At 37.0% G+C, this 57,671-nt stretch carries 58 protein-coding genes, 1 other RNA gene and 1 riboswitch (1 of these 60 running past the window's edge); of the genes, 56 read left to right on the top strand and 3 right to left on the bottom strand.

Going from position 1 to position 57,671, the window contains the following annotated elements; all coding sequences use genetic code 11:
- The 46 genes from F3D3_RS19295 to F3D3_RS19070 all read left to right on the top strand — a co-directional run.
- Positions 1-20: the 3' portion of a PadR family transcriptional regulator gene (locus tag F3D3_RS19295; RefSeq protein ID WP_069876118.1), read on the top strand. Its footprint begins 289 nt before the window's first position; only the last 20 of its 309 coding nucleotides appear in the window; its start codon lies beyond the left edge, outside the window; the stop codon is at positions 18-20.
- Entirely contained in the window at positions 21-695 is a 675-nt protein-coding gene (locus tag F3D3_RS19290; RefSeq protein WP_069876074.1) for a hypothetical protein, read from the top strand. It begins immediately after the preceding gene.
- 291 nt (positions 696-986) lie between these two features.
- Positions 987-2,753 carry a glycosyl hydrolase family 18 protein gene (locus F3D3_RS19285; protein WP_069876073.1) on the top strand — a complete coding sequence of 589 codons (1,767 nt, stop codon included), beginning with the start codon at positions 987-989 and terminating at the stop codon, positions 2,751-2,753.
- 8 nt (positions 2,754-2,761) lie between these two features.
- Positions 2,762-2,983 (top strand): hypothetical protein, encoded by a 222-nt coding sequence (locus F3D3_RS19280; RefSeq protein ID WP_069876072.1) that lies wholly within the window; start codon positions 2,762-2,764, stop codon positions 2,981-2,983.
- Positions 2,984-2,994: 11 nt separating this feature from the next.
- Positions 2,995-4,677 (top strand): NAD(P)/FAD-dependent oxidoreductase, encoded by a 1,683-nt coding sequence (locus tag F3D3_RS19275; protein ID WP_069876071.1) that lies wholly within the window; start codon positions 2,995-2,997, stop codon positions 4,675-4,677.
- 307 nt (positions 4,678-4,984) lie between these two features.
- Complete coding sequence (locus F3D3_RS19270) at positions 4,985-6,367, top strand: sodium-dependent transporter (RefSeq protein ID WP_069876070.1); 1,383 nt, start codon at positions 4,985-4,987, stop codon at positions 6,365-6,367.
- 155 nt (positions 6,368-6,522) lie between these two features.
- Positions 6,523-6,924: an IS200/IS605 family transposase gene (tnpA, locus tag F3D3_RS19265; protein WP_069876069.1), complete on the top strand. Its 402-nt coding sequence runs from the start codon at positions 6,523-6,525 to the stop codon at positions 6,922-6,924.
- A gap of 247 nt (positions 6,925-7,171) precedes the next feature.
- The gene (locus tag F3D3_RS19260) at positions 7,172-7,822 is read left to right on the top strand and encodes an RNA-guided endonuclease TnpB family protein (protein ID WP_306455963.1); all 651 of its coding nucleotides are present in this window, start codon (positions 7,172-7,174) and stop codon (positions 7,820-7,822) included.
- 186 nt (positions 7,823-8,008) lie between these two features.
- The gene (locus F3D3_RS19255; RefSeq protein WP_175438432.1) at positions 8,009-8,227 is read left to right on the top strand and encodes a GNAT family N-acetyltransferase; all 219 of its coding nucleotides are present in this window, start codon (positions 8,009-8,011) and stop codon (positions 8,225-8,227) included.
- A gap of 115 nt (positions 8,228-8,342) precedes the next feature.
- Complete coding sequence (locus F3D3_RS19250; protein WP_069876067.1) at positions 8,343-8,705, top strand: ribosomal protein L7/L12; 363 nt, start codon at positions 8,343-8,345, stop codon at positions 8,703-8,705.
- Between the two features lie 32 nt (positions 8,706-8,737).
- Positions 8,738-9,010 (top strand): hypothetical protein, encoded by a 273-nt coding sequence (locus F3D3_RS19245; protein ID WP_069876066.1) that lies wholly within the window; start codon positions 8,738-8,740, stop codon positions 9,008-9,010.
- 34 nt (positions 9,011-9,044) lie between these two features.
- Positions 9,045-9,533 carry a cysteine hydrolase family protein gene (locus F3D3_RS19240; RefSeq protein WP_069876065.1) on the top strand — a complete coding sequence of 163 codons (489 nt, stop codon included), beginning with the start codon at positions 9,045-9,047 and terminating at the stop codon, positions 9,531-9,533.
- A 56-nt stretch (positions 9,534-9,589) separates the two neighbouring features.
- Entirely contained in the window at positions 9,590-10,744 is a 1,155-nt protein-coding gene (locus F3D3_RS19235; protein WP_069876064.1) for a hypothetical protein, read from the top strand.
- On the top strand, positions 10,719-10,964 hold the full coding sequence (locus F3D3_RS19230) for a TIGR04076 family protein (protein ID WP_069876063.1): 246 nt from the start codon (positions 10,719-10,721) through the stop codon (positions 10,962-10,964). Before F3D3_RS19235 ends, F3D3_RS19230 begins: the two co-directional genes overlap by 26 nt.
- A complete protein-coding gene (locus F3D3_RS19225) occupies positions 10,961-11,302 on the top strand; it encodes a cupin domain-containing protein (RefSeq protein WP_069876062.1) in 342 nt (113 codons plus the stop codon). Before F3D3_RS19230 ends, F3D3_RS19225 begins: the two co-directional genes overlap by 4 nt.
- A gap of 34 nt (positions 11,303-11,336) precedes the next feature.
- Entirely contained in the window at positions 11,337-12,155 is an 819-nt protein-coding gene (locus F3D3_RS19220) for an AraC family transcriptional regulator (protein ID WP_175438431.1), read from the top strand.
- 86 nt (positions 12,156-12,241) lie between these two features.
- On the top strand, positions 12,242-12,448 hold the full coding sequence (locus F3D3_RS19215; RefSeq protein WP_069876060.1) for a tautomerase family protein: 207 nt from the start codon (positions 12,242-12,244) through the stop codon (positions 12,446-12,448).
- Positions 12,449-12,639: 191 nt separating this feature from the next.
- Complete coding sequence (gene tnpA, locus F3D3_RS19210) at positions 12,640-13,116, top strand: IS200/IS605 family transposase (RefSeq protein ID WP_069876059.1); 477 nt, start codon at positions 12,640-12,642, stop codon at positions 13,114-13,116.
- Positions 13,117-13,513: 397 nt separating this feature from the next.
- Positions 13,514-15,112 carry a hypothetical protein gene (locus F3D3_RS19205; protein WP_069876058.1) on the top strand — a complete coding sequence of 533 codons (1,599 nt, stop codon included), beginning with the start codon at positions 13,514-13,516 and terminating at the stop codon, positions 15,110-15,112.
- A gap of 26 nt (positions 15,113-15,138) precedes the next feature.
- Positions 15,139-15,720 (top strand): isoprenylcysteine carboxylmethyltransferase family protein, encoded by a 582-nt coding sequence (locus F3D3_RS19200; protein WP_069876057.1) that lies wholly within the window; start codon positions 15,139-15,141, stop codon positions 15,718-15,720.
- A gap of 175 nt (positions 15,721-15,895) precedes the next feature.
- On the top strand, positions 15,896-17,533 hold the full coding sequence (locus F3D3_RS19195; RefSeq protein WP_069876056.1) for a M20/M25/M40 family metallo-hydrolase: 1,638 nt from the start codon (positions 15,896-15,898) through the stop codon (positions 17,531-17,533).
- A 213-nt stretch (positions 17,534-17,746) separates the two neighbouring features.
- On the top strand, positions 17,747-18,373 hold the full coding sequence (locus F3D3_RS19190; RefSeq protein ID WP_069876055.1) for a TetR/AcrR family transcriptional regulator: 627 nt from the start codon (positions 17,747-17,749) through the stop codon (positions 18,371-18,373).
- A complete protein-coding gene (locus tag F3D3_RS19185) occupies positions 18,373-19,227 on the top strand; it encodes an ABC transporter ATP-binding protein (RefSeq protein ID WP_069876054.1) in 855 nt (284 codons plus the stop codon). The genes F3D3_RS19190 and F3D3_RS19185 overlap by 1 nt, the downstream gene beginning before the upstream one ends.
- Positions 19,228-20,283 (top strand): ABC transporter permease, encoded by a 1,056-nt coding sequence (locus F3D3_RS19180; RefSeq protein ID WP_069876053.1) that lies wholly within the window; start codon positions 19,228-19,230, stop codon positions 20,281-20,283.
- Positions 20,284-20,293: 10 nt separating this feature from the next.
- Positions 20,294-21,292 carry an ABC transporter permease gene (locus F3D3_RS19175; protein ID WP_069876052.1) on the top strand — a complete coding sequence of 333 codons (999 nt, stop codon included), beginning with the start codon at positions 20,294-20,296 and terminating at the stop codon, positions 21,290-21,292.
- A 302-nt stretch (positions 21,293-21,594) separates the two neighbouring features.
- A complete protein-coding gene (locus tag F3D3_RS19170) occupies positions 21,595-23,193 on the top strand; it encodes a thiamine pyrophosphate-dependent enzyme (RefSeq protein WP_069876051.1) in 1,599 nt (532 codons plus the stop codon).
- Positions 23,190-23,804 carry an indolepyruvate oxidoreductase subunit beta gene (locus F3D3_RS19165; protein WP_069876050.1) on the top strand — a complete coding sequence of 205 codons (615 nt, stop codon included), beginning with the start codon at positions 23,190-23,192 and terminating at the stop codon, positions 23,802-23,804. The genes F3D3_RS19170 and F3D3_RS19165 overlap by 4 nt, the downstream gene beginning before the upstream one ends.
- Entirely contained in the window at positions 23,791-24,543 is a 753-nt protein-coding gene (locus F3D3_RS19160; protein WP_069876049.1) for a 3-oxoacyl-ACP reductase family protein, read from the top strand. The genes F3D3_RS19165 and F3D3_RS19160 overlap by 14 nt, the downstream gene beginning before the upstream one ends.
- Before the next feature lie 14 nt (positions 24,544-24,557).
- Positions 24,558-25,541 (top strand): 3-oxoacyl-ACP synthase III family protein, encoded by a 984-nt coding sequence (locus tag F3D3_RS19155; RefSeq protein WP_069876048.1) that lies wholly within the window; start codon positions 24,558-24,560, stop codon positions 25,539-25,541.
- 2 nt (positions 25,542-25,543) lie between these two features.
- Positions 25,544-26,668 carry a DUF362 domain-containing protein gene (locus tag F3D3_RS19150; RefSeq protein WP_069876047.1) on the top strand — a complete coding sequence of 375 codons (1,125 nt, stop codon included), beginning with the start codon at positions 25,544-25,546 and terminating at the stop codon, positions 26,666-26,668.
- A gap of 2 nt (positions 26,669-26,670) precedes the next feature.
- On the top strand, positions 26,671-27,423 hold the full coding sequence (gene fabG / locus F3D3_RS19145) for a 3-oxoacyl-[acyl-carrier-protein] reductase (RefSeq protein WP_069876046.1): 753 nt from the start codon (positions 26,671-26,673) through the stop codon (positions 27,421-27,423).
- 18 nt (positions 27,424-27,441) lie between these two features.
- Complete coding sequence (locus F3D3_RS19140) at positions 27,442-27,876, top strand: VOC family protein (protein WP_069876045.1); 435 nt, start codon at positions 27,442-27,444, stop codon at positions 27,874-27,876.
- Positions 27,863-28,729, top strand: coding sequence for a 3-hydroxyacyl-CoA dehydrogenase family protein (locus tag F3D3_RS19135; protein WP_069876044.1), 867 nt, complete (start codon positions 27,863-27,865; stop codon positions 28,727-28,729). Before F3D3_RS19140 ends, F3D3_RS19135 begins: the two co-directional genes overlap by 14 nt.
- Positions 28,726-29,739: a 3-oxoacyl-ACP synthase III family protein gene (locus F3D3_RS19130; RefSeq protein WP_069876043.1), complete on the top strand. Its 1,014-nt coding sequence runs from the start codon at positions 28,726-28,728 to the stop codon at positions 29,737-29,739. The genes F3D3_RS19135 and F3D3_RS19130 overlap by 4 nt, the downstream gene beginning before the upstream one ends.
- 10 nt (positions 29,740-29,749) lie before the next feature.
- Positions 29,750-30,157, top strand: a complete 408-nt coding sequence (locus F3D3_RS19125; RefSeq protein ID WP_069876042.1) for an SCP2 sterol-binding domain-containing protein — start codon at positions 29,750-29,752, stop codon at positions 30,155-30,157.
- Between the two features lie 11 nt (positions 30,158-30,168).
- A complete protein-coding gene (locus F3D3_RS19120) occupies positions 30,169-31,206 on the top strand; it encodes a 3-oxoacyl-ACP synthase III family protein (RefSeq protein ID WP_069876041.1) in 1,038 nt (345 codons plus the stop codon).
- Between the two features lie 13 nt (positions 31,207-31,219).
- Positions 31,220-32,254, top strand: a complete 1,035-nt coding sequence (locus F3D3_RS19115; protein WP_069876040.1) for a 3-oxoacyl-ACP synthase III family protein — start codon at positions 31,220-31,222, stop codon at positions 32,252-32,254.
- A 44-nt stretch (positions 32,255-32,298) separates the two neighbouring features.
- Positions 32,299-33,333 (top strand): 3-oxoacyl-ACP synthase III family protein, encoded by a 1,035-nt coding sequence (locus F3D3_RS19110; RefSeq protein ID WP_069876039.1) that lies wholly within the window; start codon positions 32,299-32,301, stop codon positions 33,331-33,333.
- The gene (locus tag F3D3_RS19105) at positions 33,330-34,358 is read left to right on the top strand and encodes a 3-oxoacyl-ACP synthase (protein ID WP_069876038.1); all 1,029 of its coding nucleotides are present in this window, start codon (positions 33,330-33,332) and stop codon (positions 34,356-34,358) included. The genes F3D3_RS19110 and F3D3_RS19105 overlap by 4 nt, the downstream gene beginning before the upstream one ends.
- Positions 34,359-34,536: 178 nt before the next feature.
- Complete coding sequence (locus F3D3_RS19100) at positions 34,537-35,511, top strand: SIS domain-containing protein (protein WP_069876037.1); 975 nt, start codon at positions 34,537-34,539, stop codon at positions 35,509-35,511.
- Positions 35,512-35,554: 43 nt separating this feature from the next.
- Positions 35,555-36,847 (top strand): ABC transporter substrate-binding protein, encoded by a 1,293-nt coding sequence (locus F3D3_RS19095; RefSeq protein WP_207645402.1) that lies wholly within the window; start codon positions 35,555-35,557, stop codon positions 36,845-36,847.
- A 97-nt stretch (positions 36,848-36,944) separates the two neighbouring features.
- A complete protein-coding gene (locus F3D3_RS19090; RefSeq protein ID WP_069876036.1) occupies positions 36,945-37,826 on the top strand; it encodes a carbohydrate ABC transporter permease in 882 nt (293 codons plus the stop codon).
- 4 nt (positions 37,827-37,830) lie between these two features.
- Positions 37,831-38,682, top strand: coding sequence for a carbohydrate ABC transporter permease (locus tag F3D3_RS19085; protein WP_242877172.1), 852 nt, complete (start codon positions 37,831-37,833; stop codon positions 38,680-38,682).
- Between the two features lie 11 nt (positions 38,683-38,693).
- Complete coding sequence (locus F3D3_RS19080; RefSeq protein WP_069876035.1) at positions 38,694-39,515, top strand: PfkB family carbohydrate kinase; 822 nt, start codon at positions 38,694-38,696, stop codon at positions 39,513-39,515.
- Positions 39,516-39,577: 62 nt separating this feature from the next.
- Complete coding sequence (locus F3D3_RS19075) at positions 39,578-40,339, top strand: GntR family transcriptional regulator (protein ID WP_069876034.1); 762 nt, start codon at positions 39,578-39,580, stop codon at positions 40,337-40,339.
- 146 nt (positions 40,340-40,485) lie between these two features.
- Positions 40,486-40,911 carry a hypothetical protein gene (locus F3D3_RS19070; protein WP_175438430.1) on the top strand — a complete coding sequence of 142 codons (426 nt, stop codon included), beginning with the start codon at positions 40,486-40,488 and terminating at the stop codon, positions 40,909-40,911.
- Between the two features lie 99 nt (positions 40,912-41,010).
- Here F3D3_RS19070 and F3D3_RS19065 read toward each other — a convergent pair whose 3' ends face one another.
- Positions 41,011-43,962 (bottom strand): glycoside hydrolase domain-containing protein, encoded by a 2,952-nt coding sequence (locus tag F3D3_RS19065; RefSeq protein ID WP_069876032.1) that lies wholly within the window; start codon positions 43,960-43,962, stop codon positions 41,011-41,013.
- Between the two features lie 187 nt (positions 43,963-44,149).
- Positions 44,150-44,260, top strand: a riboswitch (SAM riboswitch).
- A gap of 126 nt (positions 44,261-44,386) precedes the next feature.
- Between F3D3_RS19065 and metA the strand changes: the two genes are divergently transcribed.
- Positions 44,387-45,304, top strand: a complete 918-nt coding sequence (gene metA / locus F3D3_RS19060) for a homoserine O-succinyltransferase (RefSeq protein ID WP_069876031.1) — start codon at positions 44,387-44,389, stop codon at positions 45,302-45,304.
- A 68-nt stretch (positions 45,305-45,372) separates the two neighbouring features.
- On the opposite strand, the gene F3D3_RS23525 is transcribed toward metA, so the two are convergent.
- Positions 45,373-46,421, bottom strand: a protein-coding gene (locus F3D3_RS23525) for an IS630 family transposase (protein WP_139132152.1) whose coding sequence is annotated in 2 segments (ribosomal slippage) — positions 45,373-45,909 and positions 45,912-46,421 — 1,047 coding nt in all. Because the reading frame shifts where the segments join, the coding sequence is not laid out codon by codon here.
- A gap of 339 nt (positions 46,422-46,760) precedes the next feature.
- On the opposite strand from F3D3_RS23525, the gene rnpB reads away from it, so the two are divergent.
- Positions 46,761-47,099: RNase P RNA component class A (rnpB, locus tag F3D3_RS19045), an RNA gene on the top strand.
- 350 nt (positions 47,100-47,449) lie between these two features.
- Positions 47,450-48,004, top strand: a complete 555-nt coding sequence (locus F3D3_RS19040) for a hypothetical protein (RefSeq protein WP_069876028.1) — start codon at positions 47,450-47,452, stop codon at positions 48,002-48,004.
- Positions 48,005-48,161: 157 nt separating this feature from the next.
- Here F3D3_RS19040 and F3D3_RS19035 read toward each other — a convergent pair whose 3' ends face one another.
- Positions 48,162-48,719 carry a TetR/AcrR family transcriptional regulator gene (locus F3D3_RS19035; protein ID WP_069876027.1) on the bottom strand — a complete coding sequence of 186 codons (558 nt, stop codon included), beginning with the start codon at positions 48,717-48,719 and terminating at the stop codon, positions 48,162-48,164.
- 155 nt (positions 48,720-48,874) lie between these two features.
- Between F3D3_RS19035 and F3D3_RS19030 the strand changes: the two genes are divergently transcribed.
- The 7 genes from F3D3_RS19030 to F3D3_RS19000 all read left to right on the top strand — a co-directional run.
- Complete coding sequence (locus F3D3_RS19030; protein WP_069876026.1) at positions 48,875-49,360, top strand: HXXEE domain-containing protein; 486 nt, start codon at positions 48,875-48,877, stop codon at positions 49,358-49,360.
- A 239-nt stretch (positions 49,361-49,599) separates the two neighbouring features.
- Positions 49,600-51,588, top strand: coding sequence for a transporter substrate-binding domain-containing protein (locus F3D3_RS19025; protein ID WP_069876025.1), 1,989 nt, complete (start codon positions 49,600-49,602; stop codon positions 51,586-51,588).
- Between the two features lie 16 nt (positions 51,589-51,604).
- Positions 51,605-52,960, top strand: a complete 1,356-nt coding sequence (locus F3D3_RS19020) for a sigma-54 dependent transcriptional regulator (RefSeq protein ID WP_069876024.1) — start codon at positions 51,605-51,607, stop codon at positions 52,958-52,960.
- 206 nt (positions 52,961-53,166) lie between these two features.
- The gene (gene ortA / locus F3D3_RS19015) at positions 53,167-53,472 is read left to right on the top strand and encodes a 2-amino-4-oxopentanoate thiolase subunit OrtA (RefSeq protein WP_069876023.1); all 306 of its coding nucleotides are present in this window, start codon (positions 53,167-53,169) and stop codon (positions 53,470-53,472) included.
- Positions 53,469-54,869: a 2-amino-4-oxopentanoate thiolase subunit OrtB gene (gene ortB / locus F3D3_RS19010; RefSeq protein ID WP_139132151.1), complete on the top strand. Its 1,401-nt coding sequence runs from the start codon at positions 53,469-53,471 to the stop codon at positions 54,867-54,869. Before ortA ends, ortB begins: the two co-directional genes overlap by 4 nt.
- Positions 54,870-55,078: 209 nt before the next feature.
- Positions 55,079-56,521, top strand: a complete 1,443-nt coding sequence (locus F3D3_RS19005) for a Na+/H+ antiporter NhaC family protein (protein WP_069876022.1) — start codon at positions 55,079-55,081, stop codon at positions 56,519-56,521.
- Between the two features lie 207 nt (positions 56,522-56,728).
- On the top strand, positions 56,729-57,671 hold a 943-nt coding region (locus F3D3_RS19000; RefSeq protein WP_069876021.1), incomplete at its 3' end, for a DUF6444 domain-containing protein.

Raw genomic sequence — 57,671 nt, 5'->3', positions numbered from 1 at the left:
TAAGGGGAGGCGAAAAATAAGTGAGAGCGTTAAGTCGAATCAGAAGACAATTAAATAAAAAAAACAAAAGTGTATTGGGAAAGTTGACGAATTATATCTATGCCAACGGTATAAACACAATTGTTTTAAAAGAAGTACAACTGGACCTTGCAGGAATGCTTTTAGAAAGTCAAGAGCGTGGACAAGAATCTGAAATCGTTATTGGAGACAATTACAAAGCGTTTTGTGATGCCTTAATCGAAAGCTGTCCAAGAAAGAAACCAATAGATGTGATGGTGGAAATTATATTTATTATCGGAATAGCAATTTCAATTATTGTGCCGATGATTTATTTCTGGGGGAAATTAAATCCTTCAATAGAACAGTATGTAGAGGGAAGTCTATTTTATGTCTCGCCGAGAAGTTTTAGTATTTTATTAGCAGGGGCATTCGGTGGCGGAGTCGGTTCGTTTGTCAGTCATAAATATGCCTTTAGCAGAAAAAGAATGATCCTTTACATTCTTTTATACTTGATTGCATATACCGTTATAAGCCTATTGGCACTAACCTTTTTAAGACACAATTTTTCAGAAGGCAATCTTATAGGCATAAATATGCTTAAAGTTGAAGCATTAGCTTTACTGACGAGTATCGTATTTTTTCTAATCAGAACATGGAGAATGAAGCTTCAAGTCAATCAATTTAAAAAAATATAAGGCTTTTATGTTATAATTGTCCTGTGGATAACAACTGGATAACTTAGAAAACATTCTTGATAACTGGGAAAAATAGAGGAAAACTTTAAAGATGGTGTGGATGGATCGTGGACATAAAGCGTGAAAAAACGTGGAAAATTGTGGATAGAATGTGGACTGTGTGGATAGAATCTGTGAATTGAGCAATAAAGCGAAAAAGAGGACAGAGTTATCCACAATTTTTGAGTTGTAAAAATCAAAACATGTAAAAGGATTGTGGATAAATTGGGAAATGCATAAGGATGGTGAAGTATGAGAAAAATAATAAATGTGGTTATAGGTATTGTTATAATATTACTCTTATTGATGACGTACATATCCTTTAATATAGACAAAAATATTAAACTTAGATACTGGTTAAGTGAACATTTTCAAAAAATAGAAATTGAAAGTAATGAACCTGCGGTTTATTTTTTAGGGATAGATCAAGTCTATATAGACGCGTCAGATTTTCTAGTTGCTGAGCCCAATTATGTTAATTTGGAATGGTTAAAAGAGATTGATGCGACATATCAGTACGATGTTTCTAAAGGCATTTTATCTCTGATATGGAATGGCAATCTTTTGGTTGTGGATTCAAATGGTCAAGCGACCTTAAACACTCAAAAAATCACAGAATTTGTGACCGTTAAGGTGATGAATGACCAGATCTATATTGCAGCGGAGGCTTTAAATACGCTTGAGGGGTTTGATCAGATAGGTGTCCATATCCTATCAAGTGAAGATCATCAAACGCATATTGTCACGCTTGATGCAATCCAATATCAAATGAAACGTGTAAATCATAAATCTTATTTACTAAAAAGTGAAGACAAACTTAAAAATTCTCAATTGCTTAAAGCTTATCCCAAAATATCAGATATACTAAAACAGCTTTCAGTTGTGGATAGTATTGAGACGACCCATCAAATCATTTCATATGAAGTTGAGGCAGATATTGCGCTTATTTTTAATGGAAGAACGATTGGCTATGGGTTAAATCAGTTTAGTGATTCAACTGATGCAAGTGTTTACAAATATGCTGCGGATGATTTTTATCCAGACAAAAAGGCGTTTGAGCACCCTATTTTTCTAGTTTGGGAAGCGGTGTATTCTAAAAATCCAAATACAGAGCAAATTCCTAAAATGAATGGGGTGAATGTTGTTTCGCCAACATGGGTAGAACTTAAAACGGCTCAAGGGGATATAACAGAAAAAGTATCTATAGATTATCTTAAATGGAGTAGAGTAAACAATTTAGAAACATGGATATTGGCAACAAATGCGTTTGATCCAGATTTGACACATGATTTTTTAAGTTCATACGCGGGCAGAAAGCAGTTTATTGATCAAATGATAACGTTGTGTTTAGAGTATGGTATCAATGGTATCAATTTAGATTTTGAAAATATCTATTTAAAAGATAAGGACATACTATCTCATTTTGTAAATGAACTCGCGTGGCAATGTAATGAATTTGGCGTGACGTTATCGATGGATGTCACGGTTATGGACGGGAGTGATAATTGGTCCAAATGCTTTGATAGAAGAGTTCTTGGGAAAATTGTTGATTATTTGGTCATTATGACATATGATGAATATTGGGCTTCAAGTCCAATAAGTGGTCCAGTTTCTTCTTACGATTGGGTTGAAAGTAGTTTGATGAAGATTATAAAAGTCGTGCCAAGTCATAAGGTTGTTATGGGGCTGCCCTTCTACACCAGAGTATGGACAGAGAATTTGTCAAATGAAGAAGCGGATAAAGTGAAGGTGACATCAAAAGCAATCGGTATGGTTGCGCAAAACGCTTTAATAGCCGAAAAAGCGTTAAGTCCCATATGGAATGAGCAAGAGGGGCTCTTTTATGTATCCTATATTGAAGAGAACAGTATTCACAAAATATGGGTAGAAAATGAAGTAACACTATCCAAAAAGGCCGCCTTGGTTAAAAAACTTGGTTTAAAGGGTATAGCGTGCTGGAGAAGAGGTTTTGAGGATATATCCGTTTATGATATGCTTCTTAAAGAAATAGAAGAGTAGGTAGCTATATGGAGCGAATAGGACTAATTGTGAATCTGAATAGACTTTTTAAATATTGGCTTTTTTTAATCATAGGCCTCTCGTTGATATTTTATGGGATTATAGGGAACTATGAGAATAATCGACAAATACACATGAATCTATCAGATAATGAGATCATAGAACGCGCAAAGGCACTTGGGATGGTTGATCTGAAAGACCAGTTGATTGAAAATACAAATAATGAATAGAAGAGGTTAGCGTGATAAGAGTAAATGAAATCAAATTTAGATTAGATGAAACTTTTGATGATGCCAATATTATCAAAAAAATTGAACAAAAATTGAGACTAAAACCAAATGAACTCTTAAATTTTAAAATGGTCAGAGAATCTATTGATGCAAGAAAAGAAATTATTTTTTCTTATACAATTGATGTAGAAACAACCATAGATAAAAAGTTGATAGAGAAGGGGGCTGCAAAAGCACCCAAGGGCTATAAGGCCATATATGAAGAAATCGATTTAAGTGAGGTATCTTTAAAGTCAAGACCTGTCGTCATTGGATTTGGTCCTGCAGGCATGTTCGCTGCTTTGGTGCTTTCAAGAGCGGGATTAAAACCGATTGTAATTGAACAAGGCGAGTCCGTTGAAGAAAGAACTCAAAGTGTAAATGCGTTTTGGGAGAAGGGCATTCTCAATCCCTTTTCAAATGTCCAGTTTGGAGAGGGTGGCGCAGGTACCTTTTCGGATGGCAAGTTGACGACCCGCATTAAGGACACTCGCATTGAGTTTGTAATTGAAGCGCTTATTGAGGCGGGTGCTCCTGAAGAAATTCGTTATAAAAATAAACCGCATATAGGGACGGATCGGTTGAAGGTTGTTGTTAAAAATATGCGCAATGAAATCTTAAAACAAGGTGGCGAAATCTTTTTCAGCAGTTGCGCTGAGGCGCTCATCTTAGAAGATCAACATATAAAAGGGGTTGGCGTCACAGACTTGAAGACCGGTATAAAAAAGACGATAGAGACAGAGCATGTGGTGCTTGCAATTGGCCATAGTGCAAGGGCCTTTTATAAACACTTACATGACCTCAATGTGAAAATGGAAGCGAAGCCTTTTGCGGTTGGTGTAAGAATTGAGCACCCTCAAATATTGATTAATGCATCGCAGTATGGTGTAGATCACACCAACAAGCGATTAGGTGCAGCGGATTATAAATTAACCCATAAAAGCCGCAATGGTCGAAACCTGTATTCATTCTGCATGTGCCCTGGTGGGACAGTGGTGGGTTCAGCTTCTGAGGAAAATCGATTAGTGGTTAATGGCATGAGTGAGTTTGCAAGATCAGAATACAATGCAAATAGTGCCATACTAGTCAATATAGAACCCTTGGATTATGGCGTCAATCCGGATCAGTATTCAGACGTTTTGAAGGGGATAGAATGGCAGAGAGATTTAGAAGAAAAGGCCTTTAAATGTGGCGGTATGAATTATAGTGCACCAATTACCACGGTGGGCGCTTTTTTAGGCGAAAATCTAAAAGAAAATGAAATGATACAGCAAAATCAAAGTTATTATAGTGCGTTAAACGTTTCTTATGATGAAGCGTTTGATGCAATGCAGGCCACTTATAAACCAGAAACGCAAATGAGTGATTTTAGTGAAATATTTCCAGACTACATTTTGGAAGCTTTAAAAGAAGGTATTGTGAACTTTGGTAATAAAATTAAGGGGTTTAATGATCCAAGAGCTGTTTTAACTGCAGTTGAATCAAGAAGTTCTTCTCCCGTCAGAATTTTGAGAAATAATGCATCTTTGGAGTCATTCAATGTCAAAGGTTTATATCCTTGTGGAGAAGGTTCTGGTTATGCTGGTGGCATCACAAGTTCATGTGTTGACGGTATTAAGATTGCAGAGAAAATAATAGAAAGTAAATTATTTTGAAGAAAAGTGAATAATTGCGAATATATCCGAATACTCTGACAACTTGTTGATTGTTTTTAAGGATTGTGATAAAATTTGAATATGTTAATAAAATGTAAAGAAGTTTACTTTTGCATCATAAAATTTATTTTTTATATTGAATAAAGTTCAAATTTCTGTTACACTTTATTAACATTTGAAGTAAACTATGCTTTTGATAAACACACAATATTTAGATGTTGGGGAAAGAAGTATTGGAGGATATTGTGGTTTTGATAGAGGATAGCGCCTTTAAACGTCGATCAACAATATATCAGGAGGGGGATTTATGGAAAACAAAAATCTTCAACAAAGAGATGGCTTTTCATCTAAGATGGGCATCATCGCTGCTGCAGCTGGATCAGCGATAGGGTTAGGAAATATATGGAAATTTCCGTATATTACAGGTAAGTATGGTGGCGCTGCATTTATTCTCGTTTATTTACTTTGTATTGCACTTATTGGTTTACCGGTTATGCTTCAAGAGTTCACAATTGGACGTAGAGCTCAAGCGAATGCAATTTCGTCATTTAAGAAATTGAAACCGAACACACCTTGGTTTTTGACTGGATGGTTAGGCTTTATAACCGCATTTGTCATTCTTTCATACTATGGTGTTGTTGCTGGATGGACTTTGAGTTATGTATTCTCTGCAATTACGAATTCTTTTGCAGGGCAAAATCCAGAGGCACTAGGTGGTATGTTTGGCGCATTGGTATCGAGTCCTTGGAAACCTGTTTTGTTTCAAGTTATTTTTATGGCTTTAACAGCAGGCGTTATTCTTGGTGGTGTAAAGAACGGTATTGAAAAGTATTCTAAAATTTTGATGCCTTTATTATTACTGATCATCATAATCCTTGACATTAGAGCAGTTACGTTACAAGGTGCTGGGGAAGGGATTGCATTTTTATTCCAACCTGATTTCGGTAAACTTACCGCTGCAGGGATTATGTCTGCGCTAGGACATGCTTTTTTCTCGCTTTCATTAGGTATGGGTACCATGATCACATATGGTTCCTACATTGGTAAAAAAGAGAACTTAGGTGTAACGGCACTACAAGTAACCATTGCAGATACAGCGATTGCTTTGTTAGCAGGTCTTGCGATTTTCCCAGCAGTGTTTGCTTTTGGTATTGAGCCAGGTTCAGGTCCGGGTCTTGTATTTATTACATTACCAAATGTATTTAATCAAATGCCAGGCGGTTATATCTTTGCAATTATGTTCTTTGTTTTGCTTGCAGTTGCAGCTTTAACGTCTTCAATTTCTATTCTTGAAGTTGTTGTTGCATACTTCGTAGAGGACAAAGGCTGGGATCGTAAAAAAGCGACTATCATTGCGACTGTGGCAATCACAGCACTCGGCGCATTTGAATCCTTAACTAACGGGACGATTAATTTTACGTTACCATTGCTTAAAGCAGGGGCAGTAACATGGTTTGGATTCTTTGACTGGATGATTGAATTGTCAGATTTATTGTTACCAATTGGCGGATTCTTCATTTCAATCTTTGTGGGCTGGATTATGAGTAAGAAAGATGTAGATGATGAAATTACAAATAGTGGTGAGTTAGCACATTCATGGGTAGGTATTTTTGACTTCTTAACTAAATGGGTTGCACCAATATTGATTTTAATTACATTCATCAACTTAATTGTTGGTTTTACAAATTAGTTTTGTTTTTTAACCTAAAAGCCGAGAAGTCTCCTTCCTCTTAGCCTTCCTTGCTCACGCAGTGAGAGTGTAGGTGGGAGATAAATCGGTGGTTTTTGCCTTTGAAATAGGCTATAATATAATCAGTAGTAGTGTATAAAAGGGTTTGGATATAAATGAAACTGGACAATAGCAATCATTCGGTGTTCTTGATGTGTTATCATCTTGTGTTAGTAATTAAATATAGACGGAATGTATTTGATGATGCGACATCTGAAAGCGCTAAAGAAATATTCGAGTACATTGCAAAAAACTACAATATAACATTGTTAGAGTGGAATCATGACAGTGATCATATCCATATATTGTTCAAAGCGCACCCAAATAGTGAATTATCAAAGTTAATTAACGCTTATAAGAGTGCAAGTTCAAGGCTACTCAAAAAGGAATTTCAATCAATTCTCAAGAAGCTCTTGAAGGAATATTTTGGGTCAAGAAGTAATTGTTTACTTACAACTGGTGGTGCACCCATTGAAGTCATTAAGAAATATATAGAAAGTCAAGGTGAAAAGCATTGAATAAAGCGTTCAAATTCAGAATATATCCAAATTCAGAACAGGAAGTGCTAATAGCTAAGACGTTCGGCTGTGTACGCTTCATATACAACAAGATGCTGAGTGATAAAATTGAGCATTACGAGAAAATGAAGCAAAAGCTAAACAATACTCCAGCACAATACAAAAAGGAATATGAATGGCTTAAGGAAGTAGATAGTCTTGCTCTTGCTAATGTACAAATAAAGATTATAAACTTAAATCTGTAACTGTGAGCAAGACTCCAACTGGAAAATATTTTGCCAGTGTTTTGTTTGAATATGAACAAGAGATAAAAGCCGTTCAACCTAAAACATTGTTAGGGTTAGATTTTTCCGTGAAAGAGCTTTTTGTGTCATCTGATGGCATATCAGCAGAGTACCCTAGATATTATAGAAAATCACTCGACAAGCTTAAGCGTGAACAAAGAAAGCTATCCTTGTGTCAAAAAGGAAGTAAAAATCGTAACAAGCAAAGSATAAAAGTAGCAAAAATTCATGAGAAAGTGACCAACCAACGTAAGGATTTTTTACACAAGCAGTCAAAGCAGATMRCCRATGCTGTTGATGCAGTGTGTATTGAAGATTTGGACATGAAGGTGATGTCACAAGCGTTGAATTTTGGTAAAAGTGTTATGGATAATGGGTTTGGGATGTTCGTGTCTATGCTTAATTACAAGTTGATGGAACAAGGAAAACACCTCGTCAAAATTGACAAATGGTTTCCAAGTTCTAAAAAGTGTAGTGCTTGCGGGATAGTCAAGAAAACATTATTGCTTTCAGAGCGGACATATCATTGCGAAGATTGTGGCATGACAATGGATAGGGATTACAATGCAAGTATAAATATCAAAACGGAAGGTATACGCTTATTATTAGGGTAAACGAACTCATAGAACCGTGGGGCGCACGGGGATAGCTTGCTTATGCTGTAGCCGTTAGGCTACTCGAACAAGAAGCCCCCACTTCTTCAAGTGGTGGGAGTATGTCACAAGAATCAAATCAATACATTGGATATTGTGGGTTTCAATATTGTACAGTTCTCGAGGGATTAGAAATATTGTATGGGTATGCAAAGCAATATTGGGGGGAATGGTTATGCCATTGAAGCTGCAAAAGCGGTTTTAGAATTTGGATTAACTGAATTGAATCTTGATGAAATAGTAGCTGCCGTTAATTATGAAAATGTTGCATCTGATAAAGTATTAATTAGAATTGGAATGCATTATGTAGGGGACATAGAGTGGCCAGATCAAGGCATAGTAAAGAAGTATCGCATTAAGTCTTAGTTACCAATATTGCAAGGATCATCCAATAAGGTAATTGAGCCTTATGACGTGAACCCACGGACATACTTAATGACCTTTGCTAAGAAATAGAAATAGAAAAGGGAAAGGGTGTATTATGGTTAAGAAAGAATCAAAAATGTTTTTTGTTGCATCGGCTTGCTTTTTTTTGGCGGGAATTTTCGAAATATTGAATAGTCAATTCGTTTTTGGGTTTTCTTTTATAACATTTGGATTTGTATTTTTGACATTGGGCGTTAGTAATAAGAAGAAGGTTATAGACTTAACATTAGTAAAAAAAGATGAAGCGTTCTTAAACTTGATATCAGAAGGTAATAAAATTAAAGCGATAAAGCGGTGTAGAAGTATTACAAATTGTGGATTGAAAGAAGCTTCAGATTATGTAGAATCAATGGACAAGGAATGCAATCCGATAGGATTGTGCAAGTGTTACGAAGGTAGGGGTAGCGAAGCGGACTGAGTATACGCTTTGAGACAGAAAGAAGGTCTAAAATGAGAAAAAACAGTATTTTTGAGACGCTCCCTTATATAATCGGTATTGCAATTAGTGGATATCTAACGCTTCAATTTGGGTATTTTGTCTATAGACTCAATTTCACTGGTCATTTGGGTGATTCATTTACTACAGGCATGATCGGTAGTGGTGCAGTCACAACATATATAAGTGAAAACATGCCGATTGTATTTTTGATTTTATTTATCGTAATGTTCATTGTAACAGTGGTTTTAAGTAAATGCTTTATAAGCACATTAAAATCCAAATAGAGTTAGTTGTTAATCGTGATAGGAGGCAAAAGTGATGTCAAAAGTAGCGTTTTTAATAGTAGATATGCAAAATAATGTTAAAGAATCTACACCTTGTAAGGCGACGTTTGAAAAAGCAGTAGAATATATCAATGAAATCAGTCAATTTTTTCGTCAGAAAAATCTGCCTGTCATCATCATACAGGATGTTGAAGCGGGTGGAGCAGAGACAGAGGGTTTTAAATGTGTGGCAGAATTGGTCGTATCTGACACCGATTTTTTTGTACATAAATCGTATAGTAATGCCTTTTGGAAAACAGAGCTGGATACCCTTTTAAAGAATGCGGGTGTTGATTGTACAGTTATAAGTGGATTTGCAGCAGAACATTGTGTACTTTTTACCTATAATGGTGCTATCGAAAGAGGGTATGATGCGTTTTTGCTTCAAAATGGCATTGCGGGGTTTGATGATGACGAAATTAAGCGCATTCAATTGTTAAGATCGGTTATAAGTTATGAAGCACTTGAGTATTTTTTAAAATAAACAGGGTTAAAGCTAAACGTAGAGCGTAACAATAAATGATGCATGGAGGCATAATTTTGAAAAAAGCAGGAAAAATCGTCATTAGATTGATAGCGATTTGTTTATTAGGTTTTGTAGCAATATGCGGGTTGGTGCTCAGAGAGCTGATTTTAACGGAGGCATATGATTTAGCCCTATTATTGACTTCGGTTATGGTTACTTCAACTTGTATCGCCATAGATGGCCTTAAAAATGGCTGGCGATTTATCAAAAAGAACTTGATCTCCTCATTTGGGATCATAACAGCAACGACGATGCTTTCTATATATATGGTGGCAACTTCAGATATACATAAGCTTGGCATTTCGCTTATTTTGTATATGATCAGTTTTGTAAATCTCTATTACACTTATCGCAAAGAAGGCCATAAAAATGTGGATTATATTATTTTAATGATGGTGATAGGTGCTGTTTATGCGTTGATCATCTTGATGTTGACGCGGAGTATACTGGTGATGTTGATATCCTTGTTGATTTTGATTATTGCTTTGGTTGTTTACAATGTAAAATACTTGGTGCCTTTAAAACTTAAACTGCTTTATTCAGCCAATCATAAATTGTTGAGGCAAAAATGGATTAAAGCCGACTTGAGCTACGATGGTATTATTCAAATATATTCCTATTTATATAATAATGAAATAGAATTGGCCATGAAGAAGGTTCTTGAGTTGGAGAATCATTATAAGGGTAAATCATCTGATAAAACTGGGAATCTGCAGTGCATGATCGATTTTGCAATGATGGATTGCATCTATTATAGTGGATTTGAGGCAACTGAGAAAAGAGAGGCGTTTATGGAACGCTTTTATAAAGTGCTTGAATTCAACGAAACCTTAAAGCGAAAAAGTTTGCCACTGGCGCAGCTCATCCAAAAAGCGATATGCGTTAGCGGAAATGATATTCAAGAGGATTCTCGAATAAAAGCAGCAAAGGCATCATCCAATGTGCGGCAACGTGTGCCTGATCATGCATTTTATAAACATGATAAGGATGAAAACGCTTTAATACAGGCAGATTTACTTTTACTCAAAAACGAATCAGATAGAGCAATGATTTTATATCAGACCGTGGAAAAAGAAGCCGTTCAACCCTTGTTTATCGCGTATGCTCAGGAAAAAATAATCAATATCTCGGAGGGCCATAAGAGTGAAAGTAAGACTGGAAATTATTGAAAGCAAATGTAGGAGTCATTATCACAAACAGGGGGATGTTTTTATAGTGGAAGATCTCTGTCCACCACTTTGTCAGGAACTATGGCATTTGATTTATCCCGATGTATATGTCTTAGCGAATAATGGCACTTTAGATTATGGCAATACCAAAGCACAGAAATTCGAAGCAAGATGCCCAGATGGTGGGCGTGTTGTAATAAGAGGAGAGGTTGTTTTATGAAAAAGAAACTATTCCCATTGCCCATTCAGAATTTGCCAAAAGCGGATATCCCCTTTGAAGGGCTCACCGCCTATTTATCTCAAAGTGAAAATCATCAGATCATCTTTATGGAATTTGAAAATGATGTCAAGCTACCTGAACATAAGCATGATAGCCAAGTGGGCTTTGTTCTCGGCGGTAGGATTGACATGACTATTAATGGTGAAAAAAACACTTATGAGAAAGGCGATATTTATTACATCCCAAAAGATACTTTGCATTCTGGATTTATATATGCGGGTTATGCGGATATTACCTTCTTTGATCAAGCGGAGCGCTATAAAGCTAAAGCCAAATAGTGCTGAAAGGAAATCAAACATCATGTCCATAGATATGAAATTCTATAACCGTGTAGACCCAAAACTTGAAAACTACATAAGTCACTATTGGACCACGGCTGGAGCATTAGAGGCTGAAAAAGCGTATAAGATTTTGCCCATGGATCATATTGATTTAATCATGCCCATTACAGGGCAATATGAACATGTTTATGGAACTCACGTAGTGGATAAGTCACCTTTATTTTTCCATGGCATGAGAGATACAGCCATTGAAGTTGTAAGGCACGGTTATGTAGAATGTATCGGCATCACTTTTAAACCTTGGGGGTTCTATCCTTTTATTAAAAAGGCACTTTCTCAGTTTCAGAACAAATCCGTTGATTTGCATCTTGAAAATGCGCTGCTTGCAAATGAACTCGTGAATGTAATGAGGTCCATAAAGTCGGTACAAGACAACGGCAAAATAGAATCCAAAATAGTCGAGATTGAAGGCGTTTTGCTCAGATGCTTAGAAGAGGATTATACTGAATATCAGGGGACAGTACAATTGCTCATGGATCTTTGTAATTCAGGTGGAGAAGACGTTGAAGCAATTGCAAAACGGCACCATATAACCATCAGAACGCTTGAACGCATGGTTAACAAATATATAGGCATCAATATACGTACTTTTTATAAAATCAGAAAATTTGAAGAGGCCTCAAGAGCGGTCTTATACGACGGAAACATAAATTTGACAGATATTGCTTATGAGTCAAATTATTATGATCAAGCTCATTTTTCAAAAACCTTTAAAAAGTTCACCCGTGATACACCCAAGCAAGCCCGCCAAAATAAAACGGCATTGAAGTCACACATGGATTTTGAGTAATGTCGTAAGTGTACAATTTTTATGGCTTAATCGGTGTTAATATTGAATCAACCCAATAATTTGATTAAACATAAAGGAGCGTAATTATGCCGTTTATAAACATTACTGTAGGCCCTATGACAAAAGAAAAAAAGAAAGAACTCATTGAAAAATTAGTGGATGCCTCTATGGCAGTAACAGGAGCATCGGAACAATCACATACTGTGGTGATTCATGAAATGCCTCTTGACGCGCTGAGTATAGGCAAAACCACAGTGGAAGAGATGGTAGCTGCAAGAGAGCGTATGAAGTAGCTTAGAAGCGCAAGACCAATAGTGTACCCTAGAAATGCCCCTTTTGAAAGGGGTATTTTTTGATTGTAAAAAGAAAACCACCGGTTCTACCGGTGGTTCTAAAGAGCTTTAGCTTTGAGTCAAAATAGCACCTCCTTCTGATAAAATAATAATGGTTCGCCAACCCTATTAGCTCAGAAGGAGGATCCGAAATGGATAAGAACAGTTTAGCACATACTCAATGGAATTGTAAATATCACGTGGTGTTTGCACCAAAGTATAGAAGACAAGTAATCTATGGAAACATCAAAGGTGATATAGGGAAAATTTTAAGAAAGTTATGTGACCAAAAAGGTGTAGAAATATTGGAAGCAACAGCGTGTCCAGATCATGTTCATATGGTGCTAGCAATTCCACCGAAGTATAGCATTTCAAGTGTGATGGGATATTTAAAAGGAAAAAGTTCTTTGATGATATTTGATCGTCATGCAAACTTGAAATATAAGTATGGAAATCGCCACTTTTGGTGTCGAGGCTACTATGTAGATACTGTTGGACGAAATGAAAAAGCGATAAGAGAATATGTAAAAAATCAACTACAAGAAGATATCGCAAATGATCAAATAAGTATTCAAGAATATATTGACCCGTTTACGGGTAAGCAAGTCGAAGAGGGCAAAAAGAAATAAAAAGCTGCTTTAGCAGCAGCCAGTAAAGGTAAGCAGTTGGCGAACCGATTCAAAGAGCCTTAAGGCTCACGCGAGTAACATGCCCTTATAGGGCTGAGCAAACTACCCGCTAAGCGGGTAGTTTTGATTAAATAGATCATAAGATTTGAGCCGAAAGACTTGAAGCGGAATGTTTAACCGCTGAAAGGTGTCAGCGAAAATCGGTTTGAGACATCGAAGAGGGCTCAAATATGATTTTAGGGTCATTAGCTTTTGTCTAGCTAGAGCAGTCGAAGAGGATGATCCTAGCCCTTAGATTAAAATTTCACTAAAAAAAGAGGACAATCCTATACGAACAATAATAGATAGTTTACAATAGAGTTGAGTCTATAATGTGATAAAGTTGAAAGGAGTTACAATGCCTAAACAAATAACACAATTTAAGTTATTAATCGTGACTCCGGCAGATGTCATGGATGAGAGGAACCTGATTCAAGAAACCGTTGAAATGCTCAATCAGATGTATGGCATGATCAACAATGCTGATATTAAGATACAGTATTGGGCATTTGAACATCCGAATCAGACTTTCGCAGAATTTGATGCGGTTATAGCTGTATTCTGGACACAGTTTGGAACAAGCGTTGAGGATCGTATTGACCACGTAAAGGCAGAAATAGAAGCGCATATGGCACATCCAGAGCAGTTCTTTTTATACTTTAGTGAACGTCAAGTGAGTCCGCTCCAAACAGATTCTGATCCCTATAGACAAGTCTTGAAATTTAAATCCAAATACATTAAAATGAGCAATTGCTGGACATATAATACTTTAGATACCTTCAAAAGGCTAGTGTCGAATCAATTAACGCTTTATTTTGTGGCACAATTAAATACCCTTCAGATTGCTTCTGAACCCAAAATGAGCGCTCTTAGAATTGTAGGTGTAATAGAGGATCAAATCATTGAAACGCCTAAAATCTTTAGGCATAGATTTGTTCAATCTAAATTTGTGTCGAACTACAAACAGAAAACATTTGACCTACTTGATAAAATAAATACACTAAATTTACTTTTGACGGATTCCAATCTAAAAGAGATTGAAGCAAGTGACCCATCAAAATCAGAAGGCGGTTCTAAAGATGACCTGATCGAAAATGAAATCCTCAATAAAAGGACTCATACAATCAGGAATTTTCCAGGTGCCAATATCGTGAAAGCCCTTATGACTGAGCCCGTACAGATTAATGCCAAAATTCAAGAGCTCATCATTAAACATCTGGAAACCATAGATAAAAAAATTGAAGTTGCAGAATTTTTTAATGTAGGCAATCTGATGGAACGGCTTAATCCGCTCAGAGGCGTGCAATACGGCAATATAGCATCATCGCAGTTGATCGGTAACGCACATGAAAAAAAAAAGTATCTTTTGATCATGGAATTGTATGCGAATATAGTGGTCTATAAGCAATCCTATGCTTATCTAAGTGAAATAGATGCCCTTTTTTACTTGCAGGGCGTGCTTGTTAATGAGGGCAATGATTATGATGAAGACATTGATGTGAAACTCTATTTTGATAAGGGTTACCTTTGCAAGAAAGAAAATTTACCCGTACCTGGTGAAGGCATATTAGAAATTATGAATCCTTCACTTGAACTGTTTTATAAACCACATCAAGTGAACGGTATTGAGCTTTATAGTGAGTATCCTGAAGATGCGATAAAATCAAAGTTAGCGTTTTATGGAGATCAAGATCTGGGAAGAAAGCAGAAGTCAAAAAGCATTCAAGAAATTTATCAACAAAAAATGGAAATGTATTTTTGTTATGAGTATTCTCAAGAAGGTGAATTTGATGTTCTAAAATACCAGATCACTTCAATCAAGCAGAATACTCAAATCGCTTTTCCAACTTATTTGGTTTTTAAGAGAGAACCTAGGCGGATGAAGTATGAGATCAGTTCAAAGCATTCACCTGACGTGATTCAAAGGGAACTTAGTATCATACGTTCGGATAGGTGACCGGTTATATTTACGATGGAGGCATTATGATCTTTAAAATTGCAGCAGTAATGATAATACTACTTTTCTACTTGGTCTATATTACAAAAATGGTGGTGCAAAAAAGGAAAGGGATTCAAACGGATCAGATTGCAAAAGGCAATAAAGAGAAATCCATATTTGTTAAAGAAGCCATCATGAAAACGGCAACATATAGCATTGTACTCGTGCAGTTTATTTCTATTTTGGGTGAATTTTCAATATTGTCAGAAAAGATGCGCTATATGGGGCTGGTGATTGGATTAATAGGTGATCTTGTATTTACAATATCAGTTTGGACTATGAGAGATAGTTGGCGGGCTGGAATACCTGAAAAAGATGAAACAAAAATGATCACAGATGGCATCTATTCAATGAGCAGAAATCCTGCTTTTTTAGGATTTGACTTAATGTATTTTGGGTTATTGTTATTATTTTTTAATTGGGTTTTATTGGTTTTTTCAATAGGGGCGATGTTTATGTTGCATTTACAAATTTTAAGTGAAGAGCAGTATTTGGAAAAAGTATTTGGAAAACCATATGAAATATACCGATCAAACGTTAGAAGATATTTTGGCAGAAGCGCATAAGAGGGCATAAGATATGGCGATTAAATTGAGTTGAGACTGAGGTCAAACGTCTCTATAAATCCTTGGACATACGATAACAGATGATATGCTCACAGACATCATCGATTTCTATAAAAGAACATTGAGTTACAAAGAGGATTTATCCATATAAATGAGAGGAAAAGAGGGAGATTATATGTTTAGTGAAAGTATCAAATCGTTATTTTTAAGATTGGTTGCCACTCAAAGTGATACCAATACACATAGAGAAACTTATATAGAGGAGCAAATCTTATACTGGATTAAAGAACAGGCCTATTTCAGTGAACACCCAGAGTACTGTGGGGCTTACCCAATTGAAAATGATCCTTATCAGCGCAGTGTCATATGGTCTCTGGTCAAGGGCAGGGGTGATAAAACAATCGTTTTGATGCATCATCATGATGCTGTAGATATTGAAGAATATGGCAAACTCAAATCAGTTGCCTTGAGGCCTGATGAACTGATTGAGGCGCTTTCAAATAAGAAAATACCTGCTCAAGCAAAAATAGATCTTGAGTCTGGCAATTGGACTTTTGGTAGAGGTGTCGCCGATATGAAATCAGGTGCTGCGATCCAATTGGTTCTAAGCGCATATTTTTCGGAATTGGAAGATTTTGAAGGTAACATTCTGCTGTTGAGTGTTCCAGATGAAGAAACCTTATCCCGAGGGATGCTCGGTGCGGTTACACTAATGACCACATTACGTGATCAATATAAACTCAATTATCTTTTGACGATTAACAGCGAACCATACTTTAATCAAACAAAAGGCAAAGCCATTTTTTATGAAGGTTCTGTGGGTAAAATCATGCCTGTACTTTTTGTCAAAGGGGTAAAGAGCCATATAGGCGAACCGTTTAACGGGTTTAACCCTTCGTTGGTACTTTCGGATTTACAAAGAAAAACAGAACTCAATATTGATTTATGTGATGTATTGGGAGAAGAGGCCACACCACCTCCAGTATGGGTCAATCTAAAAGATCGAAAAAAAGCCTATGATGCTTCGATTCCAGAAGCTGCCACAGGTTATTTCAATTGGTTGACGTTTACGAGATCGCCAAAGCACATTATGGACAAACTGGTATCTCTCGCCAATAGGTCCCTGAGAGATACCTTGATTTATTTTGCAGACGCTTATGAAAATTATTGTAATCTAACCGGTGACATTCCCGAAAAGATTTCTTTTATCCCTAAGGTTTATACTTTTGAGCAAATATATCAGATGGCAATGACGGAAATCGGTCAATCATTTGAAGCGCGTTATGAGGAGTTTCAAGAGGAGCTCAACGCACTTCTCGTTGAAAATACAATCACTTTGCCAGAGGCGACAACCCGCTTGGTGGAGTTTGTACAAGATGCAATTGATCTAGAAGGTCCCGCTATCATCGTGGCGTTATCAGGACCTTACTACCCGCATGTCAACAATATGAAAATCTCTAAAAAATTGTCATTTTCGCTTGAAGAAACGATCAATAAAATTGCGGCTGAAAAATATGACCTCGTCTTTGAATCGCAAAGTTATTTTATGGGCATCTCAGATTTGTCATACGCAACTTGGTGTGGAAATGATGAAGATATTGCCTTGATTAAAGCCAATAGTCCTGGATGGGATACCATTTATAGAATTCCCTTTAAAGAACTGTCTACACTGAATATGCCAGTCGTTAATATTGGCCCTTGGGGCAAAGATTTGCACAAGACGACGGAACGCGTTCATACAAAAGACGTCTATGAGCGCATTCCATACATCATCAAAGAATTGATGACTAAATGTCTAAAAGAGGACGTTTAGAAATTTTTTGATCAAGTTAAAGACACAAGAACGCGAACAATACCGCGAACAATACCGAGAGCAATACCGCCAAAAGTTTATCATAGGCGGTATTTTTTTTGAAAATTTTCTTTTGACCTACGCATAAAAAAGGTGTTGACAAAAGGCAGATAAAATAATATCCTAAAAGTGACCCCGAGGTCACATTTTAAAAATGTCAATTAGGAGACTAAAATGCCAAAGTCTACATTTCTAAATCTTGCAGAAGAAAAAAAGCAAAGAATCATAGAGGCAGCTATTAAAGAGTTTGTGGCTTATACCTTTAGAGATGCCAGTATCAATCGTATAATTGCGGACGTTGGCATTGCAAAGGGCAGCTTTTATCAATATTTTGAAAACAAAAAAGATTTATACAAGTATGTGCTAGCTGTTTCAGCAACACTAAAACTCAAGTATCTCACGTCACAAATGATTGAAGCAAAGCATCAAGATTTTTTCCAAATTCTAAGGGGTCTGTATTTAGTAGGCGTAAATTTTGCGAAAGAGCATCCTGATTTATCAAAAATGGGAAATGATATTCTCAATGATGGTGACAGTAAATTTAAAGCGGAAGTTTTAGGCGAAAGTATTGATATGAGTAATGTTTTTATTGAGAATTTATTAAAAAAAGGTATTGAAGAGGGTGATGTCAATCCTAATATTGACGTAAGGCTAATTGCACATTTGATTACGACATTTAGTATTTCTTTAAACGAGTATTATTTGACACAATGTAAAGAAGACTTAGATGTGATGACATTAATTGAAGCGTTGTTAGCGTTCATAGAAAATGGAATTCGAATAAAAAGGAGTGATTTTTAATGTTAAATGTAAAAGGTTTATACCATTCTTATTCAAAGGATGAACATTATGCGGTTCAAGATATGACTTTTCAGGTTGAAAAGGGTGAGATCTTTGGATTTTTAGGGCCAAGTGGTGCTGGAAAATCAACTACACAAAGCATTTTATTTGGTTTGTTAGAACTTCAAAGAGGTGAAGTGAGTATAGATGGCATGAGTGTCAAAAAATTAAGTGATGATTTCTTTAATATGATAGGGGTTTCGTTTGAATCCCCCAATGTATATAAAAATCTTACAGGATTGGAAAATCTAAAATTTTATAGTAAAATGTTTAATGTAGCGACTGAAAAACCAGAAGAGCTCTTAAAAGAAGTCGGCTTAGGCAAGGATATGAACAAAAAGGCTTCTCAGTATTCAAAGGGGATGCTACAACGCTTGGTTTTCGCAAGATCAATGATCAACAATCCTAAAATATGGTTTTTGGATGAACCCACCTCAGGACTTGATCCAGAAACAGCAAGTCGGATTAAAGCCATCATTAAACGAAAAAAAGATCAGGGAACGACCATATTTTTAACAACTCATAATATGAACATTGCAGATGAACTCTGTGACAGAGTGGCGTTTGTAAACGACGGTAAAATTATTTTGATTGACACGCCACAAAAATTGAAACTCAGATATGGAGAGCGTTCTGTCAAAGTTGAGTTTATGGATCAAGAAAAGCTAAGAACAGAATTCATTTCTTTAGTGGATAAACAGGGACAGTCGCAACTTCAAAAATTAGTAGAAACAGGGCGTATTGTCACCATGCACTCTCAAGAGGCATCGTTAGAAGAAATCTTTATCAGCGTTGTCGGTAGGGGGTTGATTTAAATGAGGACTAGATATTTTGGACTTTTAATGAAAGATATCCTTTATGCTTTTAGAAATTATTGTTTTCATATCGTTATAGTATTGTCCCTCGTATTTGTGGTTTTAATAAACTTTGTAATAGCGGAGGACTTAACGATTAAACCTCCAGTTTATTATTACATATCATATACTGGTGCCTATGAGAGTGCACTTAACACCACACTTGAAACCATGAAAAAGGACCACAACAATGTTTTGCAGATGTCTTCTGTGAAAGAGATCGAGACGAATATGAACAAAGAAATTAATTGTATCGGTCTTGTGATCACTGGGGTAGAGGATGAGGTCGACATTGAGTTTTTACTGCACGGCTATGAAAATGAGCAAGTTCAAAGCACTTTAATACTTGCGATGAAAGATGAAATCTCACATTCAATCAAGGGTGAGATAAACGTTAAAACAGAGATCATTAATTCAGCTGCGGATCAAAAAGAAATTCCTGCGAATAAAAATATATTACCGCTTTTCCTAGTGATGGAATCCACTATGCTCGGGTTTATTTTAATCGCAGCACTGATTTTCATCGAGAAGGATGAAGGCACTATAAAATCATTTGCAGTCACTCCTGGGCGATTGTCTGAATATCTGATTTCAAAAATAACAGTTATGGCGATTCTAGGTATTATGGGGTCCTTTTTAACCGCTGGATTGGTAATGGGTCTTAACATGAACTACTTATGGCTTGGGGTCTTAATCCTATTAGGGAGTGTATTTTCGGCTACTCTTGGATTAATTATGGCAAGTTTCTTTAAGACGATTTCAGAGTCTATGATTTGGATTCTAATTGTCAATCTGTTGTTGGGATTGCCTTTGACATCATATCTTTTGCCAAGTTATGCCCCGCTTTATATTAAGTTACTGCCGACTTATTATCTCCTCTTTTCGGTAAAAGAAGCGGTATTTCCAACGGGGAATGACACGATTATAATTAAGACGGTTGTTATGTTTATCCTCATTTTGATTGTGTTGTATTTTTTATCAATACTCGCATTTAAAAGAAATCTAGAAAGAAGCTAGGCGGTGCTATATGAATAGAATTATATCCATTTTTAGAAGAGACTTCAAAAGTAGTGTGAGAGAATACATTTTGTTATATATGATGATAGGGCCTCTATTATTAGCGCTTGGATTTTCGATGATCATTCCCAATACAGAATCTGCTTCCCTTCAATTTGCATTAGAAGCATCTTTAGATCAGTCTATCGTAGATGAGTTTAACAAGTATGGATCTGTTTTCCTCTTTGAATCCAAAGAGGAAATAATCAATCGAGTAAATGGGATGGATGATATTGCAGGGGTTATGAGTGAAAAAGAGGGCAGTCTTTTCATTATACTAGAAGGTAATGAAACTCATGATACAAAAGTTGTTCCTCAAAAAATTATTAGAGAGATCAATGGGGTAAATGATGCAAGTATCAGCTATAAGATTAGAGATATTGGTGTGAAACGGTCACCGATAAGTATTATTGGAAGTGCAGCATTGATGATTACAGCGATTATATTAGGGGGTATCATCATTGGATTCAATATCATTGAGGAGAAAGAATCCAAGACGATTCAAGCCTTAAATGTGACGATGATGAATAAAATGGAATTTATTATCGGTAAGAGCTTGCTTGGCTTTGTGCTTCCAGTTGCTCAGGTTTATATAATTTTGTGGCTTTTAAAAATAGATGATGTCAATAAACTGATGATACTCGTCATTGTTTTATCGGGGACTTTAACCGCCTCCGTTTTAGGCTTTCTAATCGGTGTTATCAGTGATAATCAAATTGCAGGTGTCATGAATATGAAGATGATCTATCTTGCAACAGCGGCATCTATCGTGGGTGCCATGGTGATTCCCGAATCCAGTCAATTTTTCTTATATATACTGCCGACTTACTGGATTTTTGTTGGCTTTAGAGATATTGTTTCTAACACGGCAACTTGGCATCAAATCATTATAAATCTGAGTTGGATTCTAGGCATGACGTTCATTTTATTCATGTTGATTAAAAAGAGAATCATCCGCGGTCTGACGTAAGCATTTTGATGAATAGAAAAATAAGCTAAAAGGAGGTGATCTGATAATGGCATTAAAGTGGTGGCTTATTATTATAGCGTTGCTCATTATAGCAATTCCACTCAAATTATTGATTTACAAAAAATTGCTGTCTAAAAAAAATCATGATTCTGATTCTGATTAAGTTGTAAAATACAATCCATACGATAATATTGGCCTTATTAAGTGTGGATTTTTTCAACCCGTACAACCCATAAAATTGAATATATAACACAATAAGTATTATGATGAGATGCTTTAATGGATAATAAGTGGAGAAAAAAATGAAAAAATTGATGACGAGTAATGAAGCTGTTGCACAAGGGTCTATAGAAAGTGGGGTCGCTTTTGTAAGTGGGTATCCTGGAACACCTTGTACAGAAATTGTAACGGTTCTTCAACAAGCAAAATCCGTAAAGTGCGAGTGGTCCACAAATGAAAAAGTTGCTCTAGAAGTTGCAATAGGCACTTCACTCGCGGGTTACAGATCACTTGTGGTGATGAAGACTTTGGGTCTCAATGTTGCTGCGGATGCTTTTACACAGTTGGCGGGTACGCCGATAAATGGTGGAATTGTCATCGTGGTAGCGGATGATATCGGTAGAATAGCAGGTGATGATTATCAAGATTGTAGAAGCTATGGCATCATGTCGAGTGTGCCAGTTGTTGAACCCTCTAACAGCCAAGAAGCAAAGGATTTTGTTGCAGTCGCTTTTCAAATGAGCGAAGCCTACATGACGCCCGTTATTTTCAGGCTAAATTCAATTTTGTGCAAATCTAAAACGGTTGTATCTTTTGAGGCTTTTATTGCTGAAAAACCTTTCAGAAAATTAAGTCACAAGAGCTACCAAAAAACAATTGGCAATATTGTAAAATTTGGGTTTGATGATTGTGCCTTAGACAAATTAAAAGATTATTGGCATGATTTTAACGATGAATGGCAAAAGCTTAAGCTCTATGCAGATGAAACCGCGCTTAATAAAATCGAAAAGGGCAAGACGAATATGGGGATCATCGCAACAGGTATTGCCTATTATTATGCAAAAGAGATTTTTCCAGATGCATCCTTTTTAAAACTGGGTATGGTTTATCCACTGGCTGAAAAACGCATAAGGCAGTTTATAAAGACGCACCAAGATGTGTATCTATTAGAGGATGGACATCCCCTTATTGAAAAAGAAATAAAGAGTATGGGCTTAAAGATCATTGGTGAAGATTTATTTCCAAGATTTCCAGAGATGCTCTACTTCACACCGGATATTATTGAAAATAAATTTTTAAAGAAGACGGCATTGGTTAAAAAAAGGGATGTTCCCATTAGACTGCCGACGAATTGTAAGGGATGCCCACATCATGCTGTAAATGAAATTATAAAAAAGCATGACATTTATACGGCTTCAGGTATTGGCTGTGGAGGGTTAGGTGCACTTCCGCATGTTGGAATAATAGATGTTGTGAAGTGCATGGGTTCGTCTTTTGGAATTGCGCATGGCTATAATAAAGCCAATCCAGCTCATTCTAAAAGTAAAAAAATGTTGGCCATTATGGGTGATGGTGAGTTTTGGCATACAGGAATCAACAACCTCATCAATATGGTACACAATGAGAGTGCGACCACTGTGGTAATAGAGGATAATATGACCATTGCAATGACAGGCGGACAACCGACAGTGGCAGTCAAAACAAACGATGCTCTATCATCAATTGAATCCGTTTGTAGAGGCATTGGGGTCAGAAATGTAAGGGTTATTGATTCTAAAAACATCGAGGTGCTTGAAAAAACCATTCTTGATGCAATGAATATGGAGATCTTATCTGTTATTATTTCACGACATCCGTGTGTCATCTTTAATCAAAACAAAAAAATGGAGGCAATCAAATGATATCTCAATTAGATATTATAGTTTGTGGTATTGGAGGACAGGGAATCGTATTGGCAAACGAGATCATATCAACCGTTTTTATGCAGAAGGGGTATGATTTAAAATCTACAGACATTATAGGAATCGGTCAGAGAGGTGGTTCGGTCATATCACATATTAGAATTGGGAAAAATATCTTGTCCCCCTTGATCAAGGCAAAATCTGCAGATATGGTCATTGCTTTTGAAAAATATGAAGCATTGAGATGTTATGACTATCTTAAGACAGAAGGGTTACTTATAACAGATAAAGAGGCCATCATTCCGAATTCTGTAGAGATGGGCTTGAATGAAGATATTGAGATTGAAATGATTTTTGAAGCGTTGCCATGCAATAAAACCATAGTGGATACTAAAGCCTTGTTGAAACTGCAAAAATTGGACATGAAATTTGCAAATAGTTGTGTTGTTGGTGCTTTATCAAAACACATTGAGGTTGAAGAAGCGTGTTGGCTAGAAGCTATAAAGCGTGTTGTGCCCTCTCAAAGCTATGAAAAAAATATAATGGCTTTTCGTGAAGGCAGAAAGGCTACTTCTTTGAAAGGTGAAGGGTTTGATAATGGATTTAAATAATAAAGTGGCGATTATAACCGGTGGTAGCAGAGGAATTGGTAAGGGAATTGCGATCAAAATGGCTGAAGCTGGTGCGGATGTTGCAATCTTTTATAAAAGCAACCATGAACAAGCTGAGGAGACCCTAAATAGGATTAGAAGCATAGGCAGAAAAGCCATTATGTTTCCTGTTGATGTGAGCGACAAAGATGAAGTCAATCGTGCGATTGATAAAGCCATTGAGTTTTTTGGTGGAATAGATATATTTGTGAATAACGCGGGTATTACAAGAGACCATATGCTGCTCAATATGGATTTTAAGGATTGGCAAGAAGTGCTCAATAACAATTTAAACAGTGCGTATTATTGTTCAAAAGCTATATTAAAGCATATGAAAGACAAGGGTTCTGGAAAAATCATCAATGTCACTTCGTTGAGTGCGTCTGTTGGCAATATTGGACAAACAAATTACTGCGCAGCAAAAGCGGGTTTAGTGGGTTTTACTAAAAGTCTTGCTGCTGAAGTTGGAAAGTATGGGATTATTGTTAATGCCATTGCACCAGGAGCGATACAAACGGATATGCTCAAGCATACGCCAGATCCTATTTTGGAGAAAATGAGAAATAGGATACCACTTAATCGATTTGGAACTCCAGAAGACATTGGTTCTATGGCAGTTTTCTTAGCAAGTGAGGATTCAAATTATATTTGCGGCCAAACACTTACAGTTGATGGTGGTTTAGGTGCGTCAATACTATAACAAGGGGGATTAATATGAGAAATGCTGTGATTTGTGGAACGGGTTCTTATGTACCAGATGAAATTTTAACAAATTCAGATTTAGAGAAATCAGCACCTACGAATAAAGATTGGGTCGAAAATGTTCTAGGCATTTATGAGCGTCGAAGAATTTCCAATGGTGAAGTGACTTCTGATTTGGCTGCAAAAGCGGCAGAGAAGGCTCTAGAAATGGCTGAGATGACAGCAGAAGAGATTGATTTAATACTGGTTGCAACTGTAACACCAGATCGAATGGTTCCATCTGTTTCGACCATAATTCAAAGGAAAATTCGAGCAAAAAATGCAGCTGCATATGATATAAATGCAGCATGTGCTGGTTTTATGTTTGCATTAATCACTGCGGAGCAATTTATCAAGACGGGTTACTTTAACAAGGTTCTTGTTATAGGTGCAGACTCAATGTCTACAATGTTGGATTATAAAGACAGAGGGTGTGTATTCTTCGGTGATGGGGCTGGTGCAATTGTTTTGAAGAGCTCAGAGACGCGACGCGGTATAATAAGTACTTATTTTGCCACAGATGGTGAAAGTAAAGATCATGTTACTCTATTTGCTGGCAATGCAGAGCATCCCATTTCGTATGATTTAATAGATCGAAGAAAGCACTATGTAAGAATGCAAGGCAAAGAGGTGGGGATTACTGCTAGGCGTATTATTCCCTACGCAATAAACAAAGTTCTTGAAAAGGCACAAATGAGTTCACATGAAATAGACTTTTTGATTCCGCATCAGCCCAATTTGAAACTTTTGAGAGACTGTGCAAAAGAGGTGAATATATCAGAGGAAAAAGTGATTATTACACTTGATAAATATGCGAATGCATCCAGTGCAAATATTCCGTTGGCGCTTGATCATATCAACCGTAAAAAGGGATTAAACGATGGCGATATGTTAGCCTTTGTAACCATTGGCGCAGGATGGTCTTGGGGTTCTGCAATTTTAGAGTGGGGTGTCTAGATATGTCAAGTGGCAAAAAAACAAAGGTCTCTATGCGAAAGTGTGAAGTCTATGATGTCTCTATTTTAGAGCCTATGATCCAAAATATGCTCAATGAGATCTGCAATCCAAAAGCACTTTTTACAAGAGGTAAAAAGGTCCTTATAAAACCCAATTTAGTTTCTCCTGTTTCACCTGAAAAAGCTGCAACAACTCATCCCGCAATGGTTGAAGCTGTTGTAAAAATACTCGTGGCATATGGTGTTGAAGATATATGGATTGGTGATTCAGGCATACATGGCACCGATAAAATTTTTACAGTTTGCGGTATGACCGATATTGCGGAAAGATATGGTTGCAAGATATGTGATTTCGACCGTTACGAGATAGACAGAGTTGAAAACACTGCCAATGTGATCTTGAAAAAAATTCCAATGACTAAGTATATCGGTGAATGTGATCTCGTTATTAATATGCCCAAAACTAAAATACATCATGCGGTTCTTTATACAGGTGCCATCAAAAATCTATACGGGACAATCGTTGGCAAGAATAAAATGAAACTACATGCCAATTTAGGCACCAAAGATAATTTTGAAAATGCATTATTAGATCTTTATAGCACTATAAATCCAGCGCTTACGATTATGGATGGTATTGTTGGGATGGAGGGCAATGGACCTGCAAATGGGAAGCCAGTTAGATCCAATATGATACTGGCAAGTACGAATGGTCTTGCTCTAGATATTGTGGCTATGCGCCAAATTGGCATCAAGGTTAAGGATGTTGGTTATATAGAAAAGGGCATTGAAAGAGGTGTTGGACCCAAAGAAAATGACATCGAATTAATCGGGGATGTTATTGAAAGCGTTAAGTATGACAAACCCTCAGGCTATTTAATCAAATTTAACGGTTGGGCAGAAAGAGTAACGCCTGTGATCTACAAATTCTTTAAACCGATTCCTCTGTTTGATCAGAAGAAATGTGTAAAATGTGGCATATGTGTGGAAATCTGTCCAGCTAATGCGATCGTGCTCCCCGATGTTCCGAAAGTAGATCGAGAAACTTGTATCAGCTGTTTTTGTTGTCAAGAAGCTTGTTTTTCGGATGCCATTACAAGAAGTGATTCTAAGAAGAAAGGGATATAGATATGCGGTTAGAAAACAAAACGGCATTAATTACTGGTGGGAGTCGAGGCATTGGAAGAGATATAGCCATTAAATTTGCTGAAGAAGGCGCAGACATTATTTTTTTATATAGAAGTGACGCGCAATCCGCTCAAGCGTTAGCGACGATCATCGAATCTCTTGGCAGAAAGGTCTTTGCATTTCAAGTGGATGTATCCAATTTTGATGAGGTGTTAAAGATAAGAGATGCCATCGAAAAAAAGCATAAAAAGATCGATATTTTAGTCAATAACGCAGGTGTTTTAAGGGATAGCCTCTTTATGAAAATGAGCGATTCTGACTGGCATACTGTAATTGACATAAATCTCACAGGCGTGTTTAATTGCACGAAAGCTTTTTTAGAATTGCTCTACAGGGAGAATCAAGGGGTCATTGTGAATATCGCTTCTATTGCAGGTATTTATGGAAATGTGGGTCAAACCAATTACAGTGCTTCAAAGGCAGGCATAATAGGGTTTACAAAAGCGCTCGCAAAAGAAGCTGCACGTTATAAAGTCAGAGTGAACTGTATTGCACCAGGTTTTATAGAGACTGGTATTTGGGATGATCTTCCTCCAAAAGTCTATGAAGCAGCACTCAAAAAAATTGCCGTAAGAAAAATGGGATTACCTGAACACGTTTCTAAAACAGCGGTATTTTTGGCAAGTGAAGCGTCCAGTTATATAACTGGGCAAGTCGTAGAGGTTGACGGTGGTATTGGGCTATCTGTTATTTAATGAGAAAGGGGTGTCATTTTGCAAATAGATCACATTGGGATTGCCTGTGCTGATGCGGCACAATTTTTAGAACTCTATTGTACATTGATGAACGGCAATATAGGCCAAAAGACAAAATATGAGGAAATGGGATTGGATTCAACTTTTATTAATTTTAACGACACAAAAATTGAACTCTTAGAGCCTTTTGAGACCAATAGTGTTATTAGCAAATTTCTTGATCAAAGAGGTAACGGACTTCATCATATTTCTTTTAAGGTGGAGAATATTGAAGCTTTTTATGACCGAATCAATAAAACGGGACATGAATTTTTACATGAAATCAGAACCATTCATGAAATCAATAAGGTGAAAAAATATACCTTTTTAAGTTTAAGAGTATCTAATAACATTATGATTGAGGTTTTTGAGGAAATTATTAAAAATGAAGGGAATGCATATGAAAAATTGTGATATTGCAGTAATTGGAACGGGATTGATGGGGAAGGGGATCAGCCATCTCTTTGCACAAAATGGTTATACTGTCCATATATATGGAAGATCTTTAGATCATAAAGATAAAATGATGTCTTACTTAGAACATGAATTAAAAAAAGGGAGAATAACAAAAGCAGCATTAAACACAATAAAAAGTAATCTTGAATTTTTAATGCTGGATACGGATCTTGAACAGTTGAGTAAAGTTGGTTTTGTTATAGAAACCATCAAAGAGGACCAAGCCTTAAAGCATGATTTACTGCAAAAAATGGATCGGTATATTTCTGAGGATTGCTTAGTCGCTTCCAATACATCGACATATTCCATCACTAAATTGGGATCTTCTCTAAAAAACCCGGAATTGTTTTTAGGCATGCACTTTATGTCACCAGTTCCCATGATGAATGCTGTTGAAATTATACGCGGTTATAGAACCTCTCAAACCGCAATTGATCAGGCTCTGGATATTGTAAAATCAATTCAAAAAGAGTCGTTTCTTGTGAAAGATACACCAGGCTTTGTGATCAATCGTTTATTGGTGCCGTTTTTTAACGAGGCCTCAATGATGATGAGTGAAGGTTTGGTTTCTTCACCTAAAATGTTAGATGATATCATGAAAAAAGCGATGAATCTAAAAAATGGACCACTCGAATTGGCTGATTTGATAGGCTTAGATTCTATTTATTACAGCATGGAAAGTTTATATGATAATTTTCACGATTCAAAATATCGGCCGTGCTGTCATTTGAAAAATATGGTCGACGCAGGGTACCTGGGACGCAAAACTGGAAAAGGTTTTTATGATTATAACACGGAGGAAAAATTATGAATTATGCATCAATAGGGATACAGGGCATTGGATACAGCATACCGGATAGAATCGTAACCAATAAGGATATCGAAAATCTTATAGGGCTTGAAGAGGAACAAGTCGCATTTTATACGGGTGTAAAAGAAAGAAGATGGGCAAATGAAAATGAAGCTTTTTCCGATTTTGCAATCAAGGCAGGTCAAGCTGCCATAGAAGATTCAGGCGTTTCAAAGGAAGAGATCAATCTTCTAATTGTAGCCACTGGATCGGGAGACTTTTTCTCCCCAGCTACAGGTTCTCTGATTCAACATGAGCTTGGCCTTGAAAATGCATTGGTCCTCAATCTAAATCAAGCATGCGCTGCATCTAATTATGCACTGGCAACTGCTATAAGATACATGATAGATGGCACATATGACAAAGCGCTGGTTGTAACGGGTGATTGTACGTCTAGAATGCTCAATGCAGAAGAAAATTTATTTATGGGGTTTATAGGAGATGGTGCAAGTGCTGTTGTTCTCGGGAAGTTAAAGGCCGGTTTTAGTGGCTTTTTATCAGAGCATTTTGATTCAGATGGTAAGTTTTTTTATGGATCTGGGTTGTTCAATAGAGGTTCTCGAGTTCCAAGGGCAGAACAGGGAGAAGGAAAAGACTATTTCATAACAAGAAGTGAAATCGTTGGCGTCTTATTACCAAGAGTGATCACGTGGTTTACGACTTCCTTGGATGAATGTTTGCGTAAAGCAAATCTAAAAAGAACCGATGTCAATTTTTATTCACCACATCCAGCGGCCATATCGCAATTGGAAGCTCAATTAGATGCCATTGGAGAAAGTTTAGAAAAAACGCATATTGTCACGGATATGTATGGGCACAGTGGTGCGGGATCTGCTTTTATTATTTTAAAAGAAGCCGTCCAAAACAATAAAATCAAACCGGGTGACTATATTTTCCAATTTGGAAATGCAGCAGGTTTTCAATGGGCGGGGATGTTATTGAGATGGTGTGATAAAAACGAATTTATTTAGGAGGAAATTTATGAATGAAGCTTCTAGAACATACGAAGATGGCACATTGCTATGGGATGTTATACAGCAAATGGTGGCAATGATGAATGAGGAAAGTGTGAGAAAAGAACATATCAATAACGCGATTCAATTAAGTGTGGGCTATAAAATGACGGATATTAATTTTGATCATACGATTGAGATTAAGGACGGATACCTTCATGTCAATTTAGGGTTACAAGAAGACAATCAGGTAGTGATCGATATTTCTAGTCAAGATTTTCATGATTTGAATATAGGCACTCTGAATCCGACAAAAGCATTGGTTCAAAAGAGGCTCAAATTTCTTAAAGGCAATATCAAACAAGTCATACTTGCTGGGAATATGCCCACAATGTTTTATTATCAAGAAGCATGTAAATTGAAAAATATAATTTAGAGGGAGACCATATGATAACTAATATAGCAGAAAATGGTAGTTTTGGTGTTGGCATTAGAGGTATGGGAACGTTTTTACCAGAGAGAATTTTGACAAATCATGAGCTGTCAAAACAGATACCAACCACTGATGAGTGGATAAGAAGCAAAATCGGCGTTGGCGAAAGAAGAATTGCAGATGAGAGTGAAACGCTTTCTAATATGGCAACGATAGCGGGTAGACGTGCCATAGAAAACGCAGGGCTTAAGCCTGAAGATATCGATTTGATTATACTGGCCAGAGTAGATCCAGATCATATAGATCCTTCGACGTCTTTTAAAGTTCAAGATAATTTAGGGGCAATCAATGCCGGTGCTTTTGATGCGGTTATCGGTGGATGCCCTGGGAGTGTATATGCGTTATCAATAGGTGCAAGTTTTGTAGCAAGTGGTAGTTGCAAAAATGTTTTGGTCATTGGTGGCGATATTATCAGTCGCAATTTGATTAATTGGAATGATCGTGAAACCTGTTGTTTTTTTGGAGATGGGGCTGGCGCAGCTGTTTTAAGTCGGCTTCCAAAAGGACAGGGCATTCAATCTTATCTAATGAAAGTGGATGGGTCCAGATATAACGCGTGCATTATACCCGCTGGAGGCTTGAAAATGCCGGTTGATAGCGGAAATGTTGACGATGTAAAGAAAAGATATCTCAATATGGATAACAAAGCTGTTTGGAATTTTGCAACTACAGTCTTACCAGAAAGTATTGTTCAAGTGGCAGAAAAAAGTGGTGTAAAGGTAGAGGATATAGATATGGTCATTTCCCATCAGGCCAATATTAATATCATAAAAACTTCAATGGAGAAGATTGGATTGACGATGGATAAAACGCATACAACGATTGAGAAGTATGGGAATACAGGAGGGGCCTCTACTTTAATTACTTTAGCGGAAGCCGTTGTTGAAAAGAAAGTGAACAAGGGCGATAAAGTTGTCATGGTTTCATTCGGTGCGGGGTTAGCTTGGTCGGGCATGTTACTGGAATGGCATGAGCAATCAGATTTTAATTAAGGGGGCGTGAGCATTGGGAAAATATTCAGGCATAGGCATATCGGGTAGTGGTTCTTATGCACCCAAAAATGTGATGTATACGGATCATGTAAAGTCAATTTTCAACTTTACAGAAGCGTATATACAAAAAATAGGCATAAGCAAAGTTCATATAGCGGACGAAACGGAGTATCCCACGGACATGGCAATTCAGGCTTCTAAAGATGCAATCAAGGATGCGGGGATATTGCCTGAAGATATCAATATAATTATTTATTCTTACGGTGGATTTCCAGAATATTTTATGTGGGCAGAATATGCAAAAATTCAATATGAAATTGGGGCGATTAACGCATCTGCCATGCGTTTTGATCAAGCTTGCAATGCTCAAATTATTGCTTTAGATTATGCAGTATCCAAAATTAAAGCGGATGAAAATATAAATCATATACTCATCGTCTCTGCAGATATGTTTAAAGAACCGATTGTAAATAGGTGGAAAACAGCAGATGCTTGCATATGGGGAGATGGTGCTAGTGCAGCTATAATCAGTCGTGGTGTGACGGATCATGAAATTATTGATGTCGTAAATATGACGGATGGCGCGTTAAATCATCTGTGGAGAATACCTGTGGGGGGAACTGTTACCCCACTTGAACCCGAGCACATTGAACAGAATTTGTTTCGGATTGATATGAATCGGTTTGCACTGGAATACTTGAAGGATGATGCTGAAAGAGAACGTGTATCAAAGCGTATTGTGAATACAAATATTAAGACCTTTGAAAAATTACTTGAAAAAATAAAAAAAGAGAAATCGGATGTCAATAAAATCATTACCTACAATGTCGGTAAGTTTATTATTGAAAACATAAGCAAAATGCTCTGCGTTAATTTGGCGGATACTTCATGGGAATATGGAAGCCAGCATGGACACATGGGCCCTGCGGATATTTTTTTCAACTATGATCAGATGAAAAAGAATAATAAAATTAAATCGGGGGACTTAGTTGTTCTATTTAGTGCAGGGACGGGTTTTTCAACTGCAAGTGCTGCGATTCAGTTTTAGTAAGTTATTAGAGTGCGAAGGTATTTTATAAGAGGGGGCATGAAATGAAAGCTGTAAGTATTGTTTCAACTGGAAGATATGTACCTAAAGATGTTGAATATACAAAAGATTTTGCTATAAATGAGGGGCTTTCACAAAAAAACATAGATGAGCTTGGGATCGACAAAGTTCATGCTGCTAAGCGTGAGGAACCAACAGATATGGCGATAAAAGCTGCAAAAATAGCAATTGAAAAAGCTAATATTCTGCCGAAAGATATTGATATTATAACTTATTCGAGTACGATGTCAGATTATTTACGATGGTCTGACGCCGCAAAAGTTGCCCATGAGCTCGGTGCAACGAACGCTTATGCGTTTCGGATTGAACAATTTTGCTGTGGTGGGATGGCTGGATTAGATTTTGCATATAGCAAGTTAAAATCGGATCCAGATATCAATGCAGTTCTGGTTGTGTGCAGTGACAAATATGAAAAACCCATCATTAATCGTTGGACATCTGCTTCGGCAAACTTCTATGGAGATGGCGCAAGCGCGTGTGTGGTGATGAGAAGTGATCGTGGTTTTGAGATCAAAGGCACACATGCACTGACGGATGGCAGTTTCAATCATTTGTGGAAAATACCTGTAGGTGGATTGAAATCACCTGCAACGGCCGAAGATGTCAGATTAAATCGATTTTGTTCTGACAGTCGAAAAACAGCATCAGAATATTTAAGTGACAGCGGGAAGCGTGATGACCTCTTTAACATTATTGGATTAAATAATAAACGTGTCATGATAGAATTGTTGAATAGATTAAACTTGGACAAATCTGAATTGGACTATATGGTGCTGTACAATATTGGCAAAGAGATCATGCTCAAAATAATAAATATTATTGGGATGGATGTCAGTAAAACCTCTCAGTATATCGCTAAGGATTACGGCCATATGGGACCAACAGACATTTTATTTAACTTAGATTTGATGACACAGGACCAAAAGTTCGAAGTAGGTCATAAAATTATGTTGTTTAGTGCTGGCGCAGGGTTTTCATGGTCGAGTGCGCTATTAGAATTTAAAGGATGGCGTATATGAGTGGTAAATCAGCTGTCTGCGGAATGGTAGGCTATGGACTCTATATCCCTGAAGAGCGTATCTCTGCCAAAGGATTGGAAAAAATTTCAGGAATCCCTGAGCATATAATTATTGATAAGATCGGCATTAAAAATAAAGTTGTTGGCGGTGCAGAAGACCATTGTGTATCCATGGCAGTGAAGTCCGCCTTTGACTGTTTGAGAAGAACTCAAACGAACCCTGAAGATATTGACTTGATTATCTTCAATGGGGAAGAGTATAAGGAATTTATATGTTGGACAGCAGCAATAAAAGTGAAAAAAGAGATTGGGGCCACCCGTGCGTGGGGGTTTGATATCTCATATCGATGTTCAGCAACTGTACTCGCCATAAAACTGGCAAAGGATATGATGACAGCGAATGAATCTATAAAAACAGTTATGATTACAGGGGCAAACACGATTGCCTACCTTGTTGATCCTACAGATTTTAAGTCCTCTTTTATGTTGCCATTAACAGTGGGCGCTTGCTCAATCCTACTGAAAAAAGATTATCCGGAAAACCAAATATTTGAAACTTACATTAAAGATGAAGCCGTTTTTGCAGACGATGTAGTGGCGCGACATAACGGTTCAGCTGATCCACGGTTTCCAAACAAAATGGATGCAATGAATTTATGGAAAATTGAGATGCCTAATTACGATGCATTTAAAGAAAATATGAGGAAAAAAGCCATTCCTGCTTTTTTAGAGGTTGCAACTCATGCCATGGCTTTGAGTCAAATCATGCCCTCTGATGTAGATTATGTGGCTATGGTTCATGTGAAGCGTGAAGCCCATAAATATATTCTAAATACCTTAGGTTTTGACCTAGATCAATCCAACTATCTTGACGAATATGGCCATGTGGGTCATGTGGACAATGTATTGTCTTTAGAATTAGGCTTAAAAAATAAGCAAATTCAAGAAGGCAGTCATATTTTAATGTTGACAGGCGGTTTGGGATATAGTTTTGCAGCACTGGTTATGAAATGGGGAAAAAACTAAACCTTTATTTTAAACAGAGAAAAGGTCCACACAGAAGTGTGGGCCTTTTTTCTGTTTAAAGCGAAATAAAAAAACTAAATATTTAGAAAATTCAATAAAATAGGTTGACATATGACGTTATATTAATTAATATAATATCAAGACGTCATATGACGTTATATAACAGGAGGGCGATAAAATGAATATTGAACACCAAGAACAGATGCAAAAAGTACTGAGTGCTCTAAAAAGCATGACAGTCAAAAATTTCTTTTTTGTCGGATGCGGCGGTTCTAAAGCGGCTTTAGGTCCCGGAGATTATTTTATGGACAGAGAATTAAATCTCCCGTCAAAAGTATATACTTCTAATGAGTTTATACATCTAAATCCAAAAACCTTAGGAGAGAACAGTGTCGTTATTACGAGATCTCACTCAGGCACTACGCCTGAAACCGTAGATGCCACAAAATTTGCTAGAGATAAAGGCGCTATGACCATTGCAATTTCAATGGATATGGCATCGCCACTCTGCCGTGAAGCGGAGTATGTGGTTCACTATAATTACAAAGATGGGTCTGATGCTGTAGATGGTGATACGGGCATGTTCTGGGCGTTAATCTTTAATATCATCAATGCACTTTCTCCAAATGAAAAATACGATCGACTTTTAAACCAACTTTCAAATCTTGAAAATTTGTTTGAAGTGAATAAGAAGAACACTTATGACGCTGCATTTGATTTTGGAAAGCGCAATAAAAGAGAAAAATTGATCTATACGATGGCATCAGGAGCATACTTTGATCAAGCGTATTCCTTTACGAGTTGTCTGCTCATGGAGATGTTATGGATTCATTCAAATGCCATTCACTCGGGAGAATATTTCCATGGTCCATTTGAAGTGACGGATTATGATGTGCCGTTTCTTGTGATTGTTGGAGATGGACCGTCAAGACCACTTGATGATAGAGCGCTTGAATTTGCCCAGAAATTTAGCGATAAAATTGAAGTGGTTGATGTTCAAAAGCTAGATTATCTAAAGGTGGATGCTGATTTAAGAGCCTATTTTGGGCCTGCAATTATTGGTGCTGTTTTGCGTCAATATGCAGATGGATTAGCAGAACATACAGGGCATCCACTTTCGGTGAGAAGATATATGTGGAAAATGGAATACTAAAAAGAAACAGTGTATACTAATATTTATGTTGAAGGAGGGAACTATGATGAAGCGTAAAATGACGATATTGGGGCTGCTTGTTTTAATCATAAGTTTTACGGTTGGATGTTCAAAGGCAAACGATGTTGAAGTGTCCTCGGACAATGGGGTAAAAGAGGACCAAGTTGTTATTGATTTTTTCCACAGATGGCCTAATGAGCCGAGAAAATCTTTTTATCAAGAAAAGGCGGATGCCTTTATGGCGCTTAATCCAAATGTGAAAATCAACATTGATGCTGTTTTAAACGACTCATATAAAGAAAAAATACGTGTATTGGTCTCAAATGACGACTTACCAGATATCTTTACTTCATGGTCTGATTCCTTTGCATTAAATCTAGTGTCTTCTGGCAGAATTATGCCAATAAATGATATTTTAGAGGCGGATACCGATTGGAAAGACAGTATTATTGCATCACAGTTTTCTGGATTTACTTTTGATGAGGTCACCTATGGGATTCCTTTTACCATAGATGGAAAAGCATTCTTCTACAATAAAAGCATTTTTGCAGAAAATAATCTTGAAGCACCAAAAACTTATGCAGAATTTATAAAAGTTTTGGATGCGTTACAAGCAGCTGGTTATGAGATCCCTATAGTAGAAGGTTTAACAAACGCTTGGGCGATCTCTCACTACGAGGGGACAATACTTCAAAGACTTTTGGATCCCCGTGTGACTGAAGTGGATTACAACGAAACGACAGGAACCTTTACAGATCCTGGTTATGTAAGAGGTCTTGAAATTTTCAAAGAATTAACCCAATATATGGGTGACGTCTCCACTGCAATTGATCATGAAACGGCTAGAAACATGTTTGCAAAGGGAGAATCGCCAATCGTTTACATGCAGTTTGCCGAGATTAAAATGGTTGAAGATCAAACGGATATGGATTTTGGATTCTTTAATTTTCCAAGTATTGAAGGTGGAAAAGGGGATCAAAATGCTTTAACAGGCGCTCCAGAAGGGTGGATGCTCAGTAAAAATGCACCCAAAGAAGCAGTCGATTTTCTAAAGTTTTTAACCTCTAAAGAAACGGCATATGACTTTACAAAGGCAGATGGGCAATTAAATGCCATTATAGGGGGTGTAGATGCTGAAAACAGTTCCCCAATCAGTATGGAAGCTTTCAATTTGGTAATAGAAGCATCGGCAACAGCACCTTGGTTTGATAATGCCGTCAACATCAACATTGCGGACATCTTTATGAGAGGTGGTCAATCGCTTGCAACAGGCGAATCAACGCCACAGGATATTATGAAGGAAGTACAAGCAGAAGCGGATAGATTAAGAAAATAATGTTAATTTCAAACCTTCTTGTGATTGGTGGTTTTAAATCATAGTTTTAAATCATCGTCACAAGAAGGAATCCCCCCTTTTATTAAGGAGCAGAATGATGAATAAATTTAAAAACAAAATAGCCGCCTTTTTATTCTTACTGCCCTGCTTAATCTTTTTATTCATCTTTGTTTTTATTCCCTTGTTTAAGAACTTTTATAATAGCTTTTTTGAATATTCCGTTTTTTCAACCACAAAAGATTTTGTGGGACTCGATAATTTTAAGTTGCTTTTAACGGATAAAACCATTAAAGTAGCACTTCTTAACAACATAAGATATGCGATTATATCGGTTATTTTTCAAGTGGGATTAGGGTTGGTTTTGGCAGCGGTATTAGAACATCAATTTTTTCGAAAATTGGCCCCCTTTTTTAGAGTTACTTTCTTTATGCCTGTTATGATATCAATATCTGTAATCGCATTGCTCTTTGGTTTCATTTATAATCCTCAAATCGGCATTCTCAACAGCTTTTTAGAATTAGTCGGATTAGAAACTTTATCAAAAGCATGGTTAGGGAATTCTTCAACGGCAATTTACGCTGTAATAGCCATGTCTCAGTGGCAAAGTGTTGGTTATATTATGATGCTCTTCATTGTGGCAATCCAGAGAATATCAAAAGAGTTGTATGAGGCAGCAGAGATTGATGGCGCAAGCAAGATCAAGCAATTTTTCTATATTACGGTACCACAAGTTAAAGAAACGCTATTCATAAACATTTTACTCACCATTACAGGGTCCATGCTCGTGTTTAATGAACCCTACATCCTCACCAATGGTGGACCGGGTGTGAGTTCAATGACGATGGCCGTGTATATGTATCAGAGCGGTTTCTTTAAAGACCGAATGGGATATGCTTCAACGATTGCAATTACGATTTTCATCATAACCGCTATCCTTGCCATTATTCAAATAAGAATTTCACATACAGGAAAGGATTGATGATATGATGAATAAAAGGATTCGTAAGCAGAAAAATCGAATGACCCTTGGCAACTTAGTTGTCAGCATTGTCTTGTGCATAGGTTCTATCATTATTCTCTATCCACTTTTATGGATGGTCATCTCTTCTATGAAAAGCTATGATGAAATCTATAATAATGTATGGGGATTACCGAGTAAGTGGTTAATTGAAAACTATAAAACAGCATGGTCCATAGGCATTTCCAATTATTTTATGAACAGTGTTATCGTAACGATCATAACGGTGTTATCGGTACTTATAATTGCCTCTATGGCGGCTTTTGCGCTTTCAAGATACAGGTCTAGATTTATTGATATTGCGTTGGTCGTCATTATGTCTGGCATGATGATTAACCCACAAGTTGCATTGATTCCTCTTTTTGATATTTTGACGAAATTGGGATTAATCAACACAAGACTGGCATTGATATTGCCCTACATTGCATTTAGATTGCCATTGAGTATTTTGCTGCTACGCTCTTATTTTTTAAGCATCCCAAGAGAAATTCAGGAATCTGCCATTATTGATGGCTGCAGTGAATTCGGTATCTACAGAAGAATTTACTTGCCGATGTCGAAACCGATATTAATGACAACGATCGTTTTGACTTCATTTTATGCATGGAATGAATTCTTGTTTGCAACGATATTTATAGATTCGGATATATTGAGGACGATTCCGTCAGGGCTTATGAATTTTAGAGATGCGCTTAGGACGGATTGGGGCGTTCTACTTTCTGGAATGGTAATCGCAACAATTCCGATGATTATTTTACTCATATTCATACAAAAACACCTTGTCAGAGGGCTTTCAGAAGGCTCTGTTAAAGGTTAGGAGGCGCTCATATGAAGATAATTGGTATAGGAGACAATGTGGTCGATGTCTATTTGGATCAGCACACTTTTTATCCAGGCGGGAACTGCGTCAATGTGCTCGTAAGTGCAAAGCGAAATGGTGCTGAAAAAGCCGCTTATTTAGGGATATTTGGAACAGATGAAGCTGCAGAGCATGTTCAGCATGCACTGGATCAAGAAGGCATTCCTTATGACTTTTCGAGGACAGTCATAGGGAAAAGTGGACATCCCGGCGTCAATTTAAATGAAGTGGGGGATCGTGTGTTCGTCGGGGGCCCCCGCAACACCGTTCAACACATAGTCAAATTAAATTTGACAGAAGCTGATTTAGAGTACATTAAAAACTTTGATATAGCACATGTGAGCCGTTATTCATCCCTGGAAGGTGAACTTGAAAAATTATCAAAGGTGATTCCGATTTCTTTTGATTTTTCGAATGGTTATTCATATGAGTATTTAAGCAAAGTTTGTCCTTTTATCAAATATGGTTTTTTTTCTGGCGCAGATTTAAGTGATGAAGCCATCGAAGAACTGCTTCAAGTAGTCGGTGCCTATGATTTAAAAGTCATAGGCGTTACTCGAGGGGCTAAACCTGCTATTTTTATCTGTAACGGCAGACGCTATATCCAAGAGCCCATAGAGACCCGCATCGTAGATACAATGGGTGCAGGGGATAGTTTTATCGGTGGATTTTTAAGGGCTTTTTTAGATCATGAACCCGTGGAAACTACTTTGGTGTTGGCGGCGAGTAGTGCAGCGAAGACTTGTGGGTTCCATGGTGGTTTTGGTTATCCCAAGGCAATGACATCTTAAGGAAAAATATGATATAATAATGCATGTTATTATATTTTAATGATTATGCTTGAGGTGGTAAAATGGAAGGCTCCAAATATTTATATGATCAGATTCGAATGAGTGTCCTTCAAATGATCAGTTCTGGTCAACTAAAAGAGGGCGATAAGGTTCCAACGGAAAAAGAATTGGGTGAGCTATTTGGTGCGAGTAGGATTACTGTAAGACGCGCTTTAAAGGAATTAGAGGCTGAGGGTGCTTTAGAGATTCTTCATGGCAAAGGGACTTTTGTCAAACGTAAAAAGCAGAGACTTCACATGTTAGATTTAGAAGGCTTTAGAGAAGGTCTGGAGCATGGCACTAACGATATATGTAAAGTGATCTTGGAAAAGAAGATTATAAATGCACCTGAGGCGCTCTATCCGATATTTCAGAGAGCAGAAAAATTTAAGGTTCTGAAATTAGTGCGGGAAATCAAACATAAAGAGGCTATATTTAGTGTGGATTATGCCTATTTTCCTGTGGACATTTATCCTGATTTTGATCAAATTGTGACAGATAACGTTTCTACTTTTGAGATTATCCATAAAGATTACGGGATAAAGTTTATGAAAGCCAGAAAAGTAGTGGAAGTCGTCTATCCGGATGAAGAGGTCAGCAAAAGGCTTGGCATTTCTAAACTAGATCTCGTCATTCAGATCAAAAAAGTGACTTATGATGAAAACAATAGGCCTGTACACTTTTCAACTTATTACTTAAAAACAGATCATGTTAAATTATTTATTGACGTCGATGTCAACGGTAAAAAAAGGGCGTTTTCCGAAATGCCGGATGTATTACTTTAGTGCATTAAAAGACAAAAAATCATTATTACCATAATATAAGAAAATGTGATATGATTAGAGATAACCGATTAAGAAGATAAAGAGTTCATGCTTATAAATTTAGATAGCTTAGGAGTCTTTTGATAGCGTATTTGAAATGAATTTACTTGGATTTTAGAGGATTAGAGGTGACCATGATCGATCAGTATGTAACACATAGTCTTTATGGACGAGGTATTGTTAAAAAATTTGAAAACAATTATATGAAATTGGATTTTGAAGACGGTGGTAAGCTTAAAACTTTTTTATACCCAGATGCTTTTGAGTCTTTTTTGACATTTGAAGATGAGGCTTTACAAAAAAAAGCACTTGAAGATTTAAAAAAGGTTATGGCGGTAAATCAAATCGAACAAGATGAAAAAGATTTAAAGAGCGCTGAATACGAGCAAAATCTAAAAGAAGAACGTCGTGAAGTGCTCAAGAAAAAGAGAAAAGCGGCAGCACCTAAAGTGCCAAAAGTGGCAAAAGCAAAGGTTGTTAAACCTAAAGTGGTCAAAGAGAAGAAAGTCAGAAAAGTGAAGATTGAAGATTAAATCAAATGACTATATCAGCCTAATGATGGCATGATATAGTCATTTTTATTAAATCATTAGTCTTCGTCCAGTAAAGAGCAGGAATGTGGGGCCTGCGCTTTACCAGTTTTCAGCATGGATCAACAGGTTGTGTATGATCAATAAAGCTTGTTCACGGGTAAGATTTGCCTTTGGCATAATAGCGCCATTGCCATCGCCATTGATGATGTGGTTTTCGTAAGCCCGTTCAAGTGCGCTCAAAGCCCAAGAAGAGATTTGATGTTGATCTATAAATGGAGCAAGCGCTGAACTGTCTTTTTCAAATGTGATACCTGCTGCTTTAAGCATGCTAATAGTGACAACCGCAATTTGTTCACGGGTAATTGGGTCTTCTGAACCAAACTTTTGGTTGCCATAACCGCCAATAATGGAGAGCGCATGTGCTCGTAAAACCCATGAATCCTTTGTATCGATAAAAGTAGTTGATGAAGACGCTTTTAAAAGAGCCTCAGGCGTATCGGTGAGTGTCATATAGGTTCTCACCATGAGTTCAGAATAGTCGCGTCGGGTCATACTGGATTGGTAGTCTGCGTAGTAGAAATTTGGTAGTGTTAATGCTTTTGATAGAAGATGGATGCCTTCAACTGCCCAAACGGATGGTTCAGAGGACTTAACATCAGTGGCTTTAATTGAAGATAAGGGCTCTGTTGGGGGTTCTATATGGAGGTAATTTAGCATCGTATATTCATCAAAAATGCCCATTTCCATCGTTAATTTATTGTCTTTTATGGTGATTGTTTTTGACCGTTCTAAATAATCGGTGATGGATTTGTCATCAATAAAAGCATGGCCTTCAATAAAGATTTTGTTGTGCTTGTAGGTTTTGCCTTGCCAACCGCAGGCGACTGTGACCTTGTAATCCCCGTTTGGCAGATCAAATTCAAAGGTCTTTTCACGGCCCCAATCATCGTAGAGAACACTTGCTTTTAGAGGGTCGGTTACATCGCTTAAATAGCGAGACATCACATGTGCCATGTCTCCATACCACCCATAGCCAAGTGTTTGATCATAGGGGTTCCAACCTATTTTAAGGTATGTTTTACCCGCTACGACCAGTGGGTTATCAGTAGGTGCAACTGAAGGATCTTGAAAGTTAATATAGTAAGCTTGACCAGTGGTTTCTGAGCGATCGTGCGTATTTGACGCTTGGATATCTGGTATTGTTTTTAAATCGCCACTGAGGGTCATACCGATGTACTTTCTAAGCGTATACATATAATGACTATCCCTGTTGTAACTGGTCAACCCATAAATAATTTTATCAACTTGATTGTCAGCTGGATTTTCTTGATAAACTTGAGGTTGATTTTTATTATTCAAAAGGTAGAGATATTCATAATCTTCTAAACTGTCACGCATCAATTCAAATCGGATAGAGGAGACATAGCGGTGATTAGTTGCGCCGTATTCAATAGGCTTATTGTCTTTCCCAGGGGGGTAGAGCATGAAATTGTCACCGTTATGATTGCTGGTCATGGTCTCTGTCCAGACATTTTTTTGCCAATCGTTAAAGGCATAATGTGCAATCCCTTTGATGCGATATTGCCACAAAAACCAGCCTGTCAATTTGCTTTCAATGCCGGGATGATCCAATGTGATGGGATTAAAATAAGGCGGTTTTGTGCCGTGTAAAAAGTAAGCCCAAGTGTCTTCGCCATAATGGGCCTCTCTATCCCATGAAACATCTGGATCATACTTGTTCAGCACCGCAAGCCATTGATCAATTTTGACATTCGGATATTTTTCGTTGTTAAAGATTTCAGGCTTGGGTTCTTCTGAAATCATGAGCTTTAGGTCTGGTGCAGATTTTTTAAGCGCCTGAGCATACCAACTGACGGCATCGTAATCCGCTTGATCCTGTGGTTCGTTGGCAAAGTAGTAATAAGCTTTATCTAAATAACCTGTTTTTTTCAGATAAGCTTCAAGGTTTTGAATATAGCGGAACCATTTTTGATTATAGGCATTTTTGAGGTTGTCGCTTTGGTACCAATCGCTAGATTTTCGGGTGATGCCATCGAAGACATCTGGGCGTTGATCTGCGGAAGCATCATTATTTCTAAAAGTGATCGCCATAAAGGATGGAAATCCAGTGCCCTCGTTGAAGGCATCAGCACTGAGAGAGGCGTTTAGTGAATTTGTATTGCCTTTTAAATAGCGGTCAGCAGGATACTCGAACCCCCATATGCCGTGTGGATCGGTAAAGGCGCCTGAGGTGCTGTCATAGTTGATATAGGGACTACCGCCATTGCTGGTTAAGCCACCAGACCAGAGTGCGTTTTTAGGCGTTAAACGGTGATCGATCATAAATTGTTTAAAACTGTCGACATACTTCCAGTAATTTTCTGATGTGCCAGAGACACCGTATTTTTCTAGGACGCTGTTTGTGGATACGTTGATTTGGGATTTGACATGAAGTTCACTTGGAATGGCAAAGTCAAAAACATGAATGCGGACAGGAATGACCGTATCGTTTATAGAAACAAACAGGGTATAATCACCGGCATTGATGTTCACGGATGATTTTAACGAAAACCAGAGTGTTGTGTTTTCTCCTGCCTTTGCGGTGATGTTATCGTTCATTTCTATGGGATACAGTGGGTCAGGGTATAGTCCTACTTGTCCAAGGTTATCTGTGACTTGTTTAAGATTGACGTACTCAACTTTATAGAGCTCTACATCGATGCCCTGTGGTTTGTCTTGGAGTTTTACTTGAATATTCAAATCTTTATCTGGATGAAGGACGAGCTGAAAGGGCTCAAATTCATCTTTAGCGAGGTAGAGATCGATGCCGCTATATGTAATTTCAGGAATAGCTTCATCTTTAAACACTTTTTCGCTGGGATAATCCGTCCAAAAGGTGCAATCACTTGAGGATTCAGACAAGCGGTATCTGCCAGGATTTTCAGAGATAGAACTATTTTGAATGATTGCTTCTGTTGGCGAAGTGGCAGTATAAGCTAAGGGTGTGCTGATCAGTATTATCAATGTTAAAAATTGGGCTATAAATCTCATGGGTTTGTAACCTCCTTTTTAGCGAATCCGTGAATAGATAGATTCTACTGCTATTGTACTAAAGTTATGCAGTAACATCAATAAACGGAAGTGCATTGACTCATCTCTGAAATGTAAAATTAATGAATTCGTCAAAAACCTATTGACAGAGAGGCAAATAAACTTTATAATCATTTTTAACTTAATAGCTCTATCGAGAGTGGTGGAGGGACAGGCCCTTTGAAACCCAGCAACCAGATTAAGACTGGTGCTAATTCCTGCAACATGGATACCATTTGTCCTTGTTGAAAGATAGTTGAGTGTTCGTAAATCGCTTCTATCGCAGAAGCGTTTTTTTTACCTCACATGAACAGATTAAAAGCTTACCATTTGAGCAATTGATCGTGTTTGCGTGGGGGTTTTGTTTTTTCAAGAGGAGGATTTAATGCCAATAAAGATTTTAGACAATTTACCAGCAATTGATATCTTATCGCAGGAAAATATTTTTTTGATGCGTGAAACGCGTGCCGCTGAGCAGGATATTCGGCCCCTTAAAATATTAATATTAAATCTGATGCCCCTTAAAATTGATACAGAAACGCAACTTTTAAGAGTCCTCAGCAATACCCCTTTACAGCTTGATGTGACGCTTATGCATCCTGCGACTCATACGGCAACTCATATTGATTTGAAACATTTAGACACCTTCTATAAGACTTTTGAAGAGATCAAAGAAGAGAAGTTTGATGGTATGATCATCACAGGGGCGCCTATTGAACATTTGGAGTTTGAAGACGTTTCATACTGGGAAGAACTTAAAACCATAATGGATTGGAGTTTACACCATGTTTTTTCTACGCTTCATATCTGTTGGGGGGCACAAGCGGGTCTTTATCATCACTACGGTATTTCCAAATATTCAATGGATCAGAAATGTTTTGGCGTCTTCAAGCATAAAACACAAGTTGATCATTTACCTTTGTTCAGAGGGTTTGATGATGAGTTCAATGTGCCACATTCGAGACATACGACGATCATGCAAGCGGATATTGAGCAGGTAAAAGCTTTAAAAGTCGTAGCCACATCGGAAGAAGCTGGTGTTTATGCCGTTATGACGGCAAATGGAAGACAAATTTTTATTTCTGGGCATTCAGAGTACGACTCAGATACCTTGAAAAAAGAATATGATCGGGATGTCCTTGCAGGTAAAACGATAGAAGTCCCTCAAAATTATTATCCAAACGACGATCCATCAAAGGCACCTCATGTAACATGGCGATCACATGCCAATCTCATGTTTGCCAATTGGCTCAATTATTACGTCTACCAAGAAACACCGTTTGATCTCAAGCAGATAGATTAATAGATAAATTCAAAATAGAGTGGCAAAAAAATAAATATTATATATAAGTTGAATTAAATTTTAATAATTTACAATTGGACACATAACCGATCTATAATAATATGTGGATGTTTTGCAATTTCTGTTAGAAAAGCAGAGACATTCTTTCTAATCTCATATGTCTTGTTATAAAAAACATTGTTGATGACTTTTTCTTTAAGCCAACCCCAGAGACCTTCTATCAAGTTTAGATTTGGACTATATGGAGGTAGATACATTAACTCAAGTCGATGGGAATTTTCTAAAAGAAAAAGCTGAAGCAACTTGGCGTGGTGTATCCTTGCATTATCAAGAACCATAACAATTTTACCAGAATACCGTTCAAGTACATTGTTCAGAAAACCAAGAAATGTTTGTGCATCGTATGTTTCGTGCTCTTCACAATAGATATCTCCACTCTCATAATCTAAACAGCCCACTAGTTTTACGCCACGATGCTTTCCATACGTCTTGATGATTTTTTGTTTGCCGCGTTCAAACCATGTAGCTCCGATCGCTTGGTAATCTCGAATCATAGATTCATCCTCGAATAGTATGTGTTGGATTTCACCGTTTATCAATTTTTTTTAACATCAATAAATGCCTTGCGAAATTGCTCTTGCTTTAGGGGATCAGCTTTAGCTAACGTGTACGTAGGACGTGTGAATGATAAATTCAGTCTAGACAATATCAACGTGATACCTTTGATGCTGTATTGAACTTTGAATTCTCTCAAAATATATTCTGCTACAATTCCAGCTGTCCAATTGAAATTAGCTACAAAACCAACATCGGCGGGTGTTTTGTTTAAAATGAGGTCTTTTATTGTAGCCTCTTGCTCTTCGGTTAACCGACTTGGTTTCCCTTTGCGTGGAGCATCTGGGATTGAACTAAGCCCTATGCTACGATACTTTGTATATAATCTTGAAATCGTAACAGGAGTCAACTGTGTTATTTCAGCGATTTCTCCGACCTCTTTTCCTGTTCCGTATAAATAGATAGCTTGAATTCGACGATATTCACGTTTGATTTTTGATGATCTTATTGCTTCTAAAAGTTCTTTTATTTGTTCTTGAGTTAGTGGCTTGCGTTTATTCATAGGGTTCATCCTCACATAGTAGTTTTGGTTATGATATATATCGGATGATTTTTATAAAATTTTAATTCAATTTATATAGCAATGAGATGCTCAGTTCTTCGAAACGAATGGAGACTGCCTGTTGAAGCAAATTCTTTGATTGCGTTTCTTTCTTTAAAAGTAACATCTGAGACTATTGTACTTCTTGATGGTATTGCATATCCTGCAAGCGTAAGCACAGAGAAATCAGTAACCAATTTTGTTTATTAATATTATCAATCATATTTGAAGTAATATTCATATTTTAATATATAGAAGTGTGCATCTTGCAAATTCTTATTTTATACTATATAATGTGATAGAGTAAATCAGACAATCGTATGCTTTGGCATGAGGAAAGTCCGAGCTCCGTAGAGCAGGGTGCTGGGTAACCCCCAGTGGAGGCAACTCCAAGGAAAGTGCAACAGAAATAGACCGCCTCTTTTAGGAGAGGTAAGGATGGAAAGGCGAGGTAAGAGCTCACCAGCGCATAGGCGACTATGTGGCTCTGTAAACCCCACCTGGAGCAAGACCAAGTTAGGGTATAAAAAGGATGCTGCTCGTATCCCCCAGTGGTAGGTCGCTTGAACGTATTGGTAACACTACGTCTAGATAGATGATTGTCTAATACAGAACTCGGCTTATAGATTTACTCAACCAGTTGAAAACACTAGCTTTTAGGGCTAGTGTTTTTGTTTTGCCATCATTAAATTACCTAATTTTTGTGTCTATAATGTGTATAACAGATAAATCATTAGATTCATCCAACTTTTTCACTGCTGAGCTAGGAAAAATGAAAAATTACCATGAACTTGAAAAATCATACCGTGTACATTATACATTACAAAAACACATATTCAGGTTCAACAAATGGTGTTTATGTTAGCTATCATACTAGTGATAATTACAACAAACCATTGCCATATCTTATTGTTGCATTCGATTATGTGCGAGGCATTAGTTTCTCAAATGCAAATTTTTAGTGATATAGTATATAATACAAAGGCAGGTTGATCTGCCTTTGTATTATTGCAACAGGAAAGGGTGGTGTTATCCTAAAAAAGAGTATAGTAATTTTAACGATAGGTCTTGCTATTGCGTTTTTGTACTTCATTTATTTAGGTAGTGGTGTTGAAAACACGTATGGATTCAATATATCAAAAAATGATATTCTTGCTGTAAAAAAAGATATTGAAGCTTATTATTCAGCAATAAACAATCATAATGTTGAGGAAATGATAAAATACACCATCGACTTAGAGCCTGAAGGCAGAATTGAGTTCTTGAAAGAGGCTTTCAAAAATGACTTTAGTTTATCATTTAAAAATCTTGAAGTCCTTCATGACTTTCCAATATCAGAATTTGATAATGCTAGATATGTTGAAGAATATGATATAAAAAAAGCAATCGTTATAAAAGCAGAATTCAGTTTTGATTCTATTGAACTGCCTGTTCTAATGGGAATGGATGCAGGTGAACATAAAATTTTCTTGTATGTAGTTCTTGCTGGAAAGTCTAAACAGTGGCAAATTATTGATATGTCTACAATTGACCCATATAAATAGCATTGGAATAAAGCACTCTAGAGATAGAGTGTTTTATTTTTTCTAAAGAGAACCCCACAAGTTCTGCTAGAGAGGTCCAAAGGCCTTGGCTTGTAACCTCCAAAATTATAAATCTCCCAGTCAGAAAATGGATTACCTTTCTCAACATAAAATGATATTAAACATTCACTCGAATCGCATCCGCTATAATTTCAGAAAGTGCCTCTGGTGTTTTAGGCGTATCTTCTTCTAACCAGAGTACAAGCATATTCCAAAATCCACCCGCACTATAGGCTAGAGCATATTTGGTACTCTCTATGTCACCGTATTCATTGCGCTGTGCCTTAAAATGATCATAAATCAAGGGCAATTGTTTATTGATAGACAATAAGACGAGAAATAACAAATTACGCTTGTGAAGCAGTCTCAGCATATCAATATGTTGTGCCCAAAAAGTAAAAAGTACTTTTGAAATCGCGGGAAGTTTCAAATTTTCTGCTTTCATGAGCATCTGCACGTATTGCGCACTTATTTCCTCAAAATGATAATTGAGAATGTCTTCTTTTTGTGTAAAATGTCTATAAAATGTACGCCTAGACAATACAGCTTTATCTGTAATTTCTTGTATAGTAATGAGATTGAATTCTTCTTTTTCCATAAGCTTGAGCAGAGCAGAGACCAGCATTTGCTTTGATCGTCTCGCTGATGGATTTTCTTTAGAATGATTTTGCAGCATAGCACACTCCTTTAATGCTTTAAATATGTCACACTTACGCGAATTTGTAGCACTTTCATCATAAGCATTGACCCTAAGTTTAATTTCATTATACTAAATTACATAAAGTGTCGCAAATGAGACATTAATTATCACGACGTTAAAGGAGGTTCTTTATGACTATAGAAACACTTGCATGGATGTTACCCCTCATTTTTATCGTTCATGATTTTGAGGAAATCATTTTGATCAAATCATGGAAGGCAAAAAATCAAGATTTATTTCTCGCACCCACAGGCTTTAAACCTTACGATCACTTTAAATCATCAGAGCAATTCTCTATAGCCGTTTTAGAAGAGTTGATATTGTTTATCGGTGTTTCATTTTACACGGTTTTAAGGCAAAACTATCTTGTTTGGATTGGCACTTTTTTTGCTGTAACCTTTCATTTTATACCACACTTCCTATTTTGCTTACGCGTTAAAAGATTTGTACCTGGTGCCTTCACGGCTCTATTGGCGTTACCATTTAGTCTTTGGATTTTATTTGATGTGATCCAACAGACACATTACAGTACATTTGAACTTGTAGTATCTTGTATTATATGTTCATTTGTATTTCTATCTAATTTAAAAATGATTCAACAAATGATGAATCGGTAATCCTCGCCAAGCCTATTTGAACACATGATTTTAAGCAAATTCAAATCAATTCATTGAGAGTTAAAATTTGAATCATGTTATAATTAAAAGGATAACACCATCCAATTTTAATTATAGATTCCCTATATTGTTAATACTTAAATTTTACAGGCTGCAAGCTTAAATCTTTATGCTTTTGGCAAGATAATTGCGTAAGTATAAGATGATAAAAACTGTTTTTGGATGAAAGGGATTACTTTATGAAGAAAAAAATAGGATTTGCTATACCCATAATTGTAATTACATTTTTTTTATATCTATTAATTCTAAATTTCTTAACGGATAGCAACAGCCATTCAAGTTTATCTGGCGTAAAACTCACCGCTGATGAACTTGAGTGGTTAGAGCACCATGGTCCGTTGATTTATGCCGCTGATAATAACGCCCCGCCACTGAGATTTGTAGATGAATCTGACGGACAGTATAAAGGGGTAGTTGTTGATTATGTCAATTTGTTGTCATTACAGCTTGGGATCAATATTGAAGTCCATCCTTTACTATGGGAAGACGCCTTGAAACAACTCTCTGAAAACAAATCGGATTTATGTGATATGTTCAAAAGCGAAGAGCGTAGCAAGCACTTTGTTTTTACAAAGCCCATCTACAAGCTACGTGCCGTTGTGGTTACCAATAAAGCTTTAAAAAATTTAAATGGCATTGGCAAACTACACTTTGCGACTCAAGAGGGCGATTATGTAAATGAATATCTTAGAGAAAACTACCCCGACATTCAAATTACTTATGTCCCTGATGTCAGTCATGCTTTAGATTTGCTTTTAAAAGGTGAAGTAGACGCCGTCGCTGGAGATGAACCAGTTATCCTCTATTTGATCAATCAAAATCCTAACGGCTATAAACTCAATGTGGTAGGTGAAACTCTATACGATAAAGAAGTGGTATTTGCAATCCCAAAGGAGAAAAAGGAATTGGTTCCTATCATCAATAAGGGCATCGATTCAATCGTTGAAATTGATCAATTAGAACGCATCCAACAAAAATGGTTTGGCATATCTACACCCTTAGTAAAAATGCCCGACAATACACTGATTTTCAGAATACTGATCGGGATGTTTAGTATTTCAGGCTTGATCCTTATAGGCATGTTCACATGGAATAAATCACTTCAAAAAGAAGTAGAACGTCGTACAACTGAAGTCATCAACAGTAAAAATGATCTTCAAATAACCTTTGATGGTATAACCGAGTATATCGCCTTAATGGACTTAGAACTGAATATCATCAATATTAATAAATCTTACTTGGATTTTCTCAATCTAAAAAAAGAAGAGGTCATAAAAAACCCATATGCATTGATTTTTGATACCTTTGGCACAGAAACCATTGATGACTTGGCGCATTATGTTACCGAAACAGAATTGCCCAGTAGTAAAGAAATCATTAAGTCACACCATTACTATAATATTAGAATGTATCCATTAAAAAGCTCTAATAATGACAAAAAAAATCTTTTAGTCATTATTCAAGATGTGACTAACGAAAAATTATCGGAGAGCAAATTACTTCAAGCCAATAAAATGTCAGCCATAGGGCAATTAGCCGCCGGAATGGCTCATGAGATTCGGAACCCACTGGGGATTATTAGAAATCAAAGTTTTATTTTAGAATCTAGGATAGAAGACCCTAAAGTGAGTCGATCATTTGTACTGATCAATTCAGCCGTTGAACGCGCAAGTCAAATCATAGATAATTTGCTCGATTTCTCTAGACTCACAAACGATGAAAAAAGATGGATTGACCTCAATGATTTTATATCCAAATTACTTTCACTTGAAGATAAGACACTGTTAAAATTAAAGATCAATTGTGTTTTAAAATGTGAACCCAACTTAAAAATAAAATCCAATATTGAATCTCTTAAACATATCTTGATTAATCTCATTTCTAATGCCATTGATGCCATAGGAAACGAAGGTGAATTGGTGATCTATGTCTTTAAAAATGAGAGCGGGATAAAAATACAAGTAATCGATACAGGTATCGGGATCACCCCTGATGAAATCGAGAAAATTTTCAATCCTTTTTATACCACAAAAGAAATTGGTAAAGGCACAGGATTAGGCTTATATATTGCTTATAATGAAGTCAAAAAATTAGGTGGCGAGATTGTGGTAAAAAGGACAGAAGATCAGAGAACTGTTTTTGAAGTCTCTTTGCCACAGAAGCTTTAAAATAGGAGGGCTGTATATGGAATCTACTAAAATTTTAATCGTTGATGATGAAATAGAATATCGAGAAACCTACCGAATGCTCCTTGAAGACAACGGTTATATCGTAGGTGAGGCTAGCGGCACTGAAGAGGCTCTTGAAATTTTAGAAAGAGAATATTACCCAGTCGTCCTTACAGACATCTTAATGACAGGTGAAGACGGTATTTACCTTCTAAAACAAATTAAGAAGCGCTATCAAAATAGTATTGAGGTGATTATTGTTACGGGCTATGGCAGTGTCACAGGCGCTGTGGAGGCTATGCGGATTGGTGCATTGGGGTACTTTATCAAAAGTCACAATCCTCAAGCACTCCTCGTTGAAATTCACAAAGCAAAACGCTTGGTACAGTTTGAAGCCCAAAAAAACACAATCCGAAAAAAAACAGACGCTGGAGCGTATATCTCTCAATCTCAAAACCCCCAAATGCAAAAAATATTGGACACCATAGATGAACTTAAAACTTCAAATTGCAACGTTCTATTGACAGGAGAGTCTGGCGTTGGCAAAGAAATAATCGCAAAGTGGATTCATGAAAAAAGCAGTCGAGTGGATGAGATTTTATTACCTGTAAACTGTCAAGCCATGTCAGAAAATTTACTTGAATCAGAACTTTTCGGACATGAGAAAGGGGCTTTTACAGGAGCGGCCAACAAAAGAATTGGTCGTTTTGAAGAGTCCCATGGAGGCACCTTATTTTTAGATGAAATAGGTGAGCTGTCACCAGAGATACAGGTAAAACTTTTACGAGTACTTGATAACAGGTATATAGAGCGGCTCGGTTCAAATAAGCAAATCCCTGTGAATTTTAGATTAATTTCTGCCACAAACAGAGATCTTGCCACGGAAATCAAAAAAGGCAATTTCAGACAAGATCTATTTTACCGAATTAATACGCTTCATATCGAAATTCCGCCACTTCGAGATAGAAGAGAAGATCTGCAAGAGATGATTACTTTTTTCATAAATCAATACAGTATCGAAATGAAAAAGGAAATCAAAGTGATTGATCAAGAAACAGAAAAGTATTTGCTCACTTATGATTATCCTGGTAACATTAGAGAACTGAAAAATATCATCGAACGATTGGTAGTCCTCTCTAAAGCGGGTGTTCTCAAAATGGATTTTATGCCTCAGCAAGGTATCCTAAATAATCAAACTTATAATCAACCCATAATGCTATATAAAGAAGCTAAGAAAATATTTGAAATCAATTTTATCATGAATGCGCTTTCCAATTGTAATAACAACATCACAAAAACAGCTGAAGCAATTGGTATGAGTAGAAAGCAATTATTCAACAAAATGGTAGAGCATGATCTAAACCGGGACTAAACCTAAACTGAACACATATGATTTGACTGAGCAGTGATTGATAATTCAATTGCTGCTTTTTTGTATATCATTATTTTTCGTCTAACTTGAACTGAACTGTTCAACTTGTGAGAAATTGGCTTTGTTTTTGCGTTAAATAATAGTGCGTATGAATCCATAGATTCACTAAACTGTAGATCAATTTCATTATACGAGGAGGTTTATCAATGAGTAAAGCAACAAACGGATGTTGGGTAGAGATTGAAACTCAGGTACTGAGCTCAAGTGAAAGAGCACCACAGATCCCTTTGGATACTAAAAAGACACCACTTCTAATGTGGACCAGAGGTTTTCTTGTGGAAGATGAAGCCGAATTAGACATGATGGTTACAATTGAAACCTTGTGCGAGAGAAAGGTTCAAGGCAAGTTAGTAGAAATCAATCCACGCTATGACCACGATTACGGTGAAACCGTTATGGCGTTACTTGAAACCGGTGTGCGTATCAGGAAAGATCTCGGAGGTATAAAATGAAATCTATGAGCTATGAGGCAGTGATGTCTCGAAAAAATGAAATCATGAAAACCGCTGTAGGTATTGATTACAGCAAGTTTGAGTTTGGTAAAATCGGATTCGATTATGAAGGTATGATGGCAAATGTCGCTTATTCCATGGAGGAGATGGAAGAAATCCAAAGGCGAACTAAAGTTGGTAAAACGCCCTTATTTGAACTTTATAATATCAACAAATTGATTAAAAAGTATGCTGAAGTTGGTAAAGGCGCACGCATTTTTATTAAAGATGAAGCCGCAAATGCCTCTGGTTCCTTTAAAGCAAGAAGAGCTGCAATCTCCGTTTATCATGCCAAAAAAAAAGGCTATAAAGGCGTTATTGCCGCAACAAGCGGCAATTATGGTGCTGCTGTAGCATCACAAGCAGCTCAGTTAGGCCTCAAATGTATCATCGTACAAGAAATGTATGATTCAAGAAAAATAGGACAACCTGAAATCGTTGAAAAAGCAAGAAAATGTGAAGCATTTGGTGCTGAAGTGATCAGACTCACAGTGGGGCCTGAATTATTTTATACTTTTCTCAAGATTATCGAAGAAACAGGCTATTTCAACGCCTCCCTTTATACACCATTTGGTATTGCAGGCGTAGAAACACTCGGATATGAAATTGCTGAACAAATGCTTGTACTTGAAGGGCGTTATCCAGATGTCGTCGTTGCGACGCATGCTGGTGGGGGCAATCTCACTGGAACAGCACGCGGGTTGATAAAAGCGGGGGCAACATCATGCAAGATTGTTGGCGCATCTGTTGATTTAAAAGGGCTTCATATGGCATCCGACAAGGACTTTAATCGAAAATCATTTACCACTGGCCACACGGGATTTGGAATACCTTTTGCGACTCAACCTGATCGAGCTGATGTTCCAAGAAATGCAGCAAGAGTTCTGAGGTATATGGATCAATATATAACGGTTACACAGGGTGATGTATTCTTTGCAACAGAGGCATTAGCACAAATGGAAGGTATTGAACGAGGCCCAGCAGGGAACATCTCTCTTGCTGCTGCTATAGGCCTTGCAAAGACTCTAGATAAAGATCAAATCATAGTCGTTCAAGAAACAGAATATACAGGTGCAGGTAAACATCCATCACCTCAACTGACCTTTGCAAAACAAAATGGTATTTTAGTGAAAAGAGGATTACCAGCAGAAAACATTCCAGGAGAGACCGTTGTAATTCCAGAACATTTAGGTCAAATTGAACCTACAATATTAGATTTAAACAGTTTGAAAAAGCGTTATCTTCAAAACGCACTAAAGGATTATGCATACAATGACCTCAGTTCTGAAGATCAAAATTACTTGGCTGATGAAGTTAAATTATCCATTGATGAAGTTAAATCGCTTATTCAAAAGTAGGTTAGTAGGTAATATATTACTATGAAATATTTTTCCACCTAGAAAAATATTTCATAGTAATTAGGACTAATAGAATTACATTTTGATTGTTTTGCAATGAAAACAATTGAAATCTTTGTATTTAAGAAAATATTTTTTTTGGCAAAGGAATTGCTATATATAAAAGTGTCGGCGTTTTATTTTTATATGAATTGTTAGGAGGATACACGATGAACAAAAGGGGTAAGTTAGAGTTTTACGGTGGGGAATGGATGTCCTTTGTTCCATTTATTGTGTTTTTAGTATTAATTGTTTTGACGACCTTTGTTGCCGGTTCCATTTCAAATGGTGCTTTATGGATTCCAGCATTTATGGCCTTGATCATTTCCTTTTTCTTTGCTAAAGACAAGAAACTGTTCAGCAATATCATTATTGATGGCATGGCGAGTAGAGAAGCCATTATTCCAGTGGTATGTTGGATCTTTGCAGGCGTATTTTCCAGAATTTTAAGAGAATCAGGTTTGGCATTAGGATTGGCAGGCACTTCAGCATCACTTGGCATTAGTGGAACGACCTTTGTAGTGGTGTCTTTTATATCTTCAGCAATCTTTGCAACTGCATCTGGTACTGGGTTTGGTACTATTGCCGCAGGTATGGGCGTTCTTTACCCTGCCGGACTTGCTTTAGGTGCTCATCCAGCATTACTAGCAGGTGCTATTGTTTCTGGTGGGGCATTTGGAGATAATTTAGCGCCAGTATCTGATACAACCATCTGTTCGGCAACCTCACAGGGTGTAGATGTTCCTGGCGTTGTCAAATCTAGATTAAAATATGCGCTCACAGCAGCAGGCATGACCTTGATCGCCATTGTTATCTTTGGAATGACACATTCTGGTACTGCAACTGTTGTAGGCGAATTTGCATATGATCCCAAAACTTTATTAATGCTGATTCCAGTAGCACTAACCATTTGGATTGCCATTAAATCAGGGGATATTATAATAGCAACGACAATCGGATCCGTACTTGCTGGCGGAACAGCTGTTATGGCTGGCTTGATGGATTTTATCCAAATAGATCCATCAGGTGAAGTGACCCGAAATGCACTTTTTAGAGTATCAGGTGCTGGACTTGACAGAACAGTTGATGGGATTGTGTATACAGGCATCAATAGCATGATTCAAGTAGTCCTTTTGGCGATATTACTCTTTGGTTCAATTGCCATCATGCGTGCTGGCGAAGGTGACATTAAGCTTTTAAATTCGCTGGGTAAAGTTGCAAAGACAGCAAAGGGCGCTGAGTTTTCTATCATGGGTATGACCATTTCACTCTCAGCACTTATGGGACTCAATGCACCAGCTATATTAGCAGTAGGCGCTTCATTTGCTAAACCGCTTTCTAGAAGACATGGTATCAGTCCATACAGAACAGCCAATTTACTGGATGCAACATCCTGTACACTAGTATATTCACTCCCTTGGACGCCTGCTATTATTTATACAATAGGATTCACCCAAGATAGTGCCTATCCGTTAACAGCACTTGAAGTAACACCATTTGTCTTCTACGCGATTGCAATGCTCATCGTCATGGTTGCCAGTACATTACTTGGAATTGGTCGAAATGACAATATGAATGGTCGAACAATTGAAGATTTAGAAAATATAGAATAATTTGTAACTATTCAGTCACATGATCTAATATCAAGTAAAAATCATCATAATAAGTCACATCACAACTAGAAAAAACAACACTGATAACACTGTGAACCCCAATTCGTTATTAATAAAAAAATGGCTTCAATCCWTTGAAAACACTGTMTTTATCTGCTGATTAATGGTATAATTATAGTAGATAAAACAGAAAGGAAAGTCGTGAAAATGAGTGAAAATCTACATTCTAAAACAATTAAAGAGCTCATTGAGAAAATTGATGATTTAACATCAATTATTAGCACTCTCACGACTACAGTGGCGGCTCAAAGTAAAATGATTAAATCGCAAACTGAAAAGCTAAATGCTCAAACTGAAAAACTTAACGCTCAAAGCGAAACGATTTCAGAACAAGCTACTGTTAATGATAAACTTAAAGAAAAAATTAAAGTTCAACAAGAACGGTTGAATAAAAATAGTAACAACAGCTCTAAACCACCTTCAAGTGATGGTCTTAACAAGCCTAAGCCAAAGAGTTTAAGAAAACCTTCTGTTAAATCACCTGGTGGTCAGAAAGGGCACCAAGGGAATGGTTTTAAACTTATGAAAGAACCAGATGAAACAATACAATATCACTCTGACCAATGTGAGGGATGTCCCAGATTTGGTTTTTGCAAAGTATGTGGCGTTTCCGAAACCAAATATGATGTAGATATTTGCGTTGAAACTAAAGTGACTGCCCATCAGGTTTTATCCTATGAATGTCCAATTAAAAGTAATCGTGTGATTTCTGGTACCTTTCCTAGTAATGTAAAAAGCACTATGCAGTACGGAGATAATTTAGAAGCACTCGTTATTGCACTTAACACATCAGGCATGATGGGGGTTAAACGTACTCATGACATTTTAAGTGCAGTTTTTGGTATTCCAATCAGTACGGGTACTATCTTTTCAATGGTTAAAGAGTGTGGTCTGAAATTAAAGGATACTGTCGAGATAATACGCCAGACTATTTGCGATTTGCCTCACGTTCACTTTGACGAAACTGGATTACGTGTTAACCAAGAATTACACAGGGTTCAAGGTGCTTCAAATGAATCGTTCACGTATTTATCAGATGAAGAGAAACGAGTTAATATTTGTATGGAATACAGTGGTGTTCTGACTAACT

Origin of the sequence: Fusibacter sp. 3D3 (assembly GCF_001748365.1) — a bacterium.
Lineage (GTDB): Bacteria > Bacillota > Clostridia > Peptostreptococcales > Acidaminobacteraceae > Fusibacter_A.
This window is presented reverse-complemented; position numbering and strand designations above follow the sequence as displayed.

Bases quoted from the DNA above. Each gene is read 5' to 3' on its own strand.
- F3D3_RS19285 (WP_069876073.1), top strand. From the start codon at position 987: ATGAGAAAAATAATAAATGTGGTTATAGGTATTGTTATAATATTACTC.
- F3D3_RS19280 (WP_069876072.1), top strand. From the start codon at position 2,762: ATGGAGCGAATAGGACTAATTGTGAATCTGAATAGACTTTTTAAATAT.
- F3D3_RS19270 (WP_069876070.1), top strand. From the start codon at position 4,985: ATGGAAAACAAAAATCTTCAACAAAGAGATGGCTTTTCATCTAAGATG.
- tnpA (WP_069876069.1), top strand. From the start codon at position 6,523: ATGAAACTGGACAATAGCAATCATTCGGTGTTCTTGATGTGTTATCAT.
- F3D3_RS19255 (WP_175438432.1), top strand. From the start codon at position 8,009: ATGCAAAGCAATATTGGGGGGAATGGTTATGCCATTGAAGCTGCAAAA.
- F3D3_RS19250 (WP_069876067.1), top strand. From the start codon at position 8,343: ATGGTTAAGAAAGAATCAAAAATGTTTTTTGTTGCATCGGCTTGCTTT.
- F3D3_RS19245 (WP_069876066.1), top strand. From the start codon at position 8,738: ATGAGAAAAAACAGTATTTTTGAGACGCTCCCTTATATAATCGGTATT.
- F3D3_RS19240 (WP_069876065.1), top strand. From the start codon at position 9,045: ATGTCAAAAGTAGCGTTTTTAATAGTAGATATGCAAAATAATGTTAAA.
- F3D3_RS19225 (WP_069876062.1), top strand. From the start codon at position 10,961: ATGAAAAAGAAACTATTCCCATTGCCCATTCAGAATTTGCCAAAAGCG.
- F3D3_RS19220 (WP_175438431.1), top strand. From the start codon at position 11,337: ATGAAATTCTATAACCGTGTAGACCCAAAACTTGAAAACTACATAAGT.
- F3D3_RS19215 (WP_069876060.1), top strand. From the start codon at position 12,242: ATGCCGTTTATAAACATTACTGTAGGCCCTATGACAAAAGAAAAAAAG.
- tnpA (WP_069876059.1), top strand. From the start codon at position 12,640: ATGGATAAGAACAGTTTAGCACATACTCAATGGAATTGTAAATATCAC.
- F3D3_RS19205 (WP_069876058.1), top strand. From the start codon at position 13,514: ATGCCTAAACAAATAACACAATTTAAGTTATTAATCGTGACTCCGGCA.
- F3D3_RS19200 (WP_069876057.1), top strand. From the start codon at position 15,139: ATGATCTTTAAAATTGCAGCAGTAATGATAATACTACTTTTCTACTTG.
- F3D3_RS19195 (WP_069876056.1), top strand. From the start codon at position 15,896: ATGTTTAGTGAAAGTATCAAATCGTTATTTTTAAGATTGGTTGCCACT.
- F3D3_RS19190 (WP_069876055.1), top strand. From the start codon at position 17,747: ATGCCAAAGTCTACATTTCTAAATCTTGCAGAAGAAAAAAAGCAAAGA.
- F3D3_RS19185 (WP_069876054.1), top strand. From the start codon at position 18,373: ATGTTAAATGTAAAAGGTTTATACCATTCTTATTCAAAGGATGAACAT.
- F3D3_RS19180 (WP_069876053.1), top strand. From the start codon at position 19,228: ATGAGGACTAGATATTTTGGACTTTTAATGAAAGATATCCTTTATGCT.
- F3D3_RS19175 (WP_069876052.1), top strand. From the start codon at position 20,294: ATGAATAGAATTATATCCATTTTTAGAAGAGACTTCAAAAGTAGTGTG.
- F3D3_RS19170 (WP_069876051.1), top strand. From the start codon at position 21,595: ATGAAAAAATTGATGACGAGTAATGAAGCTGTTGCACAAGGGTCTATA.
- F3D3_RS19165 (WP_069876050.1), top strand. From the start codon at position 23,190: ATGATATCTCAATTAGATATTATAGTTTGTGGTATTGGAGGACAGGGA.
- F3D3_RS19160 (WP_069876049.1), top strand. From the start codon at position 23,791: ATGGATTTAAATAATAAAGTGGCGATTATAACCGGTGGTAGCAGAGGA.
- F3D3_RS19155 (WP_069876048.1), top strand. From the start codon at position 24,558: ATGAGAAATGCTGTGATTTGTGGAACGGGTTCTTATGTACCAGATGAA.
- F3D3_RS19150 (WP_069876047.1), top strand. From the start codon at position 25,544: ATGTCAAGTGGCAAAAAAACAAAGGTCTCTATGCGAAAGTGTGAAGTC.
- fabG (WP_069876046.1), top strand. From the start codon at position 26,671: ATGCGGTTAGAAAACAAAACGGCATTAATTACTGGTGGGAGTCGAGGC.
- F3D3_RS19135 (WP_069876044.1), top strand. From the start codon at position 27,863: ATGAAAAATTGTGATATTGCAGTAATTGGAACGGGATTGATGGGGAAG.
- F3D3_RS19130 (WP_069876043.1), top strand. From the start codon at position 28,726: ATGAATTATGCATCAATAGGGATACAGGGCATTGGATACAGCATACCG.
- F3D3_RS19125 (WP_069876042.1), top strand. From the start codon at position 29,750: ATGAATGAAGCTTCTAGAACATACGAAGATGGCACATTGCTATGGGAT.
- F3D3_RS19120 (WP_069876041.1), top strand. From the start codon at position 30,169: ATGATAACTAATATAGCAGAAAATGGTAGTTTTGGTGTTGGCATTAGA.
- F3D3_RS19110 (WP_069876039.1), top strand. From the start codon at position 32,299: ATGAAAGCTGTAAGTATTGTTTCAACTGGAAGATATGTACCTAAAGAT.
- F3D3_RS19105 (WP_069876038.1), top strand. From the start codon at position 33,330: ATGAGTGGTAAATCAGCTGTCTGCGGAATGGTAGGCTATGGACTCTAT.
- F3D3_RS19100 (WP_069876037.1), top strand. From the start codon at position 34,537: ATGAATATTGAACACCAAGAACAGATGCAAAAAGTACTGAGTGCTCTA.
- F3D3_RS19095 (WP_207645402.1), top strand. From the start codon at position 35,555: ATGATGAAGCGTAAAATGACGATATTGGGGCTGCTTGTTTTAATCATA.
- F3D3_RS19090 (WP_069876036.1), top strand. From the start codon at position 36,945: ATGAATAAATTTAAAAACAAAATAGCCGCCTTTTTATTCTTACTGCCC.
- F3D3_RS19085 (WP_242877172.1), top strand. From the start codon at position 37,831: ATGATGAATAAAAGGATTCGTAAGCAGAAAAATCGAATGACCCTTGGC.
- F3D3_RS19080 (WP_069876035.1), top strand. From the start codon at position 38,694: ATGAAGATAATTGGTATAGGAGACAATGTGGTCGATGTCTATTTGGAT.
- F3D3_RS19075 (WP_069876034.1), top strand. From the start codon at position 39,578: ATGGAAGGCTCCAAATATTTATATGATCAGATTCGAATGAGTGTCCTT.
- F3D3_RS19065 (WP_069876032.1), bottom strand. From the start codon at position 43,962: ATGAGATTTATAGCCCAATTTTTAACATTGATAATACTGATCAGCACA.
- metA (WP_069876031.1), top strand. From the start codon at position 44,387: ATGCCAATAAAGATTTTAGACAATTTACCAGCAATTGATATCTTATCG.
- F3D3_RS19035 (WP_069876027.1), bottom strand. From the start codon at position 48,719: ATGCTGCAAAATCATTCTAAAGAAAATCCATCAGCGAGACGATCAAAG.
- F3D3_RS19030 (WP_069876026.1), top strand. From the start codon at position 48,875: ATGACTATAGAAACACTTGCATGGATGTTACCCCTCATTTTTATCGTT.
- F3D3_RS19025 (WP_069876025.1), top strand. From the start codon at position 49,600: ATGAAGAAAAAAATAGGATTTGCTATACCCATAATTGTAATTACATTT.
- F3D3_RS19020 (WP_069876024.1), top strand. From the start codon at position 51,605: ATGGAATCTACTAAAATTTTAATCGTTGATGATGAAATAGAATATCGA.
- ortA (WP_069876023.1), top strand. From the start codon at position 53,167: ATGAGTAAAGCAACAAACGGATGTTGGGTAGAGATTGAAACTCAGGTA.
- ortB (WP_139132151.1), top strand. From the start codon at position 53,469: ATGAAATCTATGAGCTATGAGGCAGTGATGTCTCGAAAAAATGAAATC.
- F3D3_RS19005 (WP_069876022.1), top strand. From the start codon at position 55,079: ATGAACAAAAGGGGTAAGTTAGAGTTTTACGGTGGGGAATGGATGTCC.